This is a genomic window from Streptomyces sp. NPDC002144 (assembly GCF_053593695.1).
On sequence record NZ_JBSFDB010000030.1, the window covers coordinates 1 to 56,219 of the forward strand.

Genomic DNA, 56,219 nt, shown 5'->3' on the forward strand with positions numbered 1-56,219 from the left:
CGTACCCCGTCCCGTTCGCCGAAAGGTGCTCAACCACCCATGCCCGAGCTGGTGTTCTTCTCCGGAACGATGGACTGCGGGAAGTCGACCCTGGCTCTCCAGATCGAGCACAACCGCTCGGCGCGCGGCCTGGCCGGAATGATCTTCACCCGGGACGACCGCGCCGGCGAGGGCAAACTCTCCTCGCGGCTGGGCCTGGTGACGGACGCGGTGGAGGTCGAGGACGGACAGGACCTCTACGCCTACCTGGTCGACCATCTCTCCCAGGGCGGCCGCGCGGACTACGTCATCGCGGACGAGGCGCAGTTCCTGGCGCCCGAGCAGATCGACCAACTCGCGCGCGTGGTCGACGACCTGGGCCTCGACGTCTACGCCTTCGGCATCACGACGGACTTCCGCTCGAAGCTCTTCCCGGGCTCCCAGCGTCTCGTCGAGCTCGCCGACCGCGTCGAGGTCCTCCAGGTCGAGGCGCTGTGCTGGTGCGGTGCCCGCGCCACGCACAACGCCCGCACGGTAGGCGGGGAGATGGTCGTCGAGGGCGCCCAGGTGGTCGTCGGGGACGTCGACCAGTCCGACGCCGTCGGCTACGAGGTTCTGTGCCGCCGGCACCACCGCCGCCGGATGACGGCGGCCACGGCCCGCGCGGCGGCCCTCTCTCCGGACGTGCTGCCGGTGTCGTCGGTCTGAGCCGCCGCCGACCGCGCTCAGTGCGGGCTCTGGACCAGGGAGAAGCGGGCGCCCTCCGGGTCCGACACCGTGGCCGCGCGGCCGTGGGGCGTGTCGTGCGGGGCCTTCAGGACGTTGCCGCCGAGGTCGGTCAGGCGGTCGGCCGCCTCGTCCGTGTCGGCCACCTCGAAGTACGTCAGCCAGTGCGGGCCCCGGTCGCGGGGGAGGGCGTGGCCGACGCCGTGGATGCCGGCCACCGGGCGGCCGTCGACGCGCAGGGTGACGTAGTCGGAGTCGGCGGAGACGACCGGCTCCTCCTCGAAGGCGAAGACCGTCTCGTAGAACTTGGCGACGCCCGCCGACTCGTAGGTGAGCAGTTCGTTCCAGGAGGGGGTGCCGGGGACGCCCGTGAGGGCCGTGCCGAGGTGCCGGGCGGCCTGCCAGACGCCGAAGACGGCGCCCGAGGGGTCGGAGCCGATCGCGAGACGTCCGGCCTCGTCGGCGTCCAGCGGCCCGACCCCGATCGTGCCGCCGCACAGCCGTACCGTCTCGGCGGTCAGGTCCACGTCGTCCGAGGCGAGATACGGCGTCCAGGCGATGGGCAGATGGCGGTCCGGGGACAGCTGGCCGATGCCCGCCACCTCGTGGCCGTCGAGCAGGGCGCGGGAGTACGGGCCCAGTTGCCGGGGGCCGGGCTCGAACTCCCAGCCGAACAAGGAACCGTAGAAGTCCTGGGTGGCCGTCAAACCGTGCACCATCAGGCTCACCCAGCAGGGCGTACCGGGTGTGTGCCGAGCGTGCGTCTCGGTCATCGTCACTCTCTCCTCGACCCCTCGCGGTGGCCGTGTCGCTTCCGCTGTCCGGATCCCCGTGCCGATGCTCGCACCAGCCGTGGCACCGCGGGCTCCGGGCGCGCCGCGACGCGCACGGCCGCGTGCCCGCAGAATGCCCGGTGTGCGGAGTCCCGTCCGTTCCCGGGCGATGGCCGACGGGTGTCGATCGGTTGTACAGCAAGTGCCCGAGTCCGTACGCCTCGTGATCGGGCCTGTCCGGCGGAGCAGAGTAGCCGGACATGGACGGCGCGGCCACCCCGTACGCGAGGATGGGGGCCATGAACGTCATCATCTCCGCATCCGAACTCGCGAGCGACCTGACCGGCCGGAACCCGCCGGTCCTGCTCGACGTCCGCTGGCAGCTGACCGTGGCCAAGGCGGCCGGCGAGCCGCCCTTCGACGGCCGTGCCGCGTACGCGGCCGGGCACATCCCCGGTGCGGTCTACGTCGATCTGGACACGGAACTCGCCTCAGCGCCTGGCGAGCGCGGCCGGCACCCGCTGCCCGACCTCGAGGTCTTCGGTGCCGCGATGCGGCGGGCGGGTGTGTCGGCCGGAACCCCGGTGGTCGTGTACGACGGCGGGCAGGGCTGGGCGGCGGCGCGCGCGTGGTGGCTGCTGCGCTGGACGGGTCACCCGGACGTGCGGGTCCTCGACGGCGGGTTGCCGGCCTGGGAGGGGACGTTGGAGACGTCCGCACCGACGCCGGTCGAGGGCGACTTCGAGCCGGTGCCGGGCGACGCCGGGTTCCTGGACGCCGACGGGGCGGCCGCGCTGGCGCGGTCCGGTGTCCTGTTCGACGCGCGGGCGGGGGAGCGGTACCGGGGGGAGGTGGAGCCGATCGACCGGGTCGGCGGGCACATCCCGGGCGCGGTGTCGGCCCCGACGAACGAGAACGTCGGCCCCGACGGACGGTTCCTGCCGGCCGAGCAACTGGCCGAGCGCTTCAAGGCGCTCGGGGCGGGCGACGGTGCGGCCGTCGGCGTGTACTGCGGCTCGGGCGTCTCGGGGGCGCACGAGGTGCTCGCCCTGGCGGTCGCCGGGATTCCGGCGGCGCTGTACGTCGGTTCCTGGTCGGAGTGGTCGTCGGACCCCGCACGCCCGGTCGCCGTGGGACCCGATCCGCAGTAGGGCCACGAAACAGAGGGCCGCGCCCGGACGGCGCGGCCCTCATGCTCGTACGACCGACTACTCCTGCTTCTTGCGCCGCGTCCCGAACACGATCTCGTCCCAGCTCGGGACCGCCGCCCGGCGGCCCGGGCGGACGCCGTCGGCCTCCGCCTGGCGGTCGGTGGCGCCGATGAGACGGTCGCGGTGACTGCCGACGGAACGCGGCATCAGGACGTCCGCGTAGGCGGAACCGGCCGAGGCCGCCGGAGCCGGGGGCTCCTCCGCCTCGGGCTCGGCGACGGGCTCCTCCGGCGGCGGAGGTGTCTCGGACGGGCGCTCCGGGACCACCAGGTCGCCGCGGAAACTCGGTACCGCCTCCAACAGGCTGGTCAGCGAGTCCCGTTCACCGGCCGTGCTCTCCTCCGCCGGTTCGGACGCCTGCGCGGGCAGGCTCGGGCGGTCGAGGGCGCGGTCCAGCGGGCGGTCGCGCGGCAGCCGGGCGATACGCGGGACGAAGGGGAAGCTGGGCTCCGGCGCGGCGAGGTCCTCGGACTCGCCGATCAGCGAGCGCGCCTCCTCGTCGACGGCCTGGACGAGCCGCCGGGGCGGGTCGTACGTCCAGCTCGCCGAGTGCGGTTCGCCCGCGACCCGGTAGACCAGCAGGACCTCCCAGGTGCCGTCGTCGCGGCGCCACGAGTCCCACTGCACCGTGTCCTTCTCGGCGCCGCGCAGCAGCAGACGCTCCTGGATGGCCTCGCCGAGCTGGGGGCCCGCGGCGTTCTCGCCGGGGCGGCGGACGGGGGTCTTGCGGGCCCGCTCGGCCATGAACGCGCGCTCGGCGAGGACGGGGCCCTCGAAGCGGCGTACCCGGTCGACGGGGATGCCCGCGAGCTGCGCGACTTCCTCCGCGGTGGCACCGGCGCGTATACGCGCCTGGATGTCGCGGGGACGGAGATGGCTTTCGACCTCGATCTCGATCTGACCGAGGCGGGGACGGTCGCCGCGGACTGCCGCACGCAGCCGTTCGTCGATCGGAAGCGTGTATTCCGTAGAGTCGGCAGCCTTCAGCACCAGCCGTGTGCCGTCATTGGAGACGGCCACGACACGCAGTTCGGGCATGGGGACCTCCCGGGTGGTGCCTGCCGACGTCACGTGCGTCGCTGCTTCCGCTAGTCGAGTGTGGCCTGCCCGGGTGCAGCCTGCCACAACCTTGCCGAGTTGCCCGGCGTGTCGGGCACGGGCCCGGGAACGCCGTTATGGCACGGTTACCTATTCGCAACGCTAAGTGACCAACTCCGTCACCCTGTGCAACGAGCCCCCTCCTGGCGGTCCAGCAAGGCCCCGGACGCCCAGGCGGGAGACCGGACCCAGGGCTCGCAACAGTACTCCATTTGGACCACGTGCGTGGATTGGCACGCCACCCAATATCTGGCAAGGCGCGTGCCCCGGCCGCCTGTTGAGCGGTTCGGGGATCTTGGAAGTGGCGTACCTCACGCAACCGTCAGAAACGGAACCAATGACCGCGCACCGGTCTACGCCCCCAACACCCGCCGCAGGTAGTCGTTCTGGAACCGGCGGTCCGGGTCGAGCCGGTCCCTCAAATTGGTGAACTCGCCGAACCGCGGGTAGACGCCGGCGAAGTATTCGGCGTCCCGGGTGTGCACCTTGCCCCAGTGCGGGCGGCCCTCGTGGGCGGTGAAGATGCGCTCCGCGGCGGTGAAGTAGGCGTGGTACGGCGTGCCCTTGAACATGTGGACGGCGACATAGGCGCTGTCGCGTCCCGACGCGGTGGACAGGGTGATGTCGTCGGCGGGGGCCGTGCGCACCTCGACCGGGAAGCTGACCCGGAGGCCGGAGCGGTCGACCATCGTCTTCAGTTCGCGCAGCGTCTCGGCCAGGGCCGCGCGCGGGACGGCGTACTCCATCTCCACGAAGCGCACGCGGCGCGGCGACGTGTAGACCTTGTACGGGATGTCCGTGTAGGTGCGCGCGGACAGGGCCTTGCTGGAGATCCGGGCGATCGTCGGGATCGACGCCGGGGCCGCGCGGCCGATCCACTGCGCCACCTGGAACACGCCGTTGGAGAGGAACTCGTCCTCGAACCACCCGGACACCGGCGGCACCGGCTTCTCCGGGCCCGCGCTGCGGTTGTTGCGTTTGGTGTTGGTGTTGCCGGTGTGCGGGAACCAGTAGAACTCGAAGTGCTCGTTCTCGGCCCAGAGCTGGTCGAACTCGGCGAGCACCTTGTCGAAGGGCATCGGCTCCTCGCGGGCCGTGAGCAGGAAGACCGGCTCCACGGCGAAGGTGATCGCGGTGACGATGCCGAGGGCGCCCAGGCCGATGCGGGCGGCCGCGAAGACCTCCGGGTTCTCCTTCTCGGAGCAGGTGAGGACCGTGCCGTCCGCGGTGACCAGCTCGAGTCCCTTGATCTGGGCGGCTATCGAGGCCGACTCACGGCCCGTGCCGTGGGTTCCGGTGCTGGTGGCGCCGGAGACCGTCTGCTCCATGATGTCGCCCATGTTGGTCAGCGACAGGCCCTCGCGCGCGAGAGCCATGTTGAGCCTCTTGAGCGGGGTGCCGGCCTCCACCGTGACGGTCATGGCATCACGGTCGATATCGCGGATGCCGGTCAACAGTTGAGGGCGGATCAACACACCGTCGGTGGCCGCGATGGACGTGAAGGAGTGCCCGGTGCCGACCGCCTTGACGGTCAGCCCGTCCTCGGCCGCCCGGCGCACGGCCGCGGCCAGTTCCTCCACGGAGGCCGGCGTGACCTCCCGCGCGGGTCGGGCGGAGACGTTGCCGCTCCAGTTACGCCACGTGCCGTTCTTCGCGCTCGCTGTGCTGCTCAACGGTGCCTCCCCGACGCGGAGCCGGCCTGCTGAGCCGGCGGTACCCCAGGAAACCGACCGCGACCGCGACGGCCCCGGACACCGCCGGGACCCCGTACCCGGCCCGCGCCCCGGCCGCGTCGATGACCCAGCCGGCCACGGAGGAGCCGAGCGCGACGCCGACCGCGAGCCCGGTACTGATCCAGGTCATGCCCTCGGTCAACTGCGCGCGTGGTACGTGCTCTTCGATGAGGGACATCGTCGTGATCATCGTGGGTGCGATGGACAGGCCCGCGACGAAGAGCGCCACGGCCAGAAACGGCAAGTTTCCGACCAGTAGGAGGGGGATCATACTCACGGCCATCGCGCATATGCCCAGCAGCCAGCGGCGCTGCGGCGGCCCCGCGAAGCGCAGCAGCCCGAACACGATCCCGGCCACGCAGGAACCGGCCGCGTACACGGCCAGGACCACGCTCGCGGCCCCCTTGTGGCCCCGCTCGTCGGCGAAGGCCACGGTGACCACGTCCACCGCCCCGAAGATCGCCCCGGTCGCCACGAAGGTGGCCACCAGGACCTGCAGTCCCCGCGCGCGCAGCGCCGAACCGCCGCCCTGGTGCTCGCGCGGGTGCGGGGCGGGCTCGGTGGCCCGCTGGGCGGTCAGCCAGAAGACGCCGACGGCGAGGAAGCAGGCCGCGAGCAGCGGTCCCGCCTCCGGGAACCAGACGGTCGACAGCCCGATGGAGACGATCGGCCCGAAGATGAAGCACACCTCGTCGACGACCGACTCGAACGAGTACGCGGTGTGCAGTTGCGGCGTCCCCCGGTACAGGGCGGCCCACCGCGCGCGGATCATCGCGCCGAGACTCGGTACGGACCCGACGCCGGCCGCGCACAGGAACAGCACCCAGTCCGGCCAGCCGAAGTGCGCGGCGAGCAGCAGCCCGGTCGCCGAGGCGAGCGTGACGAGCGTGGCGGGCCGCAGCACGCGCCGCTGCCCGTGCTGGTCCACCAGCCGGGAGATCTGCGGCCCGATCGCCGCCGCGGCCAGCGCGATGGTGGCCGACAGGGCGCCCGCGAGGCCGTACCGCCCGCTGATCTGGGAGATCATCGTGACCACGCCGATGCCCATCATCGACAGCGGCATCCGGCCGACGAACCCCGCGGCGGAGAAGCCCTTGGAGCCGGGAGCGGCGAACAGGGCGCGGTAGGGGCTGGGCACGGCGGGCTCCAGGTCAGGAGAGGGACGGCGGCGCGGTAAGGCGCGAATGCGGCTGATACAGCTTACGAGTCAGGTCAACCCCGTGCACCCGGCTCAACCCCACGGACCCGGCTCAACCCCACGCACCCAGCTCATCCCCATGCGCCCGGCTCAGCCCATGTACCGGGCCGGAAAGCCCGCGCAACCGGGCCGGACCGTGCGGGAACCCGGCCGGACACCCCGCCGTTTCCCGGCTGTCAGTACCGGATGACAGGATCGACCCATGCCAGACGCGCTCGACGCCACCCCCTACGACGCCCTGCTCCTGCTCTCCTTCGGAGGACCCGAGGGCCCCGACGACGTGATCCCCTTCCTGGAGAACGTCACGCGCGGGCGCGGGATCCCCAGGGAACGCCTCAAGGAAGTGGGCGAGCACTACTTCCTGTTCGGCGGGGTCAGCCCCATCAACGACCAGAACCGCGCCCTGCTCGACGCCCTGCGCAAGGACTTCGCGGACCACGGCCTGGACCTGCCGGTCTACTGGGGCAACCGCAACTGGGCCCCGTACCTGACGGACACCCTGCGCGAGATGGTCGCCGACGGCCGCCGCCGGATCCTGGTGCTGGCCACCAGCGCCTACGCCTCGTACTCCGGCTGCCGCCAGTACCGCGAGAACCTCGCCGACTCCCTCGCCGCCCTTGAGGCCGAGGGCCTCGATCTGCCGAAGGTCGACAAGATCCGGCACTACTTCAACCACGAGGGTTTCGTCGAGCCCATGGTCGAGGGCGTGCTGAAGTCCCTCGCCGACCTGCCCGAGGACGTCCGGGACGGCGCCCACATCGCCTTCTCGACCCACTCCATCCCGGTCGCCTCCGCCGACACCTCCGGCCCGGTCGAGGACCACGGCGACGGCGGCGCGTACGTCGCTCAGCACCTGGACGTGGCGAAGCTGATCGCCGAGGCGGTCCGCGAGCGCACCGGCGTCGACCACCCCTGGCAGCTCGTCTACCAGTCCCGCTCCGGCGCCCCGCACATCCCGTGGCTGGAGCCGGACATCTGCGACCACCTCGCGGAGCGGCACGCGGCGGGCGTACCGGCGGTGGTGATCGCCCCCATCGGCTTCGTCTCCGATCACATGGAGGTTCTGTACGACCTCGACACGGAGGCCAAGGCCAAGGCGGAGGAGCTGGGCCTGCCCGTGCGCCGCTCGGCCACCGTGGGTGCCGACCCGCGCTTCGCCGCCGCGATCCGCGACCTCGTCCTGGAGCGCGCGGCCGTCGAGCGCGGCCAGGAGGTCACCCACTGCGCCCTCGGCGCGCTCGGCGCGAGCCACGATCTCTGCCCGGTCGGCTGCTGCCCCGCCCGCGCCCCGCGCCCCGCCGCCGCGGGCGCCGACAGCCCCTACGCGTGAGGAGACCCGTGACCGACGCCCTGCACAGGGAACTGCTGGAGCTGGCCCAGGAAGCCGCCCGCCGCGCCGGTGAGCTGCTGCGGGACGGCCGCCCGGCCGATCTGGCGGTGGCCGCCACCAAGTCGAGCCCCATCGACGTCGTGACCGAGATGGACATCGCGGCGGAGAAGCTGATCACGGACGTGATCTCCGCCCGCCGCCCCGACGACGGCTTCCTCGGCGAGGAGGGGGCCTCCGTCGAGGGCACCAGCGGCATCCGCTGGGTGGTCGACCCGCTCGACGGCACGGTCAACTACCTGTACGGGCTGCCGACCTGGTCGGTCTCCATCGCCGCCGAGCAGGACGGCGAGGCGGTCGTCGGAGTCGTCGCGGTACCGATGCGCGGCGAGACGTTCCACGCGGTCCGCGGCGGCGGGGCCTGGGCGACGGGCGCCTGGGAGGGCGAGCGCGCGCTGGCCGTCCGCCCCTCGCCGCCGCTCGACCAGGCCCTGGTCTCAACCGGCTTCAACTACGTCCTGGAGGTCCGCGCGCACCAGGCCGAGGTGGCTCACCGGCTGATCCCGCTGCTGCGGGACATCCGGCGCGGCGGCTCGGCCGCGGTGGACCTGTGCGACCTGGCGGCCGGCCGCCTGGACGGCTTCTACGAGCGCGGACTCAACGCCTGGGACCTCGCGGCCGGGGACCTCGTCGCCCGGGAGGCGGGTGCCCTGACCGGTGGACGCCCCGGAGAGCGCCCGGGACGCGATCTGGCGGTGGCCGGCAGTCCAGGGGTCTTCGAGCCCCTCCAGCGGCTGCTGGAGGACTTCGGCGCCTGGCACGACTGACGGGGCCGGCCGCTGCGGCCGCAGGCACCCCCACACGCAGCGGGCCCCCGGCGCTGGATTCGCCGGGGGCCCGCTGTCGCTCGGGAGTGGAGCGCTCCTGAGCGATCAGACGCTATGCGCCAACTTCCACACCGTGCTCGGCGGCAAGGCGGCGCAGGTCGTCGAGTTCGCCCTGCTCGACCTCGACGAGGAAGTCGTCGCCCTCGTCGCGAGCCCGCGTCAGGTCGGACTCGGTCGCCTTTATGCGCTGCAGAAGTCCTGCGGTGAATGCGTCCATGCTGCGCCCCCTCGTCCTGGGTCGTGGGTCGGTGGCACGGGGGTGTGCCGTTCGGAAGGGGCGATCACGTCTCCGGCAGATGCCCAGCGGCACTGCCCTGCTGGGCGGCGACGGTGCCGGGCACCCACACGCCCACTCTGCGGAAAGCGGATTGCGCCGTGCCGCATGGTGTTGCGGCACTAGCAGAGCGTGATCGCGGGGTATGAACCGTCCTCCCCCCGCTTCCTTCCACAGAAACCTCAACCGCCGGAGAAAATCTCGCATTCCCGGGTCTCACACCTGTTCTTCATGTCGAGACCACCTTGCCCTTGATGTTCCGTCCCCCGCCTTACCGCCGACTTACGGCCGAAAAGGGCAGGATGGAGGCACACACTCTTGAAGAACCCTGCCCACACCCCTGCCCGCCTGCCCGTCCGGCACTACGCGGGTGGACCTCAGGAAGGACAAGCGACGTGCGCGTACTCGTCGTCGAGGACGAGCAACTGCTCGCCGATGCGGTGGCCACCGGACTGCGCCGGGAGGCCATGGCCGTCGACGTCGTGTACGACGGTGCGGCCGCCCTGGAGCGCATCGGCGTCAACGACTACGACGTGGTCGTCCTCGACCGCGACCTCCCGCTCGTCCACGGCGACGACGTCTGCCGCAAGATCGTCGAGCTCGGCATGCCCACGCGCGTGCTGATGCTCACCGCCTCCGGTGACGTCAGCGACCGCGTGGAGGGCCTGGAGATCGGCGCCGACGACTATCTCCCCAAGCCCTTCGCGTTCAGCGAGCTCATCGCCCGTGTGCGGGCCCTCGGCCGCCGCACCAGCGTGCCGCTGCCGCCGGTCCTGGAGCGCGCCGGCATCAAGCTCGACCCCAACCGCCGCGAGGTCTTCCGCGACGGCAAGGAGGTCCAGCTCGCCCCCAAGGAGTTCGCGGTCCTGGAGGTCCTGATGCGCTCCGAGGGCGCCGTCGTCTCGGCGGAGCAGCTCCTGGAGAAGGCCTGGGACGAGAACACCGACCCGTTCACCAACGTCGTGCGCGTCACCGTGATGACCCTGCGCCGAAAGCTCGGCGAGCCGCCCGTCATCGTCACCGTCCCCGGCTCCGGCTACCGGATCTGATCCCCGATGGCCGCAACACCCGCACTCCCCACGGCACCCCCCAAGCCCACCTGGGACCCCAGGAAGCCCGAACCGCCGTTCCCCTGGCTGCGCCCCACCATCCGCATACGCCTGACCCTGCTGTACGGCGGCATGTTCCTGATCGCCGGGATCCTGCTGCTGTCGATCATCTATCTGCTGGCGGCCCAGGCCCTGCATGAGGGCAGCGGCCAGTCGTTCTCGGTGTCCGGCGCCAACCTCGACATCACCAGTTCCACCTGTCCCGCCGTGAACTCGGCGCCGACGGGCGAGATCAACGCGATCCTCAAGCAGTGCGACGCCGTTCAGCGCCAGCACGCCCTCGACGACCTCCTCAGCCGCTCCCTGCTGGCCCTGCTCGGCCTCGCTGTGATCGCCTTCGCCTTCGGCTACGCGATGGCCGGCCGGGTCCTGGCGCCGCTGGGCCGCATCACCCGCACCGCGCGCGCGGTGGCGGGCTCGGACCTCTCCCGCCGCATCGAGCTGGACGGCCCGGACGACGAGCTCAAGGAGCTCGCCGACACCTTCGACGACATGCTGGAGCGTCTGCAGCGGGCCTTCACCGCCCAGCAGCGTTTCGTCGGCAACGCCTCGCACGAGCTGCGCACCCCGCTCGCGATCAACCGCACGCTCCTGGAGGTCCACCTCTCCGACCCGAACGCCCCGGTGGAGCTCCAGCAGCTCGGCAAGACGCTGCTGGCCACCAACGAGCGCAGCGAGCAACTGGTGGAGGGTCTGCTGCTGCTCGCCCGCAGCGACAACCAGATCGTCGAGCGCAAGCCCGTGGACCTCGCGGAGGTCGCCGAGCAGGCCGTCGACCAGGTGCACGCGGAGGCGGAGGCCAAGGGCGTGGTGATCCGCGGGGAGCAGAAGACCGCGGTCGTCCAGGGCAACGGCGTCCTGCTGGAGCGCATCGCGCTGAACCTCGTACAGAACGCCGTACGGTACAACGTGCCCGAGGGCGGCTGGGTCGAGGTCACCACCGAGGTCCAGCACGGGCAGGCGGTCCTGGTCGTCTCCAACACCGGGCCGGTCGTGCCGGCGTACGAGATCGACAACCTCTTCGAGCCCTTCCGGCGGCTGCGCACGGAGCGCACGGGCAGCGACAAGGGCGTCGGCCTGGGTCTGTCCATCGTGCGGTCCGTGGCGCGGGCGCACGGCGGACACATCTCGGCGCAGCCACGTGAAGGGGGTGGACTGGTGATGCGGGTTGCTCTCCCCATCTGAGATCATGGCGCCGACACACGGGGCTTGTTCGCTTTGCGCGGAATTTTCCGGCCGCGCAGCCGGGCACTCCCTGTGTGATCGATCACATGGGCGATTTATCGGCCATCCACTCTCCGTGATCAAGGGGGTCGTCGGAAAGCCGGGAAAATCCTGGTTTTCGGGTGTCTTGATCACGGGAAGTACAGGTTGAGACGCCTTTGAAGAGCGGTAGGCGGACCGTGTACGGTCCCGTTCGCCATCCAAGCCGATCACTCTTGAGGAGTCCGGTTGGGTGTCGATTGAGTAACAGACCTTGATGTGAGGCAAAATCTCCGCCTCGAGGCGGGCACAAGTCCGGCCTCTCACGCGTTACGTGCGCTGGAGACACCCGCAGACACCCAGAGGGGGAGAGCGAAATGGCAACGGATTACGACACCCCACGCAAGACCGACGACGATGTGGACTCCGACAGCCTTGAAGAGCTGAAGGCCAGGAGGAACGACAAGTCCACTTCGGCGGTCGACGTCGACGAGTTCGAGGCCGCAGAGGGCCTGGAACTGCCCGGGGCCGACCTCTCCAATGAGGAGCTGGCCGTCCGGGTGCTGCCCAAGCAGCAGGACGAGTTCACTTGCATGAGCTGCTTCCTGGTGCACCACCGCAGCCAGCTGGCCCGGGAGAAGAACGGTCAGCCGATCTGCCGCGACTGCGACTGAGGACGGGTCGGCCGTGACTGGCTCGACCCCTCCCTGGAAGCGCCGCTCCCCCCTGCAGGGAGCGGACGAAGGGCCGCAGTACGGCCCTCATGGCGTGCGTGACGACGAGCGGGGCCCATCAGGTGCGACACCGGAGACCACGGGGTCCACGGGATCGGCCCCGCTCGAACCTGCGGCCGGCCGGGCCGACCTCCCGGTGCCGGCGCAGGGCGGGAATCCCGCGCCCGTCGCCCGGCGACGGGCCGCGGCGTTCCGGGACAAGGCCAGGGAAGGCGTGCGCAAGGGCGGCAACCGGGCCCGCGCCGGCCTGGCGTACCTCGCCGACCGGATCATCGAGATGGCCCCCCGGGTGCCCGTACGGGACCTCGCCACCCTCCGCAGGCAGTTCCCGGGCCTCGGACCCGAACAGATCGCCGACAAGCTCGTGGCAGGCGCCGCGAGCGCCACAGCCACGGTCGGGGCCGGCATCGGAGCGGCGGCCATGCTGCCCGTACCGCCCGCCATGCCGACCGAGCTCGCCGCGGAGATCACCGGCGTGGCCGCGATCGAGCTGAAGCTGATCGCCGAGCTCCACGAGGTCTACGGCGTACGGCCGCCCGGCAACCTCAAGGAACGCAGCACCGCTTACGTCAACTCATGGTCGGGGGAGCGCGGCATCGAGGTGACCAAGCCGTCCACCCTCGGTGGAGCGGTCAACAGCCGGATGAAGGCGCAGCTGCGCCAGCAGATCATGAAGCGCGTGGTGCGCGACCTGCCGAACCTGATGCCCTTCATGGTGGGTGCCGCAGTGGGAGCGGTCATGAACCGGCGCGACACCAAGAGGGTCGCCGAGCGCATCCGCAACGACCTGCGCAGGATCCAGGTGCCGTGGGACGAGCTGCCCGAGCTGCCGCCCCTGGAGAAGCCGGCGCACCCGCTGGAGCTGGAGGGCGGTGCCGCGGGCTGAGCGCCCTACGCGGCGGCCTCCCGGGCCGCCTTCAGGGCCTCCGCCAGCCGCTCCGGCTCCCGCGTCGACAGGTACAGGTACGGCGTCGGGTCCTCGGGGTCGGTCACGACCACCCGCAGCGCCGTGGGGATGTAGGAGCGCAGCAGCAGGAACGCGCGCGTGTCCGCCTTGTAGGTGCGCCAGGCCCGCGCCTCCTCGCCCTCCAGGACCTCCGTGTCACCGAGCGCCGTCACCGGGATCTTCGCCTCGCCCGCGATCAGCGAGCCGCCCACGACCCTGATGCGGACCGAGCCGTACGAGCTCGCCATGACAGCTGCGACCGCCGTGCCGCCGACCAGGCCGCCGAGCAGCGGCAGAGTGCCGAAGGGCAGCAGGATCAGGGCGAAGGAGACGCCCACCAGGAAGGAGATCAGCCACCACGAGCGCGGGGCGGTCAGGCGTTCTTCGTAAGGGGCGGTGGAGAGCTGCATGCGGCCTAGCTTGGCATGGTGCCCGGACACCGGGGACGCGCGGGTAAGGTCTGCGGCTGTGAGTGGTACTTCAGCAGCTCTCAAGCCCCCCGCCGACGCGGCGAAACCCGTGCGTCATCCTGACGCGCCCGCGCCCGGTGAGCTTCTGGGCGCCCACTACGAACACTGTTTCGGATGTGGCGGCGGACAGGCCCACGGACTGCACCTCCAGGCGCGGGCCGGCGACGGCGTCAGCATCACGGCCGAGTTCACCGTGCAGCCCGCGCACCAGGGCGCGCCCGGCCTCGCGCACGGGGGAGTGCTGGCGACCGCGCTGGACGAGACCCTCGGCTCGCTGAACTGGCTGCTGCGCACGATCGCCGTCACCGGACGTCTGGAGACCGACTTCGTCCGGCCGGTGCCGGTCGGGACGACCCTGTATCTGACGGCCGAGGTCACCGCGGTCGCGGGCCGCAAGATCTACTCGGCCGCCACCGGCCGGCTCGACGCCCCGGACGGTCCGGTCGCCGTACGCGCCGACGCGCTCTTCATCGAGGTCGAGGTCGGCCACTTCATCGACAACGGCCGACCCGAGGAGATCCAGGCCGCCATGAACGACCCGGACCAGGTCCGGCGGGCCCGCGCCTTCGAGGTGAACCCGTGAGCCGTGAGCCCCTGAACGTGCTGGTGCGCCGCGTCGACCCGGACGTACCGCTTCCGTCGTACGCGCATCCCGGTGACGCGGGAGCCGATCTGCGCACCACCGAGGCGTGCGAACTGGGACCCGGGGAACGGGCCGTGCTGCCCACCGGGGTGGCTGTCGCCCTCCCCGAGGGGTACGCGGCCTTCGTGCATCCCCGGTCGGGGCTCGCCGCCCGCTGCGGTGTCGCTCTGGTGAATGCCCCGGGGACGGTTGATGCCGGGTACCGTGGGGAGATCAAGGTGATCGTGGTGAATCTCGACCCGCGCGAGGCGGTGCGGTTCGAGCGCTTCGACCGGATCGCCCAACTGGTCGTCCAGCAGGTCGAGAAGGTCCGCTTCCAGGAGGTGGCGGAGCTTCCCGGCTCGGCACGGGCCGAAGGGGGCTTCGGGTCCACCGGAGGTCATGCCGCGGTGGCCGGAGAGAACAGCACAAGGGGTCAGGCCGCCGATGGCGGCACTACGGGTGGGAATCGATACGCTTCGGTCGTATCCGACCGGGAAGGACAGTGACGTGTTCGGACGTCGCAACAAGAAGGGTGCCGCCGAGGACGCGGCCGGCGAGGCCGAGCAGGTCGTCGACAGTGTCGACGCTGAGGCGGACGACGAAGAGGTCGAGCGCGAGCGGGTGAGGCTCGAGCCCGAGCCGCGGCCCGACGGGCCCTGGGACGACTCCGAGGTGCGCGACCCCGCGGAGGGCCGCGTGGACCTGGGCGGTCTCTTCGTGCCCGGGGTCGACGGCATGGAGCTGCGGGTCGAGGTCGCGGGTGACGCGATCGTCGCGGCGACCGTCGTGCTGCACGACAGCGCCATCCAGCTGCAGGCCTTCGCCGCGCCCAAGCGCGAGGGCATCTGGGGCGAGGTGCGTGAGGAGATCGGCGCCGGCATCACCCAGCAGGGTGGCATCGTCGACGAGGTCGAGGGCCCGCTCGGCTGGGAGCTGCGCGCCCAGGTGCCGGTGCAGCTGCCGGACGGCACGGGTGGTTTCCAGGTCGTGCGGTTCGTCGGTGTGGACGGTCCGCGCTGGTTCCTGCGCGGGGTGATCTCTGGCCAGGGCGCGGTGCAGCCGCAGGCGGCCGGCCTGCTCGAGCAGATCTTCCGGGACACGGTCGTGGTCCGCGGCGAGGGCCCGATGGCGCCCCGGGATCCGATCGTCCTGAAGCTGCCCAACGACGCCCAGATGGTCCCCGAGGGCGTCCAGCAGGAGGAGTCGTCGCGCTTCTCCGGCGGCATGGGCCAGCTGCAGCGCGGGCCGGAGATCACCGAGGTCCGTTAGACAACCGAGCGACAAGGGCTGTACCCCGCGCGGGGTACAGCCCTTTTTCGTGCGCGGGCCCTTGACGGTGTATTGGTCTGTACCTATGGTCTCGGCCCAGCGCCTCTGTTCACGGGGGCGCTCGTCGTTCACATACGAGAACGGGACCCCCACCTATGCGTCGCACCGCACTGCTCGCAACCGTCTCCGCGCTTGTCGTGGGCATGATGACATGGCCCGCCTCCCGTCACGCCGAAGCCGCCCCCACCGCCTTCGCGCACCCCGGTGTCACCGTCTCCCGGGCCCAGCTGGACTTCACCAGCGGCAAGGTCGACGCCGGTGCCCAGCCCTGGAAAGGCGCCTTCGACCAGATGATGGCGAGCAAGTACGCCGACCTGAACCGCACACCGAAGCCACGGGCGACGGTCGAGTGCGGCTCGTACTCCAATCCGGACAACGGCTGTACCGACGAGCGCCAGGACGCGATCGCCGCCTACACCGACGCGCTCGCCTGGTACATCACCCGCGACGACCGGTACGCGAAGAAGTCGATCCAGCTCATGGACGCCTGGTCCGCCGTGATCAAGCAGCACACCAACAGCAACGCGCCCCTGCAGACCGGCTGGGCGGGCTCCTCCTGGCCGCGCGCCGCCGAGATCATCAAGTACACGTACACCGGCGGCTGGGCCAACTCCGGCCGCTTCGCGACCATGCTCCGCACCGTCTACCTGCCCGAGGTCATCGGCGGCTCCAACTCCAACGGCAACTGGGAGCTGTCGATGATGGAGGCCGCCGTCGGCATCTCCGTCTTCCTCGAGGACAGGTCGTCGTACGACAAGGCCACGGCGAGGTTCCGCACCCGCGCGGCCGCCTACGTCTACCTCTCCTCCGACGGCGATCTGCCGAAGACCGTGCCGGGCCAGAAGCTCGACACCAGGGCGAAGATCGTCGGCTACTGGCAGGGGCAGTCCACCTTCGTCACCGGGCTCACCCAGGAGACCTGCCGCGACTTCACGCACACGGGGTACGGCCTCTCCGCGATGTCCCACGTCGCCGAGACCAGCCGCATCCAGGGCCAGGACCTGTACGGCACCGACGTGGGCGAACGGCTGCGCCAGGCGCTCGGGTTCCAGGCCAGGTACCAGCTGGGCGCGGCCGTCCCGAGCTGGCTGTGCGGCGGCTCGCTCAAACTCGGGCTCGGACCGGTCACCGAGGTCGGCTACAACGCCCTGCACAACCGCCTCGGCATCGCGATGAGCAACACCCAGGCCCTGACCGAACGGCAGCGGCCGGCCGGCTCCGACAACCTCTTCGTGGCCTGGGAGACCCTCACCCACGGCGACAACCCGAGCTGAACCGTTGATCGGCCGGGCGCCCGGCCGCGATACTGGCGCCCGGTCGACGGGGGAGGCGACATGAGCGGCCAGGTGGCCACCGAGACCATGGTGCGCGTCGAGGACGTCCACAAGTCCTACGGCCGGGGGGCCGCCGCCGTGCACGCGCTGCGCGGTGTCTCCTTCGAGATCCCGCGCGGCGAACTCGTCGCTCTCAAGGGGCGCTCCGGGTCGGGCAAGACGACGCTCCTCAACATCGTCGGAGGGCTCGACGCACCGGACCGCGGGCGGGTCACCGTGGACGGACTGGACCTGTCGGAACTCGGCGAGGAGGGGCTGCTGGCCCTGCGCCGCGACCGGGTCGGCTTCGTCTTCCAGTCCTTCGGGCTGATCCCGATCCTCACGGCCGCCGAGAACGTCGGCGTCCCGATGCGACTGCGCCGGGCCGAGGTACGCGCGCGTGAGGAGCGCGTCGAGCTGCTGCTCGCCCTGGTGGGCCTCACCGACCACGCCGCGCAGCGGCCCGGCGAGCTCTCCGGCGGCCAGCAGCAGCGCGTCGCCATCGCCCGCGCCCTCGCCAACAGCCCCGCCCTGCTGATCGCCGACGAACCGACCGGCCAGCTGGACGCCGAGACCGGCCACGCGGTCATGGAGCTGCTGCGGGCCGTCGTCCACAGCGAGCACTCCGCCACCCTGGGCTTCACCGAGGGGCCTCCGTCCGTCCTCGTCGCCACCCACGACACGACCCTCCTCGACCTGGCCGACCGGGTGCTGGAACTCAGCGACGGGGAGATCGTCGAGACGTGAGCGTCAGAGTTCCGTCAAGGACGGCTTCCGGCGCCTTCCGGGCACGATGAGTCGCGATTGTTGGCCGTAAGGTCGACGCTGCGTAGGCAGCAGTGACCGGAAGACAATGGGGCCATGGGACGCGGCAAGCTTCGGATCTACCTCGGTGCGGCACCGGGCGTCGGCAAGACGTACGCGATGCTCTCCGAGGCGCACCGGCGCATGGAGCGGGGCACCGACTGCGTGGTGGCCTTCGTGGAGCACCACGACCGCCCGCGCACCGAGGTGATGCTGCACGGCCTGGAGCAGGTGCCGCGCCGCGAGCTGGAGTACCGGGGCACGACGTTCACGGAGATGGACGTGGACGCCGTACTCGCCCGGAACCCCGAGGTCGCCCTCGTGGACGAACTGGCCCACACCAACGTCCCCGGCTCCCGCAACGCCAAGCGCTGGCAGGACGTCGAGGAACTGCTCGCGGCCGGTGTCGACGTCGTCTCGACGGTCAACATCCAGCACCTGGAGTCCCTCGGCGACGTCGTCGAGTCGATCACCGGTGTACGGCAGCGGGAGACCGTGCCGGACGAAATGGTGCGGCGGGCCGACCAGATCGAGCTGGTCGACATGTCGCCGCAGGCCCTGCGCCGCCGGATGGCGCACGGCAACATCTACAAACCCGACAAGGTCGACGCGGCCCTGTCCAACTACTTCCGGCCGGGCAATCTCACCGCCCTGCGCGAGCTGGCCCTGCTCTGGGTGGCCGACCGGGTCGACGAGTACCTGCAGCAGTACCGCAGCGAGCACCGGGTGTCGAAGATCTGGGGTTCGCGCGAGCGGATCGTGGTCGGGCTCACCGGCGGGCCCGAGGGGCGCACGCTGATCCGGCGGGCCGCGCGGCTCGCGGAGAAGGGCGCCGGCGGCGAGGTGCTGGCGGTCTACATAGCCAGCAGCGACGGGCTGACGGCCGCCTCCCCGAAGGAACTCGCCGTCCAGCGCACCCTCGTGGAGGACCTCGGCGGCACCTTCCACCACGTCGTCGGCGACGACATACCGGCCGCCCTGCTCGCCTTCGCGCGCGGCGTCAACGCCACCCAGATCGTGCTCGGCGTCTCGCGCCGCAAGAGCTGGCAGTACGTCTTCGGACCCGGCGTCGGCGCCACGGTCGCCCGGGACTCGGGGCCCGACCTCGACGTCCACCTGATCACGCACGACGAGGCCGGCAAGGGGCGCGGACTGCCGGTCGCCCGGGGCGCGCGGCTCGGCCGGTCCCGGATCATCTGGGGCTGGGTGATCGGCGTCGCCGGGCCGGCGGTCCTGGCCGCGCTGCTCAACACAGTCCACCTCGGTCTCGCCAACGACATGCTGCTGTTCCTCGCGGTGACCGTCGCGGCCGCGCTGCTGGGCGGACTGCTTCCCGCGCTCGCCTCGGCCGCGGTCGGCTCCCTGCTGCTGAACTACTTCTACACACCGCCCCTGCACCGCTGGACGATCGCCGACCCCAGGAACATCGTCGCCATCGTGATCTTCGTCGGCGTCGGTGTCTCGGTGGCCTCCGTCGTCGACCTCGCGGCCCGCCGCACCCATCAGGCGGCCCGGCTGCGCGCCGAGTCGGAGATCCTGTCCTTCCTCGCGGGCAACGTGCTGCGCGGCGAGACCGGCCTGGAGGAGTTGCTGGAGCGGGTCCGGGAGACCTTCGGCATGGAGTCGGCGGCCCTGCTGGAGCGGGCCGGCGACCACGCCCCGTGGACGTGCGCGGGCCGCGCGGGGTTCGGGCCCGCCGTGGAGCGGCCGGAGGAGGCCGACGTGGACGTCCCGGTCGGCGACCACATGGCGCTCGCGCTGACCGGCCGGGTGCTGCCCGCCGAGGACCGGCGGGTGCTGGCCGCGTTCGCGGCGCAGGCCGCCGTGGTCCTGGACCGCCGGCGGCTGCGGGAGGAGGCCGACCAGGCCCGGGCGCTCGCCGAGGGCAACCGGATCCGTACGGCGCTGCTGGCCGCCGTCAGCCACGACCTGCGCACACCCCTCGCCGGCATCAAGGCGGCCGTCTCCTCCCTGCGCTCCGACGACGTGGCCTGGTCGGAGGAGGACCAGGCCGAGCTGCTCGAGGGCATCGAGGAGGGCGCCGACCGGCTCGACCACCTCGTCGGCAACCTCCTCGACATGTCCCGTCTGCAGACCGGCACGGTCACCCCGCTGATCCGCGAGGTCGACCTCGACGAGGTGGTGCCGATGGCGCTCGTCGGGGTTCCCGAGGACAGCGTCGAACTGGACGTCCCGGAGACCCTGCCCATGGTCGCCGTCGACCCGGGGCTGCTGGAGCGGTCGGTGGCCAATCTGGTCGAGAACGCCGTCAAGTACAGCCCGCCGGGCAGACCGGTGCTGGTCGGCGCCAGCGCCATCGCCGACCGCGTGGAGGTCCGGGTCGTGGACCGCGGCCCCGGCGTCCCGGACGACGGCAAGGAGCGCATCTTCGAGCCCTTCCAGCGCTACGGCGACGCCCCGCGCGGCGCCGGAGTGGGGCTCGGGCTCGCGGTGGCCCGCGGCTTCGCCGAGGCGATGGGCGGCACCCTCGCCGCCGAGGACACACCGGGCGGCGGCCTCACCATGGTGCTCACCCTGCGTGCGGAAGGATCGCACGCGGAGGTCCTCCCCTCGGCGGAACCCGAAAGGCAGGTCACATGACCCGGGTGCTGGTGATCGACGACGAGCCGCAGATCGTGCGCGCCCTCGTGATCAACCTGAAGGCGCGCAAGTACGAGGTCGACGCGGCCCACGACGGCACGACCGCCCTGCAGATCGCCGCCGCCCGCCACCCCGACGTCGTCGTCCTCGACCTGGGCCTGCCCGACATGGACGGCGTCGAGGTGATCCGCGGCCTGCGCGGCTGGACCCGGGTGCCGATCCTGGTGCTGTCCGCCCGGCACACCTCCGACGAGAAGGTCGAGGCCCTCGACGCGGGCGCCGACGACTACGTCACCAAGCCCTTCGGCATGGACGAGCTGCTCGCCCGGCTGCGGGCCGCCGTCCGACGCGCCGAGCCCGTCGGGGCCGGGGAGGACGAGGTGACGACCGTGGAGACGGAGGAGTTCACCGTCGACCTGACCGCGAAGAAGGTCAACCGGGGCGGCCGGGACGTACGGCTGACGCCCACCGAGTGGCATCTGCTGGAGGTGCTGGTGCGCAGCACGGGCCGGCTGGTCAGCCAGCGGCAGCTGCTGCAGGAGGTGTGGGGACCGTCGTACGGGACGGAGACCAACTACCTGCGCGTGTACATGGCCCAACTGCGCAGAAAGCTGGAGGCGGACCCGTCCCACCCGAAGCACTTCATCACGGAGCCGGGGATGGGGTACCGGTTCGAGAAGTGAGCTGTGAGGTGGGCCGGGGGTCCGGGGGTTGTCCCCCCGGGGGATGCAGCATCACGGAGCCGGGGATGGGGTACCGGTTCGAGAAGTGAGCTGTGAGGTGGGCCGGGGGTCCGGGGGTCGTCCCCCGGGGTTGCAGCATCACGGAGCTGCGGATGGGCTGTCTGTTCGAGAAGTGAGGGCCGGTTCGAGCGTCAGGGCCGTGGGTACGAAGCTGTCGGTGCGTCCCGGTACGCTTCAGATATGAGTGCTGTTCCTCGTTCCGAAAAGCCGGTGGGCCGGTTCCGGCGCATGCTCGACCGGCTCTCCTCGTCGCAGGAGGACCTGGAGTCCGAGGAACTGCGCGAGGACGCAGAGACCACGGGCTGTGTGCGGATCGGCGACTGCCACGACCGACAGATCGTCACGGTTACTGGTACCTTGCGCACGGTCACCCTGCGGCCGCGTGCGGGCGTCCCGGCGCTGGAGGCCGAGCTGTTCGACGGCTCCGCCGCGCTGGACGTGGTGTGGCTCGGCCGGCGCTCCATAGTCGGGATAGAGCCGGGGCGCAGACTGATCGCATCGGGCCGGATCTCGATGAGCCGGGGCCGCCGTGTGCTGTTCAATCCGAAATACGAACTGAGACCCCTCGGACGGGAGTAGCCGGTGACGTCGCTCGACAAGCCGACAGAGGACACGTCTGCCGACGACGCACGGGCGGTGACCGAGGCCGCCCTGTTCGAGGCGTTCGGCGGCGTGCGGGGCATGGTCGAGACGGTGCTGCCCGGTCTCCTCTTCGTCACCATCTTCACGATCAACAAGGACCTGCACTGGTCGGCGATCGCCGCCCTCGCGGTGTCCCTGCTGCTGGTGGTGGTCCGGCTGGCCATGCGGACCACCGTCAAGCACGCGTTCAGCGGTGTCTTCGGCGTCGCCTTCGGTGTGGTCTTCGCCATGATGACCGGCAACGCCAAGGACTTCTACCTCCCCGGCATGCTCTACACGCTGGGCCTGGCGCTGGCGTACATCGTCACGACCCTGTGCGGTGTCCCGCTGATCGGTCTGATCCTCGGCCCGGTCTTCAAGGAGAACCTCTCCTGGCGCACCCGCAACCCCGGCCGCAAGAAGGCGTACGCGAAGGCCAGTTGGGCCTGGGGCCTGATCCTGCTGGCCAAGTGCGCGATCCTCTTCCCGCTGTACTGGTGGGCCAACACCGCGCAGCTGGGCTGGGTCCTGGTCGCGTTGAAGATCCCGCCGTTCCTGCTGGCGGTCTGGCTGACCTGGGTGTTCCTGGCGAAGGCACCGGCCCCGATCGACGTCTTCGCCGAGATGGAGGCCGAGGAGCAGGCCGAGAAGGAGCGCAAGGCGGCGCTGGCGGCCGAGCGCACTGAGCAGGGTGAGGCGGCCGGCGGACGGCACCGTCGAGAGGCCTAGTCTGCGGTACCGGTACGACGACGAGGGGCGCCCCACGCGCGTGGGGCGCCCCTCGTCGTCGTACCGCAGACCGCTAGCCCGCCGCGTCCTCCCGGCGCACCGACAGCAGGTCCTCCAGCTGCTCCTCCCTGGCCTGCGCGGCGACGAACAGCAGCTCGTCACCCGGTTCCAGGGAGTCGTCGCGGGAGGGGGTGAGGACCCGGGTACCGCGGATGATCGTGACCAGGGAGGTGTCCTCCGGCCATTCCACGTCGCCGACCTGGGTGCCGGCGAGGGCCGACTCCTCCGGGAGGGTCAGTTCGACCAGGTTCGCGTCGCCGTGGCTGAAGCGCAGCAGGCGGACCAGATCGCCGACCGAGACCGCCTCCTCGACCAGGGCCGACATCAGACGCGGGGTGGAGACCGCCACGTCGACGCCCCAGGACTCGTTGAAGAGCCACTCGTTCTTCGGGTTGTTCACCCGGGCCACGACGCGCGGGACGCCGTACTCCGTCTTCGCCAGGAGGGAGACGACCAGGTTGACCTTGTCGTCGCCCGTCGCGGCGATCACGACGTTGCAGCGCTGGAGCGCCGCCTCGTCCAGGGAGGTGATCTCACAGGCGTCGGCCAGCAGCCACTCGGCCTGGGGGACCCGCTCGACCGAGATGGCGGTCGGCGTCTTGTCCACGAGCAGGACCTCGTGGCCGTTCTCCAGCAACTCGGCCGCGATCGAGCGGCCGACCGCGCCGGCACCGGCAATGGCGACCCTCATCAGTGACCGCCCTCCTCTTCGGGACCCTTGGCGAAGGACGCCTCGACCTTGTCGACCTCGTCGGTGCGCATCATCACGTGCACCAGGTCGCCCTCCTGCAGCACCGTCTGCGACGTGGGCAGGATCGCCTCGCCGAGCCGGGTGAGGAACGCCACGCGGACGCCCGTCTCCTCCTGGAGCCTGCTGACCTTGTGGCCCACCCAGGCGGGCGAGGTGTGCACCTCGGCGAGCTGGACACCACCGCTGGGGTCGCGCCACAGGGGCTCGGCACCCGAGGGGAGCAGCCGGCGGAGCATCTGGTCGGCGGTCCAGCGGACCGTGGCGACCGTGGGGATGCCCAGGCGCTGGTAGACCTCGGCGCGGCGGGGGTCGTAGATCCGGGCCGCGACGTTCTCCACGCCGAACATCTCGCGGGCGACGCGCGCCGCGATGATGTTGGAGTTGTCACCGCTGGAGACGGCCGCGAAGGCGCCGGCCTCCTCGATGCCGGCCTCGCGCAGGGTGTCCTGGTCGAAGCCGACCCCGGTGACCCGGCGGCCGCCGAACCCGGGGCCGAGACGGCGGAAGGCGGTGGGGTCCTGGTCGACCACGGCGACCGTGTGCCCCTGTTGCTCCAATGTCTGGGCGAGAGCGGAACCCACTCTTCCGCAGCCCATGATGACGATGTGCACGACCGTCCTTCCGGTGTCCAAAAACTACAGCTCAGCATCAGGGTCTCAGACCGACGCCCAAGCTACACACGCGCGGTAGGACGTCGGCACCCCTGTGCACGGTTGCCGTCACTCCCGGTGTCCCAGCGACGGCTGATGCTCCGCGCGCTCGCGAGGGTCAGGATTCCGAGGCCGACGAGGGTCGCGGTGGCGCCGATCAGTTCCGCGATGGCGTGCATGGGACCTCCAGGGGGCGGCTACGGCCGGGAATCGGGCGGGAGTTAGTCATATAGACATGGAGGGCGGGCCGCCTGCGGAATCCGCAGCGGAAGCGCTTGTGGATTTCACCCGGTGAGCAGATGGAAGGCGGGGGTTCGCCGCTCGAGCGTGTCGAGAGCGGGGGAGGGTGGTTGAGCACCCGTTCGAACGCCTACGATGCTCTGTTGTGTCCAAACTGACCGACGTGCCCAAACGGATCTTGATCGGGCGCGCTCTGCGCAGTGACCGGCTGGGCGAAACGCTCCTGCCGAAGCGCATCGCCCTCCCCGTCTTCGCCTCCGACCCGCTGTCCTCCGTGGCCTACGCCCCCGGAGAGGTGCTGCTGGTCCTGTCCATCGCGGGCGTGTCGGCGTACCACTTCAGCCCCTGGATCGCCCTCGCGGTCGTCGTGCTGATGTTCACGGTGGTCGCCTCCTACCGGCAGAACGTGCACGCCTACCCCAGCGGCGGCGGGGACTACGAGGTGGCCACGACCAACCTCGGCTCCAAGGCGGGCCTCACCGTCGCCAGCGCCCTGCTCGTCGACTACGTCCTGACCGTCGCCGTGTCGATCGCCTCCGGTATCGAGAACCTCGGCTCGGCGATCCCCTTCGTGGTCGAGCACAAGGTGCTGTGCGCGGTCGCCGTGATCGTGCTGCTCACCCTGATGAACCTGCGCGGCGTCAAGGAGTCCGGCAAGCTCTTCGCGATCCCGACGTACGTGTTCGTCGGCGGCGTCTTCGTCATGATCGCCTGGGGCGCCTTCCGCGGACTGGTGCTGAACGACACCATGCGCGCGCCGACCGCCCAGTACACGATCAAGGCCGAGCACCAGGGTCTGGCCGGCTTCGCCCTGGTCTTCCTGATGCTGCGCGCCTTCTCCTCCGGCTGTGCCGCGCTCACCGGTGTCGAGGCGATCTCCAACGGCGTGCCGGCCTTCCGCAAGCCGAAGTCGAAGAACGCCGCGACCACGCTAACCGCCATGGGTCTGCTCGCCGTCACCATGTTCTGCGGCATCATCGTCCTCGCCCTGACGACCAAGGTCCGCATGGCCGAGAACCCGGCCACCGACCTGCTCAAGCACGGCGTCGGGGTCGGCGCCGACTACGTTCAGAACCCGGTGATCACCCAGGTCGCCGAGGCCGTCTTCGGCAAGGGCAGCTTCTTCTTCGTGGTGCTCGCGGCGGCCACCGCGCTCGTGCTGTTCCTGGCCGCCAACACGGCCTACAACGGCTTCCCGGTGCTCGGCTCGATCCTCGCCCAGGACCGCTACCTGCCCCGCCAGCTGCACACCCGTGGCGACCGCCTCGCCTTCTCCAACGGCATCGTCCTGCTGGCCGGCGCCGCGACCCTGCTGACCGTGATCTACGGAGCCGACTCCACACGGCTGATCCAGCTCTACATCGTCGGCGTGTTCGTGTCCTTCACCCTCAGCCAGACCGGCATGGTCCGGCACTGGAACCGCCACCTCGCGGTCGAGAAGGACCCCGCCAAGCGCAGCCACATGATCCGCTCGCGGGCGATCAACACCTTCGGCGCCTTCTTCACCGGCCTGGTGCTGGTCGTCGTCCTGGTCACCAAGTTCACGCACGGCGCCTGGGTGGCGCTCCTGGGCATGTGCATCTTCTACGCGACGATGACCGCCATCCGTAAGCACTACGACGGCGTCGCCGCGGAGATCGCGGCCCCCGAGGGCCCGAGCGACGACAGCGTACGGCCCTCCCGCATCCACTCCGTCGTCCTGATCTCCAAGATCCACCGCCCGACGCTGCGCGCCCTCGCCTACGCCAAGCTGATGCGCTCGGACTCGCTGGAGGCGCTCACCGTCAACGTCGACCCGGCGGAGACCAAGGCGCTGCGCGAGGAGTGGGAGCGGCGCGGGATCGACGTACCGCTGAAGGTGCTCGACTCGCCCTACCGCGAGATCACGCGGCCGATCATCGAGTACGTCAAGAGCCTGCGCAAGGAGTCGCCGCGGGACGCGGTGTCGGTGATCATCCCGGAGTACGTGGTCGGCCACTGGTACGAGCACCTGCTGCACAACCAGAGCGCGCTGCGGCTCAAGGGCCGGCTGCTGTTCACGCCGGGGATCATGGTGACGTCCGTGCCCTACCAGCTGCAGTCCTCGGAGCTGGCCCGGGCCCGCGCCCGCAAGCGGCAGGAGTGGAACGCGCCGGGTTCGGTGCGGCGCGGCCCCGCCCAGGCGGGCCGGGCGAAGGAGCCTTCGGGCACCTCGGGCACCCCGGGCCCGAAGGGCTGACGCTCGCCGGTCAACGGCCGGACGGCACCCACGTAGACTGGTGGGCTGTTGTCCGGCCGCCGTTCTTTCTCACCTCTGGAGTCACCCCGCCATGCAGGCAGAACCGAAGAAGTCGCTGGTCGGGGCGGAGTACGAGGTCGAGGTCGGCCCCGTCGCCCACGGCGGGCACTGCATCGCCCGCACGGAAGAGGGCCAGGTGCTGTTCGTCCGGCACGCGCTGCCCGGTGAGCGGGTCCTGGCGCGCGTGACCGAGGGCGAGGAGGGGGCCCGCTTCCTGCGCGCGGACGCCGTGTCCGTGCTGGAGGCGTCCAAGGACCGGATCGAGGCGCCCTGCCCCTACGCCGGTCCCGGCCGCTGCGGCGGCTGCGACTGGCAGCACGCCAAGCCGGGGGCGCAGCGGCGGCTGAAGGGCGAGGTCGTCGCCGAGCAGCTGCGCCGGCTCGCGGGGCTGACGCCCGAGGAGGCCGGCTGGGACGGCACGGTGATGCCGGCCGAGGGGGACAAGCTGCCGGCGGGCGAGGTGCCGCAGTGGCGCACCCGCGTGCAGTACGCGGTGGACGCCTCCTCCGGGCGGGCGGGGCTGCGCCGGCACCGCTCGCACGAGGTGGAGCCGATCGACCACTGCATGATCGCGGCCGCCGGAGTGAGCGAGCTCGGCATCGAGAAGCGGGACTGGACCGGCATGGCGTCCATCGACGCGATCGCGGCGACCGGTTCGCAGGACCGCCAGGTCATCCTGGAGCCGAGGCCGGGCGCCCGGCTGCCCATCGTCGAACTGGACAAGCCGGTCTCCGTGATGCGGGTCGGCGAGAAGGACGGCGGCATCCACCGCGTCCACGGCCGCCCCTTCGTGCGCGAGCGCGCCGACGGCCGTACCTACCGCGTGGGCAGCGGCGGCTTCTGGCAGGTCCATCCGAAGGCCGCCGACACCCTGGTCACCGCCGTCATGCAGGGCCTGCTCCCGCGCAAGGGCGAGATGGCGCTGGACCTGTACTGCGGAGTGGGTCTCTTCGCGGGCGCCCTCGCCGACCGGCTCGGCGAGAAGGGAGCCGTCCTCGGCATCGAGTCCGGCAAGCGCGCCGTCGAGGACGCCCGGCACAACCTCGCCGACTTCGACCGGGTGCGCATCGAGCAGGGCAAGGTCGAGTCCGTCCTGCCCCGCACCGGCATCACCGAGGTCGACCTCATCGTCCTGGACCCCCCGCGCGCGGGTGCGGGCCGCAAGACGGTCGAACACCTCTCGTCCCTGGGCGCCCGCCGCATCGCCTACGTCGCCTGCGACCCCGCGGCGCTCGCCCGCGACCTGGGGTACTTCCGGGACGGGGGGTACCGGGTGCGGACGCTGCGGGCGTTCGATCTGTTTCCGATGACGCATCACGTGGAGTGCGTGGCGATTCTGGAGCCGGCTGCCAAGGGCTCTTGAACCGCGGTTTCGGAACACTGCGCGGACTACGGCGGGGCGCGCCCGGAGGTTGCGGCCCGCCGTAGGGGCCGGTCAGTGAATGGAGTTGGCGGCGGTCACGATGGCGCGGTCCACCGCTCCGGGGCTGATCGACGGAACGTCGTGGCCGGAGCGGGTGTAGGTGATGTGGGCGCCCACGCGCTTGGCCTCGAACTTCTGGGCGGCCGTCGGCACGGCGTGGTCCTCGGTCGAGATGACCGCCCACTTCGGCGTCTTCGCCGGGGGATCGACCGTGGCCTTGTCGGTGAACGCCGAGAGGGCGATGGGTTCCTGGGTCACCGAGGCGGTGCGCATGGCCGACGCCGACAGCCCGTTGCCGTACACGGTCCCGTACTTGTCGGGCTTGAGGTACACGTCGGTGTCACCGCCGGGCAGGGGAACGGTGCGGAAGTTCTCCGCGGTGAGTTGCGAGCCGGGGAACTGTCCGATCAGGGCGCCGGCGGATTCTCCCGTCTTGGGGATCAGAGCGGCCACGTACACGAGGGCCTTGACCTTCGGCGTCTTCGCGGCGACCTGGCTGATGACCTCTCCCGCGTAGGAGTGGCCGACCAGCACCACGGGGCCCTTGACGGTCTTGAGCTGTGCCTCGACATAGGCGCTGTCGAAGGGCAGGCCGCGCAGCGGGGTGTCGATCGCGTAGACCGGGTAGCCGTGTCCCCGCAGGTAGCCGATCTCGCTGTTCCAGCTGGAGGAGTCGGCGAACGCCCCGTGGACCAGGACCACCGTCGGCTTCGCGCGGTGCGCAGGCTGCGAGCCGGCGGTGTGATCGTTCGTCCCGGGGGTGACTGCGCTCGCGTTCGTCACGGCCAGTGAAGCCACGACCGCTGCACTCACAAGTCCGGCAGCCACGAGTGCTCTGGTGCGGGCGGTGGATTTCATGTGTTGTTCTTCCTCTCGAGCCGTTCAGGCGAAATCTTCGCTGCGACGACTCTCGCGGACGCGTCTATCGGCCCGCCAATGCCGATCCTGCTTCCCCCCATGCCGATCCGGAATGAGCAGCAGACCCTTGCTTGGTTCGTCATGCCCGATCGGCATGACGAAGGGAGAAAACGGCATTGGCGTCTCGAGCCGTGAGCCGGAATGCTCGGCGGAAGACGGAACTCGGCTCAATTACGAGCGGCAGCAAAATGAAGAGGTCTGAGAATATGCCGAGCACTCAATGGCGTGAAGTACTCCTGCCGGACGAGAGCACCCAGCATGCGGAACAGATACACGTTTTCAGTGAACTGCAACGCAAGCAACTGAAAAAGCATGGGCACGGGAGAGCGCTGCACCGCAGTCAAGTGGCTGCCCTGAAAGCCGCGTTGGCAGTGGAGGAAGATCTTCCCGACTATGCGAGGCAAGGGATTTTCGCCTCTCCCGCCGTCTTTGACGCACATGTACGGCTGTCCAACGGAAACTTCTCCGTCGACCGGGCTCCTGACATCCGCGGTTTCGCGATCAAGGTGCTCGGGGCCTCCACGCCGACGTCCGCCGATGTCGAGCAGAATTTCACCTTTGTCAGTCAGGAGACCCTGCGGGTCAGCGGCAGCGCGGACGTCGTCGGAATCGTCGATCTGTCCACGAGTGGGCCGGGAGCCGCTCTCCGTAAGGCCGCGACCAATCCACGGCTCACCCGCAGCACCGTCTCGAACGTCCGGGACATGGTGAAACCGTTCAGCGGATTCGCCACGCATGACTTCTTCAGCATCATGCCCATCGCGTTCGGCGACTACGCGGCCCGGTTGAAGCTGTGCGCCGCCTCGACGACGATCAACAAGCAAGCCCGTAAGGACCTGGCCGCCGACATCTACGGTCGACTCGCCGACGACGATCTGGAGTTCCTTCTCCAGGCCCAGTTCTTCGAGGACGAGAGCCGTACGCCGATCGAGGACTCCTCGGTCCGCTGGGACGCGCCGTGGCTCACCGTGGCGCGGCTGCGTCTGCCTCGGCAGGCCCCGGACGACGAACTGGCCGAGACCGTCGAGAAGAGCAGCTTCAACCCCTGGATCGCGGCAACGGAGCATCGGCCCCTGGGAGAGTTGATGCGCGCCCGCCGGGCGGCCTACGCGCTGAGCTGGCACAACCGGTGTGGGTACGATTAGCGTCATGGATCTCGACTTACGCCGGGTGCGCTACTTCGTGGCCGTGGCCGAGGAGTGCAGCTTCGTGCGGGCGGCGAGTCGCCTCTACATGACCCAGCCGGCGCTCAGCCGTCAGATCCGGGCGCTGGAGGAGGACTTGGGTGTGGTGCTCTTCCTGCGGGACCGGCAGGGCACCGTACTGACGCGGGCGGGACACCAGTTGCTGGAGGACGCCCGGCCGATGCTGGCGATGTCACAGGCGGTGCAGCAGCGGGTGCGGACGGCGCACCGGGAGGTGAACCAGTTCACCATCGGCTTCATGCCGGGTGTCGTCGTCACCCCCATCGTGCGGGAGTTCGCCCGGATGGCGCCGCAGCTCGACATCGAGGTCGTGCACACGTCGATCACCGACCAGGTCGACTTCCTGATCGACGGGCGGGTCGACGTCTGCTACGTCCGACTGCCGCTGCCCGAGGGCATGTTCGAGGTGGTCCCGCTCTTCCCGGAGCCGCGCGTGGTGGCGTTGTCCAGTGAGCACCCGCTCGCCGAACTCAAGGCGGTGCACGTCGAGGACCTGCGGGACACGGCCCTGCTGCAGGATCCGCGGGACGTGCCGGAATGGCGCGGTCGTGTCCCCCGGGATCCGGTGGCGTCGCCGGGGGACGGCGGGCGCTTCCCGGCGACGATCGAGGAATGCCTGGAGGCCGTGGCCTTCGGCTCCGGGTGCTATGTCATGCCGGCCGGCATGGCCGGCTTCTACCATCGGGACGACGTCGTCTACCTGACGTTGGAGGGCGTCGCCCCGCGCATGGTCGCTCTGGCCTACTCCAAGCACCGGACCATGCCGGAACTGCTCCAGTTCGCCGAGCTCTCGCGCCGCATGCTCGGCCCCGGCCCGGACTGACACCCGGGCCCCGACCCGAGCACCGAACAGACGGAATGCGCGGACCGCGAGGATGCGTCGGTGAAACGTGGGCGTCCTCGGCGGTGTCTTCATGGCGAATGGCCGACAGGGTCATGGACGAGGGGGACACCGTGACGTCGCGTCGATCCACGCCGTGGCGAACCCGGAGAAGCTCACCCGGATCCACGCCGTGGTGAACCCGGAGAAGCTGACCCGGTTCGACGAACCGGCCGACCGGCCAGGCAGGTCCCCGCACGAACGGCCGGGCCGGCCCTGGTGGGCCGGCCCGGGCGTCTGTGACCTACAGCGGGATCAGGCGATGTCGAAGCGGTCCGCGTTCGAGACCTTGACCCAGGCCGACACGAAGTCCTTCACGAACTTCTCCTTCGCGTCGTCGCTCGCGTAGACCTCGGCCAGCGCGCGCAGCTCGGAGTTCGAGCCGAAGACCAGGTCGGCGCGGCTGCCCGCCCACTTGAGCTCGCCCGTGACGTCGTCGCGGCCCTCGAAGGTGTTCTGGTCCTCCGAGGTCGCCCGCCAGGTGGTGCCCAGGTCGAGCAGGTTGACGAAGAAGTCGTTCGTCAGGGAACCCGGGGTCTGGGTGAGGACACCGAGCTGCGAGTTCTGGTAGTTGGCGCCCAGGACACGCAGACCGCCGACCAGGACGGTCATCTCGGGCGCGCTCAGGCCCAGCAGGTTCGCCTTGTCCAGCAGCAGGTACTCGGCCGGCAGGCGGTTGCCCTTGCCCAGGTAGTTGCGGAAGCCGTCCGCGGTGGGCTCCAGCGCCTCGAAGGACTCGGCGTCGGTGTGCTCCTCCGTGGCGTCCACCCGGCCCGGGGTGAAGGGCACCTCGATCTCGTAACCGCCGTCCTTGGCGGCCTTCTCGATCGCGGCGGCACCGCCGAGGACGATCAGGTCGGCCAGGGAGACCTTCTTCGCGCCGGAGTTCGCGTTGAACTCCTGCTGGACGCCCTCGAGGACGCGCAGCACCTGCGCCAGCTCGTCGGGCTCGTTGACCTCCCAGCCGGCCTGCGGCTGCAGACGGATCCGGGCGCCGTTGGCACCGCCGCGCTTGTCGCTGTTGCGGAAGGTGGAGGCGGAGGCCCACGCGGTGGACACGAGCTGCGCGACGGACAGACCCGAGTCGAGCAGCTTGGCCTTGAGGGCCGTGACGTCGGCGGCGTCGATGAGCTCGCCCTCGGGCTCCGGCAGCGGGTCCTGCCAGATGAGCGTCTCCGCCGGGACCTCCGGGCCGAGGTAGAGCGACTTCGGGCCCATGTCACGGTGGGTCAGCTTGAACCAGGCACGGGCGAAGGCGTCCGCGAACTGGTCGGGGTTCTCGTAGAAGCGGCGCGAGATCTGCTCGTAGACCGGGTCGAACCGCAGCGAGAGGTCGGTGGTGAGCATGGTGGGCAGGCGCTTCTTCGACGGGTCGTGCGCGTCGGGGATGATCGCCTCGGCGTCCTTCGCGACCCACTGCTTCGCGCCGGCCGGGCTCTCGGTGAGCTCGTACTCGTACTCGAAGAGGTTCTTGAAGAAGCCGTTGCTCCACTGGGTCGGCGTGGCGGTCCAGGTGACCTCCAGGCCGGACGTGATCGCGTCGCCGCCCTTGCCGGTGCCGTAGGTGCTCTTCCAGCCCAGGCCCTGCTGCTCGATCGGCGCGGCCTCGGGGTCGGGGCCGACGTGGTCCGCCGGGCCGGCACCGTGGGTCTTGCCGAAGGTGTGGCCGCCGGCGATCAGGGCGACGGTCTCCTCGTCGTTCATCGCCATGCGGCGGAACGTCTCGCGGATGTCGCGGGCCGCGGCGACCGGGTCCGGGTTGCCGTTCGGGCCCTCGGGGTTGACGTAGATGAGGCCCATCTGGACCGCGCCGAGCGGGCTCTCCAGCTCACGGTCGCCGGTGTAGCGCTGGTCGTCCAGCCAGACCTTCTCGGGACCCCAGTACACGTCCTCCTCGGACTCCCAGACGTCCTCGCGGCCGCCGCCGAAGCCGAAGGTCTCGAAGCCCATGGACTCCAGGGCGACGTTGCCGGCGAGGATCATCAGGTCGGCCCAGGACAGGCTCTTGCCGTACTTCTTCTTCACCGGCCACAGCAGCCGGCGGGCCTTGTCCAGGTTTCCGTTGTCCGGCCAGCTGTTGAGCGGGGCGAAGCGCTGCTGACCGGCGCCGGCGCCGCCGCGGCCGTCGCTGATGCGGTAGGTTCCCGCGCTGTGCCAGGCCATACGGATCATGAACGGGCCGTAGTGACCGAAGTCGGCCGGCCACCAGTCCTTGGAGTCCGTGAGCACCTCGGCGATGTCCTGTTTCACGGCCGCGAGGTCGAGACTCTGGAACGCCTCGGCGTAGTCGAAGTCCTCACCGAGCGGGTTGGCCACCGCGGGGTTCTTGGCAAGGATCTTCAGGTTGAGCCTCTCCGGCCACCACTGGCGGTTTCCACCGCCCTGGGTGGGGTGCAGGGCGCGGTCGTGCGCCACCGGGCACTTCGCCTCTGCGGCGGGGGTGTTCTCAGACATGCGAATCCTTCCGGGTGTTCGGTGCTCAGGCCGTGCGTGCGGTGGAACAGTCGGGACACAGGCCCCAGTAGATGACCTCGGCCTCGTCGATCGCGAAACCGCGGTCGTCGGACGCGGTGAGGCAGGGTGCGTGACCCACCGCGCAGTCGACGTCGAAGACGGCGCCGCAGGACCGGCACACCAGATGGTGGTGGTTGTCCCCGACCCTGCCCTCGAACCGGGCGGGGCTGCCCGGCGGTTCGATGCGGCGTACGAGGCCCGCCGTGGTGAGCGCGTTGAGCGCGTCGTACACGGCTTGCAGTGATATGTGGCCGACCCGGGCCCGCACGCCCGAGGCGATGGCCTCGGCGTCGAGATGATCACCGTCCCGGACGGTCTCGAGCAGTGCGACGCGGGCGGCCGTCACCCGCAGGCCGGCACCGCGCAGCTCATCGGCGGTTGACGCTGGCTGGGGTGTGGTCATGGCGACCAACCTACCCCCATAAACACGAACCGTTCAAGAAAACGAGGAGTACAAGTTTGGTGTCGCCCGGGTGACCTACGGCTCCGTGCGTCGGCCGGTCCCCGGACATCCGCGCAGTTCAAGGGGGTTCGCACCACTGTTCACGCCTGCGGGTGAATCCGTGAATGGATGTCCGGTGTGCGTCCGGCGCGTGCGCTGTGCTGGACCGCGTGAGGGTCTTCGTTCCGTGCGCGTGGCTGCTGACGGCGGGCCTCGGCGGCTGTCGGGCCTCGGTGCGGATCCGCCACGGCGGCCCGCGGCAGCGCGCGTCAGGGGTGACGCGGCTGCCGCTGTGGCTCGTCGTGGGACATGTCCTGATGCCCTAGGTTTCGGTGTGCAACTCGACGCAGCACGAGCCCGGTCGGGGTGCCAGTACCGCGGTGGTGTCGGTGTTGCCGGAGGCGGCCAGGCAGCCGGCGAGGAAGGCGTGGTTCATGCCGCAGATCAGGTCGGGGGCCTGGGCGGCGACCGGGTGGAACGGGCAGTTGTACAGCACCGTGCGTCCGGAACCGGCGTCGGCCGGGTCGAACCCGAGGGATTCCAGGATCGCCGTGACGTCCCCGCCGGGGGTCTCCGCGCCCAGGGCCTCGCCCCGCTGCCGGGCGACCCGGAGCGCCGCCTCTCGGGCGGTCTCGCCGGGCCGTTGTGCCGTCAGTGCCTCGGTCAGCAGGGAGGCCAGCAGCTCGTGGCGGCGCGGGGGGAGGCTCAGGGAGAGGGTCTCGGGGCTGGGCTCGTACACCTTCGGGGCGCGGCCGACCCGGCGCGGTCCGTGGCCGCCGTGGCGCGCCTGCAGCAGGCCCGACGCGACCAGCTTGTCCAGGTGGAAGGCGGCCAGCTTGCGGGAGATCCCCACCTCCGCGGACGCCTCTTCCCTGGTCACCGGGCGTCTGGCCCGCCGGACGTAGTCGAGCAGCCGGCGCCGCGACTCGTCGCCCAGGACGGCGAGCGCGGCGGCCGTGGCATCGGGGTTCACCGCATCACCGTAACTCCGTCGAGTGGACTTACCAGGATCGGATGGAACGGGTGCCCGTACGGCCCCGCCAAAGCACCGCTGACCGCTGCTTCGCCTGCCGGAACTTGACCGTGCCGATCGTGATCGGGGTGCTGGGGGCCCTGGCCGCGGCCTGCGTCGGCTTCCTCGACCTGTTCGCCATCCCCACCGGCACGCCCGCCTTCCGTACGGGCCTGGTGCACATGGGGCTGAGTCTCGCCGTGACCGCCGCCTACGCGGCCGGATTCCTCTGGCGCCGGAGCGACGGCTACGCGGGCGGGCAGAGCGTCGGCGATGGGCAGCTGACGCTCTCCGCCGTCGCTCTGGCCACCCTCGGCGTCTCCGGCTACCTCGGCGGCAAGCTCGCCTACCGGTACGGCGTCCGCATGCGTCGTGTCATTGGCCAAGGTGTCGACGCCGGTCGGGCACTCCCGCGACCAGCGCGCCAAGGTCTACGTCCAGGACCGGATGCGCGAGCAGGGCCCGCAGCCGTGGTCCTGGCTGCAGGACGGCGCCCACTTCTACGTCTGCGGCGACACCTCCCGCATGGCCAACGGTGTCGACCGGGCACTGAGGAAACGTCGCCGTGGTGCGCGGCGGACTCGACGAGGTGGGGGCGGCGGCGTACGTGAAGGAGCGGGCGGCCGACAAGAGGTACGTGCGGGACGTGTACTGACTACGCTGGGTGCATGCGAGACCTGGCGGACACGGCACGGCAATGGGCGGCCGAGGGCCGTGCGGCGGTACTCGCGCGACCCCTCACCGAGCGCGGGTTCGGGGCGCGGCAGCCGGCCGACGCGATGCTGATCGACGCGGACGGGCAGTACCACGGGCGGCTGTACCGGGGCGCCTTCGACCAGCGGCTCGTCGCCGAGGCCTGTGCGGTGCCGCCCGGGCACACGGCCCGTGTGTGCGAGGTGGCCGTGCACCAGGAGGGCGTGGCCGAGGCGGGGCTGACCTGCGGGGGACAGGCCGAGATCCTGATGCAGCCGCTGGGCGCCGTACCGGCCCGCTGGTGGGCGCTGCTCGGGGCAGGGGCCGACGTCGCGCTCGTCACCTGGCTGGACGAGGCGCGGACGCACGCCGTCAGCACCGTGGTGACGCCCCACGAGGCCGTGGACGGGCCGGACGTGCCGCCGCAGGCCGCGGTGCAGGCGCGTTCCCTGCTCGCCCGCTACCGGGCCGGACGTGAGGTGCACGCGGCCGACGCCGGGCTCGTCCTCATCGAGACCTGCCCCTGCGTACCGCACCTCGTCGTCGTCGGCGGTGGCGAACTCGCCGAACTCCTCGTCGCCCAGGCCGGGTTGCTGGGCTGGCTGGCCACGGTGACGAGGTCCGCGCGGGACGCCGCCGAGCTGCTCGCCGAGCATCGGGCCGCCGCCTGTCTGATCATGCTCAGCCATGAGCCCGACGTGGACGTCCCCACCCTGCGCACCGCCCTGACCTCGGGCATCCCGTACGTCGGCGCCCTCGGCTCCCGCCACACCCAGGCCCGCCGCGCCGCCGCCCTGCTGAAGACGGGCCTGACGGAGGCGGACCTGGCCCGTGTCCACGGCCCCATCGGCCTGGACATCGGCGCTCGCACCCCGGCGGAGACGGCACTGGCGATCTGCGCCGAGGTGCTGACGGCGTTGGACGGTCCGGAGTGAGCGCGACGAGGGGCCGGCGCGGACGTCGGCCCCTGCGGACGCTCAGCCCTTGCCGAGGAGCTTGTTCATCTCGGTGATCTCGGCGGTCTGGCCCTTGACGATGTCGCCGGCCATGGACTTCGCCGGACCGTAGGAGCCCTTGGTCTGCTCCGTCCCGGCCATCTTCACGGCGCCCTCGTGGTGCTCGACCATCATGGTCAGGAACATGGTGTCGAACTCCTTGCCGGACGCCTTCTCCAGCATGGTCATGTCCTTGGGGTCCATCATCCCGGCCATGTCGGAGCCGGAGCCGTGGTCCATGCCGGGCATGGAGTCCATCGAGCCCATGGAGGCGCCGGAGGAGGGCACCTTCTCGTTCCAGGCCGTCAGCCAGCCGGACATGGTCTTGATCTCCGGGTCCTGCGCCTTCTCGATGCGCGCGGCGAGGTCCTTCACCTGGGCGGAAGAGGCCTTTCCGGTGGCGAGGCGGGCCATCTCCAGGGCCTGCTGGTGGTGGGGGATCATGCCCTGCGCGAAGGAGACGTCCTGGGCGTTGTGCGCGTCGGCGCCGGCGTCGGCGCCGGTGGTCGAGGAGGCGGAGGCGGACGCGGCCGCGTGGCCGCCGCTGTCGCTCCCGCTGTCGTTGTCGTTGCCGCAGGCGGCGAGGGTGACGGCCGCGGTGAGGGCGGTCACCGCCAGGGCGGTACGGCGGACGAGGGACGTACGGGTGTTGCGCATGCTGGAACTCCTGCTGATGCGTGTCGCGCTGTCGCGCGTGAGGGGATCTGGACGTGCCGGAGCGCACCGCGGGCGCGGTGCCGTGTGGTGTCTAGATCCGCAGGAGTTGGAGTTCCGCCAGGGAGGGCGGGGCGCGGGCGCCGTCCGGGGCCGTCCGGGCGTACGGGCAGGGGATGTCGGCACGCGCGGGGACGGTCACCGGGTCCGGTGTCAGGGCCGGCAGGGTCGGTCCGCCGCTGACCGCCGCCGACGCGCAGGTCTGGTCGGCGTGCTGGAGATGACCGCCGCCGCAGTCGTCGCCCGAGCAGCCGCCGTGCGGGCCGGCCACCACCGACGTGTGCGGGGCGGCGGAGTGCGTCTCCATGCCGCCGCCGGGAGCCAGGGCGTGCATGCCCAGCAGCCCCGCCAGCAGTCCGAGCACAACAAGCGCCCGCCACCCCACGGAGGGTGGCGCACCGCGTTCCTGTGCACGAGCTGTCATGGCGCCTCATGGTACGCAGACGACCCGGCCGCCGTTCATCCCGGTCCGGCCGTCCAGGTGATCCGCGGCGGCACCACCCGCGCGCACAGCGGCAGGCCCCGCTCGTCCGACAGCCCGAGCCTGCCCACCAGCAGCCCCTCGCGCACGGCGGCGTCCAGCACCCCGGCGGGCACGGCGTCCAGCATCAGCTTGGCCCGCCGGAACAGGGTGAACGCTCCGGAGCCGTCGCCCGTACCCCACGACAGATACACAAACCTGCCCCCGGAACGACCTTGTACATAAGGCCCTTTGACATCCGTACCGGCCGCCGAGGCCACCGCGGTGCACTCCAGCGTCCAGCTCACCGACCTGGCGTCACCGGGCTGCACCCCGAGCAGTTCGGCGGCCCGGTCCCGGCGCTGCACCGCGACCCGCACGTCCGAGTACGCCGTGTCGCCGCCCTCGGGACCGCAGGTGCGGCCGGGCAGGTCGAAGCCCTCGATGTGGATGCGCAGACCGGCCGCCATACCGTCACCGCCCCGGTTCGTCAGCTGTGGATGTCCAGTCTGCACCTGTGGACCAGGGGATCCACCCGCCGGACCGCCCCCGCCGCATGGCAGGATCGGGCGCCATGACGGCGTCTGCTGCGGTACGCGCGCTGCGCGCGGGGGTGTTCGCCGCGCTGTGCGTGCTGCTCGCGGCCGGGGGACACGTCCTCGCGACCGGCATGGCGCCGCCGGTGTGGGTGCAGGCCGTCGGTTTCGTGCCCCTGTTCGGTGCCGGGTGTCTGCTGGGCGGCCGGGAGCGGTCCCTGGCGGCGATCGGCGCCGGGACGCTGGTCGCGCAGGGCGGACTGCACCTCGCCTTCGGCGCGCTGCGGCCGCACTCGACGATGCTCATGCACGGCATGCGCATGGACCACACCCACGCCGTGACCCCGCACGCCACCGCCGCGCACGTCGCCGCGGCCCTCGTACTCACCTGGTGGCTCAGGCGCGGCGAGGCCGCCCTGTGGTCGCTGCTGCGCCGGGCCGCCGTCCTGGTGCCGGGCCTGCTGGCCTGGTGGCGGGTGAGCGGCGGTGCGCCGCTGGTGCCGGACGCGCGCGCGGCCGTACGACCGTGTGCCGACGGTCCGCGGCCGCTGCGGCGGCTCCTGCTGCGGCACGCGGTGCAGCGGCGGGGACCGCCGCCCGGGACTCCGTACCCCGAGCGACCCCAACACACCTTTCCCGTACGGAGATTGACTCACCCATGTCCCGAGTACGCATCACGCTGCGCCGCGCCGGCGCCGTCACCGCCCTGACCGCCGCGGGCCTGCTCGCCGCGGCCGGTGCCGCCTCCGCGCACGTCACCGTCCACCCCGAGAGTTACGCCAAGGGCGCCACCGACGGCCTGCTGACCTTCCGCGTCCCCAACGAGGAGGACACCGCGTCCACCACGAAGGTGCAGGTCTTCCTGCCCACCGACCATCCCGTCCTGGGCGTCCTCGTCTCCCCGCAGGACGGCTGGACCCCCAAGGTCACCACCACCAAGCTGAAGACGCCGGTGAAGACCGACGACGGCACCATCACCGACGCCGTCTCGGAGATCACCTGGACCGGCGGGAAGATCGCGGCCGGCCAGTACGAGGACTTCAACGTCGCCTTCGGGCAACTTCCGGAAGACACCGGCCAGTTGACCTTCAAGGCGCTGCAGACGTACTCCGACGGCAAGACGGTCCGCTGGATCGAGGCGGCGGCCTCCGGCGACGAGGAGCCGGAGAACCCGGCGCCGGTGCTCAAGCTGACCGCCAAGGGCACCGACGAGGGCGCGAGCAGCACGACGCCGCTGCCGGCCACCTCGAAGAGCTCCACCGGCACCAAGGCGACGGCGTCGAGCAGTGACTCCACCGCACGCGGACTGGGCATCGCCGGGCTGGTCGTCGGTGTACTGGGGCTCGGCGCGGCGGGGTTCGCGCTGGCCCGCGGCCGTAACGGCGGAACGCCGGCCGAGTAGCGGACGCGAGGGGCGGGGGTCCACGGGCCCCCGCCCCGGCACGGCTCTCTCAGCGGCGCAGCCCGCGGACCAGCCCCGCCGCGACGCCCGCGACGCCGACTCCCGCGCCGGCCAGCGCCAGCGCCTTCCCCGTCCGCCCGGGCGCGGCCGGACGGACGTCCCGCCCCACTCCGTACGCGCTCCCGAACGCCCCGCCGGGCAGGGCGGACGCCAGCAACTCGGCGACGTGCACCGCCTCATGGCCGCCGCTGTCCAGTTCATGCACCTGCGTGCGGCAGCTGAAGCCGTCCGCGAGCACCACGGTCGACGCGTCCTCCTCCCGCAGCCGAGGCAGCAGCACCCGCTCGGCGCAGGCCTCGCTCACCTCCAGGTGCCCCCGCTCGAACCCGAAGTTGCCGGCCAGCCCGCAGCACCCCGACTCCAGCTGCTCGACGTCGACCCCGGCCCGCCGCAGCAGCTCCTGGTCGGCCTCCCAGCCCAGCACCGCGTGCTGATGGCAGTGCACCTGCGCCACGGCCCGCGCCGACCGGTCCGGCACATGCGGCGGCTCGTACCCGGGGGAGTGCTCGGTCAGCAGCTCAGCGAGCGTCACCGTCTGGTCGCTCAGCCGCCGTACGTCCCGGTCGCCGGGGAACAGCTCGCCCATGTCGGACCGGAACACGGTGGTACAGCTCGGCTCCAGCCCGACCACCAGCCCGCCCGCCCGGACATGTCCGGCCAGATGCCGCACGGTACGGCTCAACACCCGCTCGGCGATGTCGAGTTGGCCGGTGGAGATCCAGGTCAGGCCGCAGCACAGCGGTTCATTCGGCAGCTCGACCCGCCAGCCCGCGCGCTCCAGCAGCTCCACGGCGGCCTGACCGATGTGCGGGTGGAAGAAGTTGGTGAAGGTGTCCGGCCAGAGCATCACGCTGCCGCGCGCCCCGTCGCCGTACGTCTCCCGGCGGCCCGCGAACCACTGCTGCAGGGTCCGACCCGCGAACAGCGGAAGTTCGCGGTCCTCGACCCCGGCGAGCGCGACGGCCGCCTTCGACAGCGGCGGGGTGTGGGTGAGCGCGTTGACGACCGGTCCGAGCCGGGTGCGGCCGACGACCTGGGCGAGGGCCGGCAGCCAGCCCATGGACAGGTCGGAGCGCGGCCGCCGCCAGGGCCGGCCCTCGTAGTGGTGGGAGAGGAACTCCGCCTTGTAGGTGGCCATGTCGACGTCGGCCGGGCAGTCCTTCTTGCAGCCCTTGCAGGCCAGGCACAGATCGAGCGCGTCGTGCACCGCCTCGGACCGCCAGCCGTCCCGCAGCGCGCTGTCGCCGTGCCCGTCGAGCATCTCGAACAGCAGCCGGGCCCGTCCGCGCGTGGAGTGCTCCTCCTCCCGGGTGACCTGGTAGGAGGGGCACATCACCGATCCGCCCTTGTTGCTCAGCTGCCGGCACTTGCCCACGCCCACGCACCGGTTGGCGGCCTCGGCGAAGGAGTTGCCGTCGTCGGGGAAGCGGAAGTGCAGCTCGCGCGGGTCGTACGGGGCCCAGTGACTGCCCAGACGCAGGTTCTCGTCGAGCTTGTACGGCGCCACGAGCTTCCCGGGGTTCATCCGGTCCAGCGGGTCGAAGACGGCCTTCAACTGCCCGAAGGCGGCGACCAGTTCGTCCCCGAACATGCGCGGCAGCAGCTCGCCCCGGCTCTGCCCGTCCCCGTGCTCACCGGAGAGCGAACCGCCGAACTCCACGACCAGATCGGCCGCCCGCTCCATGAACCGGCGGTAGTCGGCCACCCCGTCCGCGGTGTACAGATCGAAGGGGATACGGGTGTGCACACAGCCCTGCCCGAAGTGCCCGTACAGACTGGGCCCGACGTCGCTGAGGTAGCCGAACTCCTCGAACAGGCGCAGCAGTCGGCGCAGGTACTCGCCGAGCCGGTCCGTCGGCACCGCCGAGTCCTCCCAGCCCTCGAAGGTGTCGGGGTGCTCGGGGACGTGCGCGGTGGCCCCCAGTCCGGCCTCCCGCACCTGCCACAACTGGTCCTCGTGCGTGGGGTCGTCCAGGAAGGCGACATCGGGTTCGTGCTCGGACTCGTGCAGCCCGTCCAGCATCCGGTGCGCCCGCTCGTCGACCTCCTCATGGGTGTCGCCGCCGAACTGCACCATCAAGTAGGCATTGCCCCGGGGGAGTTCGGCGAGGGCCTTCTGGTTGAGGCCCTTGATCCGCTCGTCCTTGATCAGCCTCGCGTCGACACCCTCCAGCGCGATCGGCTCGTACGGCAGGATCGCCGGGACGGCGTCGGCGGCCACGGAGATTTCCGGGAACCCGAGCACCACCAGCGTGCGTTCCTTCACCACGGGCACCAGTTCCAGCTCCGCCCGCAGGACGGTGACCAGCGTCGACTCGCTGCCGACGAGCAGGCCGGCGACGTCGAAGCCGTACTCGGGCAGCAGCGAGTCCAGGTTGTAGCCGGAGACCCGGCGCGGGATGTCCGGGAAGCGCCGGCGGATCTCGTCGCCGTAGCGGTCGCGCAGCGCGCGCAGCCGCCGGTAGACCGCGGCCCGCAGATCGCCCTGCCGCTCGATCTCGGCGTACTCCTCGTCGCTGGTCTCGCCGCACCAGAAGCGGGTGCCGTCGTAGAGCAGCACCTCCAGGCGGGCGATGTTGTCGACGACCTTGCCGTGCGCCTGCGCGGTGGCGCCGCAGGAGTTGTTGCCGATCATGCCGCCGAGGGTGCAGTTGGCGTGGGTGGCGGGCTCGGGGCCGTAGCGCAGGCCGGTCGGGGCGAGTTGCCGGTTGAGCTCGTCGAGGACGATGCCGGGCTGGACGACACAGGTGCGGGCGTCCGTGTCGACTGACTCCAGGCGGTTGCAGTACTTGGTCCAGTCGATCACCACGGCCGTGTTGGTGCACTGCCCGGCGAGGCTGGTGCCGCCGCCGCGTGACAGCACGGGCGCGTCGTGCTCGCGCGCCACGGCCACCGCCTCGGCGGCCGCCTCGGGGGTACGGGGCACCACCACGCCGATCGGGATCTGCCGGAAGTTGGAGGCGTCGGTGGAGTAGGCGGCCCGGCTGCCGGCGTCGAAGCGGACCTCTCCGTCGACCCGTTCCCGCAGCGCGGCCTCGAGCCTCGACGCGTCGACCGGCGGCGCCGCCCCTCCACGTCGTACGACAGGTTCGGGCAGGTCCAACGCGGCCATGGAGCCCTCCTTCGCTCGGCCCGGCGGCAGATGACGGGACCGCCGGGTACCCAGGCGGTGGAGCCGTCACCCGCGCGCGGGTGATCAGGAAGGGCGGTTTTACGGTGTCTTGGGCTCCTCGGCGAGTTCGGGGATCAGCCCGCACATCGCGTCCCGCTGGTCCGGGCCCATGACGTGGCTGAGGGCCCGAGCGACCGTCGAGGCGAGCACGCCGGAAGCCTCCTCCAGCAGGCCGCGCGCCTTCTCGGTGAGAGCGACCTCGATGCCCCGCTTGTCGCCGCAGACCGACTTGCGGGTGACCAGTCCGGCGTGCTGGAGGCAGGCGATCTGGTAGGTGAGCCGGGTCTTGGGGCGGCCCAGGAGTTCCGCGACGCGGGTCATGCGCAGACCGGTCCTGGGGTGCTCGGCGAGCAGGCACAGGATCAGGAACTCGTCGTGGGAGACGTCGAGCCGGTCCTTCACGACGGACCGCAGTTCCTGCTCCACCGCACCCATCGCCGCCAGCATCACCATCCAGGCGCGCAGCTCCCGGGGCAGGAGTCCGCCGCCCTGCGCGGACGGACATTCGGGCAGGTCGGTGGAGTGCTCCTCGGGGTCGGCCATGCCAACGAGTCTACCTGTTGTTCAATTTTGGACGGGATGGTTGTCCGAATTTGGATTATGGGCTAGCGTGCAGTCATCCAATTTTGAATCACCTCAGTTGTGAGTAAGTCCCCCCGCTCCCTGGAGAAGATCATGACCGTCGCCGTCGAAACCGGACTGTGGCAGCTGGACGCCGCTGCCTCCACCGTCGCCCTGCGCCACAAGACGATGTGGAACCTCGTCACCGTCAAGGGCACCTTCACCGGTGTCGGCGGCCAGGGTGAGGTGAAGGCCGACGGCTCCGCCACGGGCACCATCACCCTGGACGCCGCCTCCCTCGACACCAAGAACAAGAAGCGCGACGAGCACCTGCGCTCCGCCGACTTCTTCGACGTCGACAACCACCCCGAGATCACCTTCGCGGTCCGCAGCGCCGAACTGCGCTCCGGCGACACGGTCGAGGTCACCGGCCAGCTGACCGTGCGCGGCATCAGCCGCCCGCAGACGGTCACCGCCCGCTTGGCCGGCCAGGACGCCGACGCGCTGACGCTGGACGCGGAGTTCACCGTGGACCGCGCCGAGTTCGGCCTGGGCTGGAACCAGATGGGCATGATCCGCGGCCTGACCACCGTCACCGCCACGCTCCGCTTCGTGCGCGCGGGAGCCTGACGACCGTCAGCCCTTCTTGCCGGTGTGCGTGGAGAAGCTCTTCGCCGCCAGTCGGACGTCCATGCTGGACAGCGTCTGCGGCGTGGGCGTGAAGACCCGCACACGCACCCGGGTGTGCCGCCCCGGCACGGTGAACTTCCCCTTGGGCGGGCGGAGTTCGTACCGTGCCGTGGCGTGCGCCGACAGCGTGGCCGGCCCGCTCGTGACCGACCAGAACTGGCGCATGCCCTGGCCGGTGGTGACCATGAAGTGCGGTACGAGAGCGCTGTCGTCGGTGTTGGTGACCTGCAGCGACAGCCGGGTGACCACCTTCGGGGACGCCCGGCGCACCGAGGTGACGTCCATTCGCAGCGGCGGCTTCCCGGTGACCGCCACGACCGCGGACACCAGCGCCGGGGTGACGACCAGCGCCGCCGCCACGCCCAGCGCCGTACGCCGCCTCGGGCCGGTGAGCGGACGCGGACGCGGCTGCCAGGCGCCGGTGAACTCGGCCGGCGGCGCGGTGACGGCGGCCGCGAGCCACAGCGGCGTCATCATCAGGTAGTAGCCGTCCTGGGACCGGGTCGCCAGGAAGAACGCGCACCAGGGCAGCACCGTCGCCGCGGGTCCCAGCCGCCGCGGGAACAGCACCAGCAGCGCGAGCAGTCCCGCGGCCAACAGCAGGCTCGCGTGGGAGTACCAGTCGAGCCTGTCGCTGCCGTTGGTGAAGTACAGCGAGACGTCTACGAGTCCCTGCCCGTGCAGGGTCGCCCCCTGGATCAGCGGCAGCGCGATGCCCTTGATCCAGGTGCCGGGCTCGCTCACGACGAAGTACGTGTTGATCAGCAGCCACACCAGCGCGGCGATGCCCGCGATCCGCAGCACCACCAGCGCCGCCGCGCGCCCGCCCAGCTCGCCCCGGCGCACCGCGTAGATCCCGGCCAGCAGGAACGGCGCGAGGAACCACGGCAGTTGCTGGGCCGCGCAGGCGGCACCCAGGCAGACGGCCCGGGCCACCCCGGGCGTCCCGAGCCGGCCGCCCCGCCCGATCCGCGGCCAGCGCACCACCACCGGTATCAGCAGGGCCAGCGCGGTGATCGCCGGGTAGCCGAGGCGGCCGTAGTTCGGCAGCAGCCCGAAGCCGAGGCACACCATGGTCGCCGCCGGCCGCCACTGCGCGGGCAGCATCCGCCACAGGGCGATCGTGCCGAGGACCAGCGCGCCCGTGCTCACCGCCGTCGCCGGGGCGCCGCCGTGGCCCAGGAACAGCAGGGGCGCGGTCAGCAGCGGGCTCAGCGGGGGATAGCCGTACGTGAAGTCGTAGCCGCCGGTGACCGTCGGGGTCAGGGCGATGCCGTGGGTGAAGAGCCAGGGCCAGGGCTGTCCGTAGATCGGGTGCCCGGCGACCAGTTCCCTCGCGGCCTGCGTGGTCAGGACCGCCTCGTCGCTGCCGCCGTGGTCCATGACCCAGGCGCACAGGGCGAGCGTCACCGCGGTCACCAGCACCACCAGGTCCAGCCGGGCGAGCGAACGCGTCCGGCGCACGACGAGCGCCAGCACCCCGCAGACCAGGATCGACGCGTAGCACGCCGATATCACCGCGGCCACGAGGGGACGATGGCTCGCCGCCGACGTCCAGACGTTGCGGGTGCCGATGAAGAGACTGATGTCGGCGAGAAGGGTCAGGACCCGGTGCCACTGCGCGGGGGGTTCCGGTGCGGCGGACACCGCCGACTGCGTCCGCCGGCCGGGTGTCACCTGTCGTGTTTCTGCCAAGTGCACATCGGGGACGGTAGTCGCGCCGAGTGAGCGGTACGTGGCCGGACGTGAAGAGTCCGGTGTGAGGGGGGTAAGACCAGGTATGCCTGGCTCGATGTGACCCTTGTGACGGTCGCGGACCGTGTCGCTGTTCGGCCGAACGGGTGACTTGCCGTAAGAATTGGCCAGTGCAATCAGTGAAGGCGAGTCAGTTCGGGGGGAGCCGGTGAACAGTCACGACGTCACCGATGAGCAGTGGGAAGGGCTCGCCCAGGTGGTGCCGTTGCGGGGACGCGACGCCTGGCCGTCCTCGGTCGGGCACCGGGCGCTGCCCGACGCGGTCACGGAGACCCGGCGCCGCTTCGTCGTCCTGCGCGTCAACGTCTTCGCCGACGCACGCGACGTCGCCGAGACCCTGATGGCCGGTGTCCCCGTCCTGCTCGACCTCAGCGGCGCCGAGAGCGAGGTCGCCAAGCGCGTCCTGGACTTCAGCACCGGAGTGGTGTTCGGCCTGGCCAGCAAGATGCACCGGGTCGACCGCAACGTCTTCCTGCTGACACCGTCGGGCACCGAGGTGACGGGCCTGATGGAGGGGGCGGGGGTGTCGGGCGGCTGAGCGTGCGGGGGCGGTCGGAACGCGCGGGCGGCTGGGCGTGCAGGGGTGGTCGGGCCGCGTGGGCGGCTGGGCGCGCGGGGCCGTCGGACCGCCGGGGTCACATCACGTCACGACGGTCCCCCGATCGTAGGAAGCCCGTCACGGCCAAACGGTTCGCCGGTGGAGCGGAGTCCTACGGTCCGGACATGAGCGTGTCATCGCAACCACGGTCCACGACCGCGTCCTCCGAGCGCCCCCCGCCGGTCCGCCCCTGCGTCACCGAGGTGCGGCTGTCCGCGTTCGCCGGGCATCGGCGGGCCGGGTTCGGGCTCGGTCCGGTCACCCTGCTCGCCGGGTCCAGCGGGGCCGGGAAGACGACCGCGCTACGGGCGTACGAAGCACTGGCCCGGCTCGGCGGCGGTGCCGCGGTCGACGAGGTCTTCCTCGACGCGAGTGCCTGCGTACCCGACCGCGCCCGGCCCGACGCCCAGCGCCGCCGGGGCTTCCGCATCGGCTGTACGGCCGACGGTCCCGAGGGCCCGGTCCGGCTCGACGTCGCCGTACAGGCCGAGCCCGAACTGCGCATCGTGGGCGAGCGGTTGACGTCCGGCGGGCTGGTGCTGCTGGAGACCGCGCTGCGCGATCCCGCCCGCCGCTGCGTGCAGGCCGCGTGGCACACGGCCGGTTCGGCGCCGGTGACCCGCGCCCCGCTGCCCGACGACCGGCTCGGCACGACGCTGCTCCCGCTGCGGGTGGCCGGCAAGACCGACGGACAGCGCCGGGTGCTCGCCGCCGCCGAACAGATGGTGGTCGCCCTCCGCTCCGTCTTCGCCTGCGACCCGCGCCCCGGCCGCATGCGGTCCCCGGTGCCGATGGGCTCCGGCCGGCTCCTCGGCGGCTGCGACAACCTCGCCGACGTCCTGTGGCGCACCCGCACCGAGTGCGGCCGCCGCCACGCCCTGCTCGTCGCGGCGGCGGGCGCGGGGTGTGCCGGGCCGGTGACCGACGTGCTCGCCGAACCGCTCGGCGACGGCACGGTCCGGGGCCTGCTGGACCGGGGTGACGGTTTCCGGACGCCCTTCGCCCGTCTGGGCGACGGCGAGTTGCGGTACCTCGCCCATGCCCTGGTCCTGCTGACCGGCCCCGGCGTGCTGGAGGTGGACCCGGCCGGCGAGGTGCCCGCCGCGATGCAGACGCTCACCGTGCTCGCCGACGCCTTCGACCGGTCCCTGGACCCGCGCCAGCGCCGCGAGCTGACGGACCTCGCGGTGCGGATGGGCGCCCGCGGCCACATCCGGTTCGTGGCCGCGGTCGCCGACGCGTCCTGGGCGCAGGGGACGGACGGGGTCACAGTGGTAGACCTGGATCCGTGAACGAACCTCTTGATGTGGCGAGACTGCAGCGCAGACTGGCCGAGTTCGCGGCGGCGCGGGGCTGGCAGCCGTACCACACCCCCAAGAACCTCGTCACCGCGCTCAGTGTCGAGGCCTCTGAACTGGTCGAGATCTTCCAGTGGTTGACGCCTGAGGAGTCCGCACGCGTGATGGACGACCCGGACACGGCCCACCGGGTGCGGGACGAAGTGGCCGACGTGCTCGCCTACTTGCTCCAGCTGTGCGAGGTCCTCGGCGTCGACCCGCTCGCCGCGCTGGACGCGAAGATCGACCGCAACGAGCGGAGGTTCCCGGCGCCGTAAGGAGCCGCACGCTCCGTTTTTACTCTCCGGAGTCAAAATCTGCTTCGAAACCGATTCGTTGTCCACAGATTTCCGCCTTCCTCTGGCTTTTCGTCCCGGACGCCTTCACTCTGGGTAGTGGATAACGGAGTTCGGGCAGACGTGTGGGCAGCGCGTGGAGACGGACGGGGGCAGCGCATGGACGCTGTGCGGCTCATCGTGACGAGCAGGCGGGCGCTGGCGGTGGGCGGCGACGCGCCCGAGATCCTGACGGAGGTGTGGCAGGCGCAGGCTCTCGCTCAGGCGATAGGCAGCCGCCTCGCGGTCGCCGGACCACCCGAACTACGGGGCGAGGCGCTGGGGTTGACGGAGCTGGCGGGCCGCGGCTGCGGGGTCCTGGACGAGCCCCGGCTGGCTCCAGGGGACCTCCGCGCGGCCCAGCTGACGGAACTGGGCGACGCCCGCCAGGCCCTCAGCTACCTCGGCGGCCTGCTCGGCGAGGTGGGCATCGCCCTGGTGGGCCTCGCCTGCGCGGCGAACGACGAGGGCACGTACTGGCAGTGCATGGAGGCCATCGACGCGGCGGACGAGTCCAGGGACCGAGTCCGCGAGATGCTCCGCAAACTGACGGACGGGGAGCAACGACTACCGGAGAGAGAAGCCGGCTAGGCCGGTTCGGGAAGCAGGCGCGCTGTGCGGCACCGGGCCTCTGACCGCCCGACCGGAGCCGTGGGAGCGCGCGGGGTAAGGGCGGAGGCGGCAGCTGGTTGACCGGTCACCACCGGGACCGCCGACGCGTGCTCCGGCGCGGACCGCCGGGCGCAGGCGCCGGGCGGTCCGACTCCGCTGCGGCCGACGATCACCAAAGGCGCCGGTCACTGGCGCGGACAACCCCCGTGCACGGCGTTCACGCGATTTCACCCGACCGGGGACCGGTGCTCCGGGAGGGACCGATGGGGCGGACCGGCACCGACAGGTGCAGGATGAACGCATGGACCTCCGTATCTTCACCGAGCCCCAGCAAGGGGCCGACTACGACACCCTGCTCGCCGTGGCGAAGGCCACCGAAGACCTAGGGTTCGACGCCTTCTTCCGCTCCGACCACTACCTGAAGATGGGCGACGTCGACGGCCTCCCCGGCCCCACCGACGCCTGGATCACCCTCGCCGGCCTGGCCCGCGAGACCCGCCGCATCCGCCTCGGCACCCTCATGACGGCCGGCACCTTCCGCCTCCCCGGCGTGCTCGCCATCCAGGTCGCCCAGGTCGACCAGATGTCCGGCGGCCGAGTCGAACTCGGCCTGGGCGCGGGCTGGTTCGAGGAGGAGCACAAGGCGTACGGCATCCCGTTCCCGAAGGAGAAGCACGGCCGCCTGGAGGAGCAGCTCGAGATCGTCACCGGCCTGTGGCGGACGAAGCTCGGCGACACCTTCGACTTCCACGGCACGTACTACGACCTCACCGACTCGCCGGCCCTTCCCAAGCCCGCCCAGGAGAAGATCCCGGTCCTGATCGGCGGCCACGGCCCCACCCGCACCCCCCGGCTCGCCGCCCGCTTCGCCGACGAGTTCAACATGCCGTTCGCCTCCGTCGAGGACAGCGAGCGCCAGTTCGCCCGCGTCCGCACCGCCGCCGAGGAGGCCGGCCGCAAGGGCGACGACCTCGTCTACTCCAACGCCCTCGTCGTCTGCGTCGGCAAGGACGACCAGGAGGTCGCCCGTCGCGCCGCCGCCATCGGCCGCGAGGTCGACGAACTCAAGGCCAACGGTCTGGCGGGCTCCCCGGCCGAGGTCGTCGACAAGATCGGCCGCTACGCCGAGGTCGGCGCCCGCCGCGTCTACCTCCAGATCCTCGACCTGCACGACCTGGACCACCTGGAGCTGATCTCCGCGCAGGTGCAGTCACAGTTGACCCAGGAACAATCGCCCCAGGAATAATCGCCCCAGGAACAATCGACCCAGGAATAAACGAAGGCGCCGGTCGGACCGCCTGTGCGAAGGTGAGACCGTCGTCCTGCCGAGCCCCCAGGATCACCCTTCCTGGGGGCTCTCGTGCGTACGGCACCCGAATCGTCCACCCGTCGGAGAGTCTCCGCATGTTCCTGACCATCACCACCACCGGCACTCCCGAACGCCCCGCGACCGACCTCGGCCACCTGCTGCACAAGCACCCCGACAAGGCGCAGGCGTTCTCCACCTCCTACGGCACGGCGCACGTCCTCTACCCCGAGGCCGATACGCAGCGCTGCACGGCGGCCCTGCTGCTCGAGGTGGACGCGGTGGCCCTGGTCCGGCGGGGCAAGGGCAAGGGACGCGGCGGAGCCCCCGACGCGGCACTCGCGCAGTACGTCAACGACCGCCCCTACGCGGCCTCCTCACTGCTCGCCGTGGCGCTCAGCGGCGTCTTCTCCAGCGCGATGAAGGGCGCCTGCCACGCCCGCCCCGAACTGCCGGACCGGGCACGGCCCCTGCGCATCGAGATACCCGCACTCCCCGCCCGCGGCGGCCCAGGTCTCGTACAGCGTCTCTTCGAGCCGCTGGGCTGGACCGTCACCGCCGAACCGGTCGCGCTGGACAGCGAGTTCCCCGAGTGGGGCGACTCGCGGTACGTGCGGCTCGTCCTGGAGTCCGAGGCGCTGACCCTCGCCGAGGCGCTGCGTCATCTCTATGTCCTGCTCCCCGTCCTCGACGACGCCAAGCACTACTGGGTGTCCGCGGACGAGGTCGACAAGCTGCTGCGGGCCGGCGAGGGCTGGCTGCCCGGGCACCCGGAGCAGAGGCTGATCACCAGCCGTTATCTGTCCCGCCGTTGGTCGCTGACCCGGCAGGCGATGGAGCGGCTGGAGCTGGTGCGGCTCGCGGAGGCCGACGACAGCGAGGTCGAGGACATCGACAACGCGGTCGAGGAGGAGACCGGGACGGAGGAGAAGCCGACGCCGCTCGCGGTGCGGCGCCGGGACGCGATCATCGAGGTGCTGCAGACGTCCGGCGCCGCGCGCGTGCTCGATCTCGGCTGCGGACAGGGCCAGTTGGTGCAGGCGCTGCTCAAGGACGCGCGGTTCACCGAGATCGTCGGCGTCGACGTGTCGATGCGCGCCCTGACCATCGCCTCCCGACGGCTGAAGCTGGACCGCATGGGGGAGCGGCAGGCCTCGCGCGTCAAGCTCTTCCAGGGCTCGCTCGCCTACACCGACAACCGGCTCAAGGGGTACGACGCCGCCGTGCTCAGCGAGGTGATCGAGCACCTCGACCTGCCCCGGCTGCCCGCGCTGGTGTACGCGGTGTTCGGCGCGGCCCGTCCCCGCACGGTCCTGGTGACCACCCCGAACGTCGAGTACAACGTCCGCTGGGAGTCCCTCCCCGCGGGCCATGTGCGCCACGGCGACCACCGCTTCGAGTGGACCCGCGAGGAGTTCCGCGCCTGGGCGGGCGCCGTGGCCGAACGGCACGGCTACGACGTGGAGTTCGTGCCGGTGGGCCCGGACGACCCGGAGGTCGGGCCGCCCACCCAGATGGCCGTGTTCAGGATGACCACCGAGAAGGAGGCGAAGGCGGCATGACCGAGACAGCAACCGGCAGGGCACGGGTCCTCCCCGTCACCGACCTCTCCCTCGTCGTCCTCGTCGGCGCCTCCGGCTCCGGCAAGTCGACCTTCGCCCGTCGGCACTTCAAGCCGACCGAGGTGATCTCCTCAGACTTCTGCCGCGGCCTGGTCTCCGACGACGAGAACGACCAGAGCGCGACCAAGGACGCCTTCGACGTCCTGCACTACATCGCCGGCAAACGCCTGGCCGCCGGCCGCCGTACGGTGGTCGACGCGACCAGCGTGCAGCAGGACGCCCGCCGCCAGCTGATCGACCTGGCCAAGCAGTACGACGTCCTGCCCATCGCCATCGTCCTGGACGTCCCGGAGGAGGTCTGCGCCGAGCGCAACGCGGCCCGTACCGACCGGGCCGACATGCCGCGCCGGGTCATCCAGCGTCACATCCGCGAACTGCGCCGCTCCGTTCGTCACTTGGAGCGCGAGGGCTTCCGCAAGGTGCACGTCCTGCGCGGGGTGGAGGACATCGAGAACGCCACCGTCGTCACCGAGAAGCGCTTCAACGACCTGACCCACCTCACCGGCCCCTTCGACATCATCGGCGACATCCACGGCTGTGCCTCGGAACTGGAGTCGCTGCTGGGCAAGTTGGGTTACACCGACGGCGTCCACCCGGAGGGCCGTACGGCCGTCTTCGTCGGCGACCTCGTCGACCGCGGCCCGGACAGCCCGGGCGTGCTGCGCCGTGTGATGGCGATGGTGAAGTCGGGCAACGCCCTGTGCGTGCCGGGCAACCACGAGAACAAGTACGGCCGCTACCTCAAGGGCCGCAAGGTCCAGCACACCCACGGCCTCGCCGAGACCGTCGAGCAGATGGAGGGCCAGAGCGAGGAGTTCGTCGCCGAGGTGCGGGAGTTCATCGACTCCCTCGTCAGCCACTACGTCCTCGACGGCGGCCGGCTCGTCGTCTGCCACGCCGGTCTGCCCGAGAAGTACCACGGCCGCACCTCCGGCCGGGTCCGCTCGCACGCGCTGTACGGCGACACCACCGGCGAGACCGACGAGTTCGGGCTGCCGGTGCGCTACCCGTGGGCGGAGGACTACCGGGGCCGCGCGGCCGTCGTCTACGGCCACACCCCGGTCCCGGAGGCCACCTGGCTCAACAACACCATCTGCCTGGACACCGGCGCCGTCTTCGGCGGCAAGCTGACCGCGCTGCGCTGGCCGGAGCGCGAGCTGGTCGACGTACCCGCCGAGCGGGTCTGGTACGAGCCGGCGCGACCGCTGCGGACCGAGGCGCCCGGCGGGCAGGACGGCCGGCCGCTCGACCTCAACGACGTGCACGGGCGCCGGATCGTGGAGACCCGGCACTCGGGGCGGGTCTCGGTCCGTGAGGAGAACGCGGCCGCGGCCCTGGAGGTCATGAGCCGTTTCGCGGTGGACCCGCGGCTGCTGCCGTACCTGCCGCCGACCATGGCGCCGACGGCGACCAGCCACGTGGAGGGCTACCTGGAGCACCCGGCCGAGGCGTTCGCGCAGTACGCGGTGGACGGGGTCGAGCGGGTCGTGTGCGAGGAGAAGCACATGGGTTCGCGAGCGGTGGCCCTGGTGTGCCGGGACGCGGAGGCGGCGCGCAAGCGGTTCGGTGTCGACGGCACGACGGGTTCGCTGTACACCCGCACCGGACGGCCGTTCTTCGACGACCCGTCGGTGACGGAGGAGATCCTGGGCCGCGTCCGCACGTCCGTCACCGCAGCCGGCCTCTGGAGCGAACTCGACACGGACTGGCTCCTGTTGGACGCCGAGCTGATGCCGTGGTCGCTGAAGGCGTCCGGTCTGCTTCGCTCGCAGTACGCGGCCGTCGGTGCCGCGTCCGGCGCGGTGTTCCCGGGGGCGCTGGCCGCCCTGGAGGGCGCTGCGGCGCGGGGCGTCGAGGTGGCCGGCCTGCTGGACCGCCAGCGTGAACGTGCCTCGAACGCGGCCGCGTTCACGGAGGCGTACCGGCGCTACTGCTGGACCACCGACGGCCTGGACGGTGTACGGCTGGCCCCCTTCCAGATCCTCGCCGTCCAGGGCCGCAGCCTCGCCGCGCTCCCGCACGACGGGCAACTGGCCCTGCTGGACCGGATGGTGGAGCACGACGGCACCGGTCTGCTGCAGACCACCCGACGGCTGTACGTCGACACCGGTGACCCGGAGTCGGTACGGGCCGGTGTCGACTGGTGGCTGGAGATGACGGGCCGCGGCGGCGAGGGCATGGTCGTCAAACCGCTCGGCGCGCTGGTGCGCAGCAGCGAGGGCCGGCTGGTGCAGCCCGGCATCAAGTGCCGGGGCCGCGAGTACCTGCGGATCATCTACGGCCCGGAGTACACGCGCCCCGACAACCTGGCCCGTCTGCGCACCCGTTTCCTCAACCACAAGCGGTCGCTGGCGATCCGCGAGTACGCCCTGGGCCTGGAGGCCCTGGACCGCCTCGCGGAGGGCGAGCCGCTGTGGCGGGTGCACGAGGCGGTGTTCGGGGTGCTGGCCCTGGAGTCGGAGCCGGTGGACCCGCGGCTGTGAGTACGGCCGGCTCCGGCACCCCGCGGACGGGGGTGCCGGAGCCGGACCGGTCCTAGCCGACCAGCCGCAGCCGCTCCCCGCACACCCCCACCCGCACCGACTGCCCCCACGTCAGCTCCAGGGCGTCCGTCTCCATCCCGTCTCCGAAGGCGATCAGGCGTTCGGACTCGACGGTGAGACGGAGGCGGGCGGTGCTCGAGAGGGTGCCGGCGACGAGGGTCGTGCCGGTGGCGGGGGAGGGCCAGGCCTCGCGGACGAACCACAGCAGGCGGTCCTCGGTGGGGTGGGGCAGCTCCAGCGCGGCCCCCCGCTCCTGCCACACCGAGCGGAGCCAGCCCGTCGCCCCGGTCCCCGTCCCCACCAGCACCCCGGACGAAGCCTGGGCCTCGACGACACCCCCGTCGTTCTCGAGGCCCAGGCGGTATCTGGCCGTCTGGTGTCCGGCGGCGCCCAGGTAGATCTCGTTCAGCGCGACCAGGCGCTGTGTGTCGTCGGCGACCGCCTCGACCATCGTGAGCTCGTCGACGCCGGTGCCGGACGCGTGCGCGGCGGGCAGCAGGGCGGCCGCGTCGGTGGGCCGGTGCCGTACCAGAACGCCCGGGTTGCGCCCCGGGTCCGTGTCGATGCCGATCACCGGCTGTCCGGCGAGGTACTTGGCGGCGTTCGCCACCAGTCCGTCCTGGCCGACGACCACCACGACGTCCTCCGGCGCGAACAGGAAGCGGTCCAGGTCGGCCCGCTCCACCCTGCTCTGACGCCAGGCCAGCGGGATCGCCGCGGTGACGTCGGCCAGTGCCCGGCGGGTGCGGCGGTGCCGTTCGGCGACCTCCTCGATGTCCCGGCCCCGGGAGGAGAGGAAGAAGGCGGCCTGCCCGTGGGTGCCGTGGTGGGCCACCAACTCCTCGTATTCCGTGGTGCGATGGACGAGGACGACGCGCGGCGCGAGGCTCACGCCGGGTCCCCGCCGGCCAGCCTGGCCAGCAACCCCGTCAGCACGTCCGGCGAGATCGTCACGCTGTCGATGCGGGGCAGGTTCTCCGCGAGCCGTGTTCCGGTGAGGGCGTGCAGGGTCGCCACGTCCACCTCGGAGTGCACCCGCAGCCAGGCCGCCTGGGCCTGCGCCCGGGACTCACCGACCTCGCGCGCTCCCTCGGCCTCCGCACGGGCCAGCCGCAGGGACCGGACAGCCTCCGCCTCCGCGAGCCGCTCGGTCCGCCGTGCCTCGGCGTCCGCCAGCCGCACGGACCGCTCGGCCTCCGCCTCCGCCAGCTTCACCGTGCGCGCCGCCTCGGCCTGGGCCCGTACCGAGTCCGCCGCCGCGTGCTCCTCCGCCTCCCGCCGGGCGTTCGTACCGCGCTGCTCGACCAACTGCTCCTCGCGGCGGGCGAGTTCGATCTGGCTGGCCAGTTCGTTCTCGGCGATCGCGCGCTCCCGCTCGACGGCCACCGCCCGCCGCTCGTACGTCGCCCGGTCCGCCTCCTGCTGGATCTGCTCGCGGGCGGGGGTGCGCAGCGCCCGCTCCACCTCCGGCTCCGGCCGCAGCGCGACGACGCGCACGGCGACCACCTCGACGCCGGTCGCCGGGAGACGGGGTTCGGCCGTGAGGCCGGCCGCGACCCGCTCCCGCACCGCCGTCACCCCGTCGACCAGCGCCGACGACAGCGACGTACGGGCGAGGACGTCCAGGGCGTGCTGCTGTGCCGTCTCCGTCAGGAGGGTGCCGAGCTGCTCCAGCGGAGTCCCGCGCCACACGCCCGTGTCCGGGTCGACGGAGAAGTCGAGCCGGGCCGCGGCGAGCGCCGGGTCGCTGATCCGGTAGGTCACCGTCGCCTGCACCGCGACGTCCTGGAAGTCGGACGTACGGGCATGGAAGGTCATCGCCAACTCCCGGTCGTCGACCGGCACTTCGGACAGGGCCGCGGTCAGCGCGCGGAACCAGAAGCTGAGCCCCGGCCCGTCGTGCAGCAGCTTGCCGCCCTTGTGGTGCCGGATGTGCGCCGTCGGCGCGCCCCGGAGATGGCGCCAGCCAAGGCGCCGGGTGATGTCGGCCATCGGACCCCCTTCTTTTCGTCTCTTAGACGA

52 protein-coding genes and 2 pseudogenes are annotated in these 56,219 nt (G+C 71.4%); 34 read left to right on the forward strand and 20 right to left on the reverse strand.

What is annotated here, in order from left to right; translation table 11 throughout:
* The first annotated feature begins 39 nt into the window (after positions 1–39).
* Positions 40–687 (forward strand): thymidine kinase, encoded by a 648-nt coding sequence (locus ACWCQ1_RS35410; protein ID WP_358604803.1) that lies wholly within the window; start codon positions 40–42, stop codon positions 685–687.
* Between the two features lie 17 nt (positions 688–704).
* Here ACWCQ1_RS35410 and ACWCQ1_RS35415 read toward each other — a convergent pair whose 3' ends face one another.
* A complete protein-coding gene (locus tag ACWCQ1_RS35415) occupies positions 705–1,478 on the reverse strand; it encodes a VOC family protein (RefSeq protein ID WP_133046124.1) in 774 nt (257 codons plus the stop codon).
* Between the two features lie 299 nt (positions 1,479–1,777).
* Here ACWCQ1_RS35415 and ACWCQ1_RS35420 point away from each other — a divergent pair, with 299 nt between their 5' ends.
* Complete coding sequence (locus ACWCQ1_RS35420) at positions 1,778–2,629, forward strand: sulfurtransferase (protein WP_358604800.1); 852 nt, start codon at positions 1,778–1,780, stop codon at positions 2,627–2,629.
* Positions 2,630–2,686: 57 nt separating this feature from the next.
* Here the strand turns inward: ACWCQ1_RS35420 and sepH are convergent, their stop codons facing one another.
* From sepH to ACWCQ1_RS35435, 3 genes are all read right to left on the reverse strand, one after another.
* The gene (gene sepH / locus ACWCQ1_RS35425) at positions 2,687–3,727 is read right to left on the reverse strand and encodes a septation protein SepH (RefSeq protein ID WP_451028210.1); all 1,041 of its coding nucleotides are present in this window, start codon (positions 3,725–3,727) and stop codon (positions 2,687–2,689) included.
* A gap of 413 nt (positions 3,728–4,140) precedes the next feature.
* Complete coding sequence (locus ACWCQ1_RS35430; protein WP_358604797.1) at positions 4,141–5,460, reverse strand: D-arabinono-1,4-lactone oxidase; 1,320 nt, start codon at positions 5,458–5,460, stop codon at positions 4,141–4,143.
* Positions 5,420–6,658, reverse strand: a complete 1,239-nt coding sequence (locus ACWCQ1_RS35435) for an MFS transporter (protein WP_451028211.1) — start codon at positions 6,656–6,658, stop codon at positions 5,420–5,422. The genes ACWCQ1_RS35430 and ACWCQ1_RS35435 overlap by 41 nt, the downstream gene beginning before the upstream one ends.
* A gap of 262 nt (positions 6,659–6,920) precedes the next feature.
* Between ACWCQ1_RS35435 and ACWCQ1_RS35440 the strand changes: the two genes are divergently transcribed.
* Both ACWCQ1_RS35440 and ACWCQ1_RS35445 read left to right on the forward strand, forming a co-directional pair.
* A complete protein-coding gene (locus ACWCQ1_RS35440) occupies positions 6,921–8,048 on the forward strand; it encodes a ferrochelatase (RefSeq protein ID WP_358604791.1) in 1,128 nt (375 codons plus the stop codon).
* An 8-nt stretch (positions 8,049–8,056) separates the two neighbouring features.
* On the forward strand, positions 8,057–8,872 hold the full coding sequence (locus ACWCQ1_RS35445; RefSeq protein ID WP_358604788.1) for an inositol monophosphatase family protein: 816 nt from the start codon (positions 8,057–8,059) through the stop codon (positions 8,870–8,872).
* Between the two features lie 112 nt (positions 8,873–8,984).
* Here ACWCQ1_RS35445 and ACWCQ1_RS35450 read toward each other — a convergent pair whose 3' ends face one another.
* Positions 8,985–9,149, reverse strand: a complete 165-nt coding sequence (locus ACWCQ1_RS35450; protein ID WP_165954967.1) for a hypothetical protein — start codon at positions 9,147–9,149, stop codon at positions 8,985–8,987.
* Positions 9,150–9,601: 452 nt separating this feature from the next.
* Here ACWCQ1_RS35450 and ACWCQ1_RS35455 point away from each other — a divergent pair, with 452 nt between their 5' ends.
* From ACWCQ1_RS35455 to ACWCQ1_RS35470, 4 genes are all read left to right on the forward strand, one after another.
* Positions 9,602–10,255: a response regulator transcription factor gene (locus tag ACWCQ1_RS35455; protein ID WP_003993508.1), complete on the forward strand. Its 654-nt coding sequence runs from the start codon at positions 9,602–9,604 to the stop codon at positions 10,253–10,255.
* 6 nt (positions 10,256–10,261) lie between these two features.
* Positions 10,262–11,500: a sensor histidine kinase gene (locus tag ACWCQ1_RS35460; protein ID WP_133046118.1), complete on the forward strand. Its 1,239-nt coding sequence runs from the start codon at positions 10,262–10,264 to the stop codon at positions 11,498–11,500.
* Positions 11,501–11,895: 395 nt separating this feature from the next.
* On the forward strand, positions 11,896–12,192 hold the full coding sequence (locus tag ACWCQ1_RS35465; RefSeq protein ID WP_005481602.1) for a DUF4193 domain-containing protein: 297 nt from the start codon (positions 11,896–11,898) through the stop codon (positions 12,190–12,192).
* 13 nt (positions 12,193–12,205) lie between these two features.
* A complete protein-coding gene (locus ACWCQ1_RS35470) occupies positions 12,206–13,138 on the forward strand; it encodes a hypothetical protein (RefSeq protein WP_451028212.1) in 933 nt (310 codons plus the stop codon).
* A 5-nt stretch (positions 13,139–13,143) separates the two neighbouring features.
* Here ACWCQ1_RS35470 and ACWCQ1_RS35475 read toward each other — a convergent pair whose 3' ends face one another.
* A complete protein-coding gene (locus ACWCQ1_RS35475; RefSeq protein WP_133046116.1) occupies positions 13,144–13,608 on the reverse strand; it encodes a DUF3093 domain-containing protein in 465 nt (154 codons plus the stop codon).
* 58 nt (positions 13,609–13,666) lie between these two features.
* On the opposite strand from ACWCQ1_RS35475, the gene ACWCQ1_RS35480 reads away from it, so the two are divergent.
* From ACWCQ1_RS35480 to ACWCQ1_RS35520, 9 genes are all read left to right on the forward strand, one after another.
* Positions 13,667–14,251, forward strand: coding sequence for a PaaI family thioesterase (locus ACWCQ1_RS35480; protein WP_133046115.1), 585 nt, complete (start codon positions 13,667–13,669; stop codon positions 14,249–14,251).
* The gene (dut, locus tag ACWCQ1_RS35485) at positions 14,248–14,799 is read left to right on the forward strand and encodes a dUTP diphosphatase (protein ID WP_133046114.1); all 552 of its coding nucleotides are present in this window, start codon (positions 14,248–14,250) and stop codon (positions 14,797–14,799) included. The genes ACWCQ1_RS35480 and dut overlap by 4 nt, the downstream gene beginning before the upstream one ends.
* A gap of 1 nt (position 14,800) precedes the next feature.
* The gene (locus ACWCQ1_RS35490; RefSeq protein ID WP_133046113.1) at positions 14,801–15,562 is read left to right on the forward strand and encodes a DUF3710 domain-containing protein; all 762 of its coding nucleotides are present in this window, start codon (positions 14,801–14,803) and stop codon (positions 15,560–15,562) included.
* A gap of 155 nt (positions 15,563–15,717) precedes the next feature.
* Positions 15,718–16,896: an alginate lyase family protein gene (locus ACWCQ1_RS35495; RefSeq protein WP_451028213.1), complete on the forward strand. Its 1,179-nt coding sequence runs from the start codon at positions 15,718–15,720 to the stop codon at positions 16,894–16,896.
* A 60-nt stretch (positions 16,897–16,956) separates the two neighbouring features.
* The gene (locus ACWCQ1_RS35500; RefSeq protein ID WP_451028214.1) at positions 16,957–17,682 is read left to right on the forward strand and encodes an ABC transporter ATP-binding protein; all 726 of its coding nucleotides are present in this window, start codon (positions 16,957–16,959) and stop codon (positions 17,680–17,682) included.
* Between the two features lie 114 nt (positions 17,683–17,796).
* Positions 17,797–20,340: a sensor histidine kinase KdpD gene (locus ACWCQ1_RS35505; RefSeq protein ID WP_358604758.1), complete on the forward strand. Its 2,544-nt coding sequence runs from the start codon at positions 17,797–17,799 to the stop codon at positions 20,338–20,340.
* The gene (locus tag ACWCQ1_RS35510) at positions 20,337–21,023 is read left to right on the forward strand and encodes a response regulator (protein ID WP_133046109.1); all 687 of its coding nucleotides are present in this window, start codon (positions 20,337–20,339) and stop codon (positions 21,021–21,023) included. The genes ACWCQ1_RS35505 and ACWCQ1_RS35510 overlap by 4 nt, the downstream gene beginning before the upstream one ends.
* A 240-nt stretch (positions 21,024–21,263) precedes the next feature.
* Entirely contained in the window at positions 21,264–21,662 is a 399-nt protein-coding gene (locus ACWCQ1_RS35515; protein WP_133046108.1) for an OB-fold nucleic acid binding domain-containing protein, read from the forward strand.
* 3 nt (positions 21,663–21,665) lie between these two features.
* Positions 21,666–22,433: a DUF3159 domain-containing protein gene (locus ACWCQ1_RS35520; RefSeq protein WP_133046107.1), complete on the forward strand. Its 768-nt coding sequence runs from the start codon at positions 21,666–21,668 to the stop codon at positions 22,431–22,433.
* A gap of 73 nt (positions 22,434–22,506) precedes the next feature.
* On the opposite strand, the gene ACWCQ1_RS35525 is transcribed toward ACWCQ1_RS35520, so the two are convergent.
* Positions 22,507–23,184, reverse strand: a complete 678-nt coding sequence (locus ACWCQ1_RS35525) for a potassium channel family protein (RefSeq protein ID WP_133046106.1) — start codon at positions 23,182–23,184, stop codon at positions 22,507–22,509.
* Positions 23,184–23,855 carry a potassium channel family protein gene (locus ACWCQ1_RS35530; RefSeq protein WP_133046105.1) on the reverse strand — a complete coding sequence of 224 codons (672 nt, stop codon included), beginning with the start codon at positions 23,853–23,855 and terminating at the stop codon, positions 23,184–23,186. The genes ACWCQ1_RS35525 and ACWCQ1_RS35530 overlap by 1 nt, the downstream gene beginning before the upstream one ends.
* Before the next feature lie 424 nt (positions 23,856–24,279).
* Between ACWCQ1_RS35530 and ACWCQ1_RS35535 the strand changes: the two genes are divergently transcribed.
* Positions 24,280–26,352 carry an APC family permease gene (locus ACWCQ1_RS35535; protein WP_451028215.1) on the forward strand — a complete coding sequence of 691 codons (2,073 nt, stop codon included), beginning with the start codon at positions 24,280–24,282 and terminating at the stop codon, positions 26,350–26,352.
* A 91-nt stretch (positions 26,353–26,443) separates the two neighbouring features.
* Positions 26,444–27,775 (forward strand): class I SAM-dependent RNA methyltransferase, encoded by a 1,332-nt coding sequence (locus ACWCQ1_RS35540; RefSeq protein ID WP_133046103.1) that lies wholly within the window; start codon positions 26,444–26,446, stop codon positions 27,773–27,775.
* A 72-nt stretch (positions 27,776–27,847) separates the two neighbouring features.
* Here ACWCQ1_RS35540 and ACWCQ1_RS35545 read toward each other — a convergent pair whose 3' ends face one another.
* Positions 27,848–28,693, reverse strand: coding sequence for an alpha/beta fold hydrolase (locus ACWCQ1_RS35545; RefSeq protein WP_451028216.1), 846 nt, complete (start codon positions 28,691–28,693; stop codon positions 27,848–27,850).
* Between the two features lie 266 nt (positions 28,694–28,959).
* On the opposite strand from ACWCQ1_RS35545, the gene ACWCQ1_RS35550 reads away from it, so the two are divergent.
* Entirely contained in the window at positions 28,960–29,898 is a 939-nt protein-coding gene (locus tag ACWCQ1_RS35550) for a hypothetical protein (RefSeq protein ID WP_451028217.1), read from the forward strand.
* Between the two features lie 4 nt (positions 29,899–29,902).
* Entirely contained in the window at positions 29,903–30,781 is an 879-nt protein-coding gene (locus tag ACWCQ1_RS35555; protein ID WP_451028218.1) for a LysR family transcriptional regulator, read from the forward strand.
* Positions 30,782–31,093: 312 nt separating this feature from the next.
* Here ACWCQ1_RS35555 and katG read toward each other — a convergent pair whose 3' ends face one another.
* The 3 genes from katG to ACWCQ1_RS35570 all read right to left on the reverse strand — a co-directional run bounded on the left by katG (position 31,094) and on the right by ACWCQ1_RS35570 (position 34,767).
* Positions 31,094–33,292 (reverse strand): catalase/peroxidase HPI, encoded by a 2,199-nt coding sequence (gene katG, locus ACWCQ1_RS35560; protein WP_358598802.1) that lies wholly within the window; start codon positions 33,290–33,292, stop codon positions 31,094–31,096.
* A 25-nt stretch (positions 33,293–33,317) separates the two neighbouring features.
* Positions 33,318–33,755 (reverse strand): Fur family transcriptional regulator, encoded by a 438-nt coding sequence (locus tag ACWCQ1_RS35565; RefSeq protein WP_133046099.1) that lies wholly within the window; start codon positions 33,753–33,755, stop codon positions 33,318–33,320.
* A 361-nt stretch (positions 33,756–34,116) separates the two neighbouring features.
* Entirely contained in the window at positions 34,117–34,767 is a 651-nt protein-coding gene (locus ACWCQ1_RS35570) for a helix-turn-helix transcriptional regulator (RefSeq protein WP_451028219.1), read from the reverse strand.
* A 41-nt stretch (positions 34,768–34,808) separates the two neighbouring features.
* On the opposite strand from ACWCQ1_RS35570, the pseudogene ACWCQ1_RS35575 reads away from it, so the two are divergent.
* The 3 genes and pseudogenes from ACWCQ1_RS35575 to ACWCQ1_RS35585 form a co-directional block, all read left to right on the forward strand.
* Positions 34,809–35,162, forward strand: a pseudogene (locus tag ACWCQ1_RS35575) (DUF2231 domain-containing protein); the annotation flags it as partial.
* Between the two features lie 52 nt (positions 35,163–35,214).
* Positions 35,215–35,461: pseudogene (locus ACWCQ1_RS35580) on the forward strand (hypothetical protein); the annotation flags it as partial.
* Positions 35,462–35,474: 13 nt separating this feature from the next.
* Positions 35,475–36,434: an XdhC family protein gene (locus ACWCQ1_RS35585; protein WP_451028220.1), complete on the forward strand. Its 960-nt coding sequence runs from the start codon at positions 35,475–35,477 to the stop codon at positions 36,432–36,434.
* 42 nt (positions 36,435–36,476) lie between these two features.
* Here ACWCQ1_RS35585 and ACWCQ1_RS35590 read toward each other — a convergent pair whose 3' ends face one another.
* From ACWCQ1_RS35590 to ACWCQ1_RS35600, 3 genes are all read right to left on the reverse strand, one after another.
* Positions 36,477–37,151 (reverse strand): DUF305 domain-containing protein, encoded by a 675-nt coding sequence (locus ACWCQ1_RS35590; RefSeq protein WP_133046096.1) that lies wholly within the window; start codon positions 37,149–37,151, stop codon positions 36,477–36,479.
* Between the two features lie 91 nt (positions 37,152–37,242).
* Positions 37,243–37,632, reverse strand: coding sequence for a DUF6153 family protein (locus ACWCQ1_RS35595; RefSeq protein ID WP_358598787.1), 390 nt, complete (start codon positions 37,630–37,632; stop codon positions 37,243–37,245).
* Positions 37,633–37,667: 35 nt separating this feature from the next.
* A complete protein-coding gene (locus ACWCQ1_RS35600; protein ID WP_451028221.1) occupies positions 37,668–38,138 on the reverse strand; it encodes a DUF5990 family protein in 471 nt (156 codons plus the stop codon).
* 104 nt (positions 38,139–38,242) lie between these two features.
* Here ACWCQ1_RS35600 and ACWCQ1_RS35605 point away from each other — a divergent pair, with 104 nt between their 5' ends.
* Together ACWCQ1_RS35605 and ACWCQ1_RS35610 are read left to right on the forward strand one after the other, a co-directional pair.
* Complete coding sequence (locus ACWCQ1_RS35605) at positions 38,243–38,914, forward strand: hypothetical protein (protein WP_451028222.1); 672 nt, start codon at positions 38,243–38,245, stop codon at positions 38,912–38,914.
* On the forward strand, positions 38,863–39,606 hold the full coding sequence (locus ACWCQ1_RS35610) for a YcnI family protein (RefSeq protein ID WP_451028223.1): 744 nt from the start codon (positions 38,863–38,865) through the stop codon (positions 39,604–39,606). The genes ACWCQ1_RS35605 and ACWCQ1_RS35610 overlap by 52 nt, the downstream gene beginning before the upstream one ends.
* A 49-nt stretch (positions 39,607–39,655) precedes the next feature.
* On the opposite strand, the gene ACWCQ1_RS35615 is transcribed toward ACWCQ1_RS35610, so the two are convergent.
* Positions 39,656–42,778, reverse strand: coding sequence for an FAD-binding and (Fe-S)-binding domain-containing protein (locus ACWCQ1_RS35615; protein WP_451028224.1), 3,123 nt, complete (start codon positions 42,776–42,778; stop codon positions 39,656–39,658).
* Positions 42,779–42,877: 99 nt separating this feature from the next.
* Complete coding sequence (locus ACWCQ1_RS35620; RefSeq protein WP_133046092.1) at positions 42,878–43,381, reverse strand: MarR family winged helix-turn-helix transcriptional regulator; 504 nt, start codon at positions 43,379–43,381, stop codon at positions 42,878–42,880.
* A 132-nt stretch (positions 43,382–43,513) separates the two neighbouring features.
* Between ACWCQ1_RS35620 and ACWCQ1_RS35625 the strand changes: the two genes are divergently transcribed.
* Positions 43,514–44,029 carry a YceI family protein gene (locus ACWCQ1_RS35625; RefSeq protein ID WP_133046216.1) on the forward strand — a complete coding sequence of 172 codons (516 nt, stop codon included), beginning with the start codon at positions 43,514–43,516 and terminating at the stop codon, positions 44,027–44,029.
* Positions 44,030–44,035: 6 nt separating this feature from the next.
* Here ACWCQ1_RS35625 and ACWCQ1_RS35630 read toward each other — a convergent pair whose 3' ends face one another.
* A complete protein-coding gene (locus ACWCQ1_RS35630) occupies positions 44,036–45,736 on the reverse strand; it encodes a hypothetical protein (protein WP_451028225.1) in 1,701 nt (566 codons plus the stop codon).
* A gap of 256 nt (positions 45,737–45,992) precedes the next feature.
* On the opposite strand from ACWCQ1_RS35630, the gene ACWCQ1_RS35635 reads away from it, so the two are divergent.
* From ACWCQ1_RS35635 to ACWCQ1_RS35665, 7 genes are all read left to right on the forward strand, one after another.
* Entirely contained in the window at positions 45,993–46,382 is a 390-nt protein-coding gene (locus tag ACWCQ1_RS35635; RefSeq protein WP_133046090.1) for a cell division protein SepF, read from the forward strand.
* Between the two features lie 185 nt (positions 46,383–46,567).
* A complete protein-coding gene (locus ACWCQ1_RS35640; RefSeq protein ID WP_358598768.1) occupies positions 46,568–47,734 on the forward strand; it encodes an AAA family ATPase in 1,167 nt (388 codons plus the stop codon).
* Positions 47,731–48,057 carry a nucleotide pyrophosphohydrolase gene (locus ACWCQ1_RS35645; protein WP_451028226.1) on the forward strand — a complete coding sequence of 109 codons (327 nt, stop codon included), beginning with the start codon at positions 47,731–47,733 and terminating at the stop codon, positions 48,055–48,057. Before ACWCQ1_RS35640 ends, ACWCQ1_RS35645 begins: the two co-directional genes overlap by 4 nt.
* A 177-nt stretch (positions 48,058–48,234) precedes the next feature.
* Complete coding sequence (locus ACWCQ1_RS35650; RefSeq protein WP_133046087.1) at positions 48,235–48,705, forward strand: DUF6099 family protein; 471 nt, start codon at positions 48,235–48,237, stop codon at positions 48,703–48,705.
* 322 nt (positions 48,706–49,027) lie between these two features.
* Positions 49,028–49,972 carry an LLM class F420-dependent oxidoreductase gene (locus ACWCQ1_RS35655; RefSeq protein ID WP_358598765.1) on the forward strand — a complete coding sequence of 315 codons (945 nt, stop codon included), beginning with the start codon at positions 49,028–49,030 and terminating at the stop codon, positions 49,970–49,972.
* Positions 49,973–50,130: 158 nt separating this feature from the next.
* Entirely contained in the window at positions 50,131–51,594 is a 1,464-nt protein-coding gene (locus tag ACWCQ1_RS35660) for a 3' terminal RNA ribose 2'-O-methyltransferase Hen1 (RefSeq protein WP_451028227.1), read from the forward strand.
* A complete protein-coding gene (locus ACWCQ1_RS35665; protein WP_358598759.1) occupies positions 51,591–54,137 on the forward strand; it encodes a polynucleotide kinase-phosphatase in 2,547 nt (848 codons plus the stop codon). The genes ACWCQ1_RS35660 and ACWCQ1_RS35665 overlap by 4 nt, the downstream gene beginning before the upstream one ends.
* A 52-nt stretch (positions 54,138–54,189) precedes the next feature.
* On the opposite strand, the gene ACWCQ1_RS35670 is transcribed toward ACWCQ1_RS35665, so the two are convergent.
* Positions 54,190–55,089 (reverse strand): hypothetical protein, encoded by a 900-nt coding sequence (locus ACWCQ1_RS35670; RefSeq protein ID WP_451028228.1) that lies wholly within the window; start codon positions 55,087–55,089, stop codon positions 54,190–54,192.
* Positions 55,086–56,189, reverse strand: coding sequence for an SPFH domain-containing protein (locus tag ACWCQ1_RS35675; RefSeq protein WP_358598753.1), 1,104 nt, complete (start codon positions 56,187–56,189; stop codon positions 55,086–55,088). The genes ACWCQ1_RS35670 and ACWCQ1_RS35675 overlap by 4 nt, the downstream gene beginning before the upstream one ends.
* Between the last annotated feature and the right edge of the window lie 30 nt (positions 56,190–56,219).

Bases quoted from the DNA above. Each gene is read 5' to 3' on its own strand.
- ACWCQ1_RS35545 (WP_451028216.1), bottom strand. From the start codon at position 28,693: ATGAAATCCACCGCCCGCACCAGAGCACTCGTGGCTGCCGGACTTGTG.
- ACWCQ1_RS35600 (WP_451028221.1), bottom strand. From the start codon at position 38,138: ATGGCGGCCGGTCTGCGCATCCACATCGAGGGCTTCGACCTGCCCGGC.
- ACWCQ1_RS35450 (WP_165954967.1), bottom strand. From the start codon at position 9,149: ATGGACGCATTCACCGCAGGACTTCTGCAGCGCATAAAGGCGACCGAG.
- ACWCQ1_RS35660 (WP_451028227.1), top strand. From the start codon at position 50,131: ATGTTCCTGACCATCACCACCACCGGCACTCCCGAACGCCCCGCGACC.
- ACWCQ1_RS35640 (WP_358598768.1), top strand. From the start codon at position 46,568: ATGAGCGTGTCATCGCAACCACGGTCCACGACCGCGTCCTCCGAGCGC.
- ACWCQ1_RS35475 (WP_133046116.1), bottom strand. From the start codon at position 13,608: ATGCAGCTCTCCACCGCCCCTTACGAAGAACGCCTGACCGCCCCGCGC.
- ACWCQ1_RS35595 (WP_358598787.1), bottom strand. From the start codon at position 37,632: ATGACAGCTCGTGCACAGGAACGCGGTGCGCCACCCTCCGTGGGGTGG.
- ACWCQ1_RS35605 (WP_451028222.1), top strand. From the start codon at position 38,243: ATGACGGCGTCTGCTGCGGTACGCGCGCTGCGCGCGGGGGTGTTCGCC.
- ACWCQ1_RS35515 (WP_133046108.1), top strand. From the start codon at position 21,264: ATGAGTGCTGTTCCTCGTTCCGAAAAGCCGGTGGGCCGGTTCCGGCGC.
- ACWCQ1_RS35495 (WP_451028213.1), top strand. From the start codon at position 15,718: ATGCGTCGCACCGCACTGCTCGCAACCGTCTCCGCGCTTGTCGTGGGC.
- ACWCQ1_RS35610 (WP_451028223.1), top strand. From the start codon at position 38,863: ATGTCCCGAGTACGCATCACGCTGCGCCGCGCCGGCGCCGTCACCGCC.
- ACWCQ1_RS35500 (WP_451028214.1), top strand. From the start codon at position 16,957: ATGAGCGGCCAGGTGGCCACCGAGACCATGGTGCGCGTCGAGGACGTC.
- ACWCQ1_RS35615 (WP_451028224.1), bottom strand. From the start codon at position 42,778: ATGGCCGCGTTGGACCTGCCCGAACCTGTCGTACGACGTGGAGGGGCG.
- ACWCQ1_RS35540 (WP_133046103.1), top strand. From the start codon at position 26,444: ATGCAGGCAGAACCGAAGAAGTCGCTGGTCGGGGCGGAGTACGAGGTC.
- ACWCQ1_RS35505 (WP_358604758.1), top strand. From the start codon at position 17,797: ATGGGACGCGGCAAGCTTCGGATCTACCTCGGTGCGGCACCGGGCGTC.
- ACWCQ1_RS35410 (WP_358604803.1), top strand. From the start codon at position 40: ATGCCCGAGCTGGTGTTCTTCTCCGGAACGATGGACTGCGGGAAGTCG.
- ACWCQ1_RS35675 (WP_358598753.1), bottom strand. From the start codon at position 56,189: ATGGCCGACATCACCCGGCGCCTTGGCTGGCGCCATCTCCGGGGCGCG.
- ACWCQ1_RS35655 (WP_358598765.1), top strand. From the start codon at position 49,028: ATGGACCTCCGTATCTTCACCGAGCCCCAGCAAGGGGCCGACTACGAC.
- ACWCQ1_RS35590 (WP_133046096.1), bottom strand. From the start codon at position 37,151: ATGCGCAACACCCGTACGTCCCTCGTCCGCCGTACCGCCCTGGCGGTG.
- ACWCQ1_RS35510 (WP_133046109.1), top strand. From the start codon at position 20,337: ATGACCCGGGTGCTGGTGATCGACGACGAGCCGCAGATCGTGCGCGCC.
- ACWCQ1_RS35650 (WP_133046087.1), top strand. From the start codon at position 48,235: ATGGACGCTGTGCGGCTCATCGTGACGAGCAGGCGGGCGCTGGCGGTG.
- ACWCQ1_RS35465 (WP_005481602.1), top strand. From the start codon at position 11,896: ATGGCAACGGATTACGACACCCCACGCAAGACCGACGACGATGTGGAC.
- ACWCQ1_RS35420 (WP_358604800.1), top strand. From the start codon at position 1,778: ATGAACGTCATCATCTCCGCATCCGAACTCGCGAGCGACCTGACCGGC.
- ACWCQ1_RS35460 (WP_133046118.1), top strand. From the start codon at position 10,262: ATGGCCGCAACACCCGCACTCCCCACGGCACCCCCCAAGCCCACCTGG.
- ACWCQ1_RS35440 (WP_358604791.1), top strand. From the start codon at position 6,921: ATGCCAGACGCGCTCGACGCCACCCCCTACGACGCCCTGCTCCTGCTC.
- ACWCQ1_RS35550 (WP_451028217.1), top strand. From the start codon at position 28,960: ATGCCGAGCACTCAATGGCGTGAAGTACTCCTGCCGGACGAGAGCACC.
- ACWCQ1_RS35555 (WP_451028218.1), top strand. From the start codon at position 29,903: ATGGATCTCGACTTACGCCGGGTGCGCTACTTCGTGGCCGTGGCCGAG.
- ACWCQ1_RS35585 (WP_451028220.1), top strand. From the start codon at position 35,475: ATGCGAGACCTGGCGGACACGGCACGGCAATGGGCGGCCGAGGGCCGT.
- ACWCQ1_RS35665 (WP_358598759.1), top strand. From the start codon at position 51,591: ATGACCGAGACAGCAACCGGCAGGGCACGGGTCCTCCCCGTCACCGAC.
- ACWCQ1_RS35415 (WP_133046124.1), bottom strand. From the start codon at position 1,478: ATGACCGAGACGCACGCTCGGCACACACCCGGTACGCCCTGCTGGGTG.
- ACWCQ1_RS35565 (WP_133046099.1), bottom strand. From the start codon at position 33,755: ATGACCACACCCCAGCCAGCGTCAACCGCCGATGAGCTGCGCGGTGCC.
- ACWCQ1_RS35525 (WP_133046106.1), bottom strand. From the start codon at position 23,184: ATGAGGGTCGCCATTGCCGGTGCCGGCGCGGTCGGCCGCTCGATCGCG.
- ACWCQ1_RS35620 (WP_133046092.1), bottom strand. From the start codon at position 43,381: ATGGCCGACCCCGAGGAGCACTCCACCGACCTGCCCGAATGTCCGTCC.
- ACWCQ1_RS35625 (WP_133046216.1), top strand. From the start codon at position 43,514: ATGACCGTCGCCGTCGAAACCGGACTGTGGCAGCTGGACGCCGCTGCC.
- sepH (WP_451028210.1), bottom strand. From the start codon at position 3,727: ATGCCCGAACTGCGTGTCGTGGCCGTCTCCAATGACGGCACACGGCTG.
- katG (WP_358598802.1), bottom strand. From the start codon at position 33,292: ATGTCTGAGAACACCCCCGCCGCAGAGGCGAAGTGCCCGGTGGCGCAC.